We start from the raw sequence: 50,067 nt of genomic DNA, 5'->3' as shown, positions 1-50,067 counted from the left end.
CCGTTTTTCTGATGAGCCCATGATGGCGGGACAACACGCCGCCTGGAATAACGGTTAACTCACTTATTATGATTCTAAGTAGGTTATTGTCATGAAGCAATCGGATAAAATCCGTGTCGCTGTCCTTTATGGAGGGCGATCGGCAGAACATGAAGTTTCATTACGGTCTGCTGCAAATGTCATCCAGTATCTGGATACGTCACGCTTTGAAGTCATTCCCATCGGCATAGACAAGCAGGGGAATTGGTTTTTGGGTAAAGAGGTTTTCGCGAACAGCCTGGAACATAACAGGGTTTCCAGACTGCATGACAATAGTCAAACCTGGTTTGCGCCAGAATGGATAGGCAATCCGGCCGAGGGACATCAGTCGCGCGAGTTGATTGCCAAGGGGGGACTATCCGGTCCGCATTTTGACGTGGTATTTCCAGTTGTGCACGGGACCTTGTGTGAGGACGGCACCCTGCAGGGCCTGCTGGAAATAGCAGGTCTGCCTTATGTGGGCTGCGGTGTGCTTTCATCGTCCGTCGGCATGGATAAGGATGTCTCCAAGCGGCTTGCCATGCATGCCGGCATTAATGTCGCGCCTTATATCATGATCAAACAGGATCAGTGGCAGTTTAACCAAGACCATTATGTGCGCGAGGTTTCGGATAAATTATCCTATCCGGTATTTGTAAAACCGGCCAACACGGGCTCCAGCATAGGCATCACCAAAGTTAAATCACAAGACCAGTTAAGCGCCGCCGTTGAAGAAGCATTCCGTTTTGATACCAAGGTTCTGGTGGAAAAAGCCTTGAATGTGATGGAACTGGAAGTCGCCGTGCTGGAATCACTGGATAGGAGCGCAGACCCTATTGTGAGTGTGGTTGGCGAAGTCAGGCCTACACATGAATTTTATTCCTATGACGCAAAATATATGGATGAAAACGGTGCCGAACTGTTAATCCCCGCGCCGGTCTCCGGTGCAGTCAGGGAGCAGGCACAAACTGTGGCGAGAAAACTTTTTCAGGCCCTGGAATGCGAAGGCATGGCCCGCGTGGACTTGTTTCTGGACAAGCACAGCCAGCAAATTTATTTCAATGAAATTAACACCATTCCTGGTTTTACCCAGATCAGCATGTACCCAAAACTGATGGAAGCCACGGGCATATCTTACCAGGACCTGCTGACACACTTGATCCAGCTAGCGATTAAGAGACATCAAAATAAAAGCCGGCTTAAAAGAAGCTATGCCGGCTAGACCATAATGACATGAGAAAGACAGTATTCCTTTATTCCTCGATGGTGTTCGTCTGGTTATGGAGCATCGCTAACGCAATCGCAGCCTATCCGGAACAGGATTCGAAGAACAAGGGAATGCCGCAATTATCGCTGGATGACGCTATTTTACTGGCGGTTCGCAGCAATCCGAATGTGCAGTCTTCCCGTCTGAGCTATGTGGCGCAAAAATTCAGTCTCTGGGTTCAGGAATGGCAATTCTATCCGCATTATTCCTTTCAGGCTTCCGCGGCATTTTCCAATAACCGGATATCAGGCCAGTCATCCTCGGGTTCGCATAATTATGATGTGCAGCCGGCGGTCTCTCTGGTCACACCCATAGGGACGACATTGACTCTTTCTGCCAGTAACCCTGATATCAATCATTATAATCCGGGAATATCGCTGCAAATCATGCAACCTCTGATTCGAGGATTTGGCAAAGCGGTAGTGGAAGCTTCTTTGAATGATGCGCGGGATTCCACAGTCATCTCACGCCTGAACATAGAAGGCGTGCTGAGATCCACGGTGACGGATGTCATTAACGCCTATCTGGGTGTCGTGTCTGCGGAGCAGACGGTTGTGATTGATGAGGATGCCGTGAAACGCGCGGAAAAATCGGTGGAACAAACCCGATTATTCATCAAGGCGGGACATAAGGCTGGCAATGAGCTGGTGACGGTGGAAGCCAACGTCGCCAGCGCAAAGACCCAGCTGGAAAATGATAAAAACAGCCTGGCGCAAGCGCGCTATGCCTTGCTGACGGCCATTGGTCTGGACCCCAATGCCGATATCCGGTTCAGCAGCCTGGATGTGCAGAGTCTGATACGGAAATATCATCTGCCCGCACTGGCTGAAGCGAAAAAACTCACGCTGGAAAATGATATACAGTATCAAACGGAAGAGATCACTCTTCATGGACAGAAATCCCGGAATTTAATGGTCGCGGAAGATAATACTCGCTGGAAGCTTGATTTTACCGCAAACGTTGCGACAGGCAGCGGTTCGGGCGGAGGATTGAACGCGGGAATTAACAGTGTTTTTAACGGTGCCAATCAGGCGCAAAGCGTGGGATTGACTCTGCAAATCCCGATTGACGATCAACAATCCAAGCAGGCGGTGGTTAATGCCAAAATTGCCTTGAAGCAGGCGGAACTGGCGCTGTTGCAGGATAAATGGAACAAGGAGACCGGCGCGATCAATAGCTGGAACACGGTGGTGAGCGCGGAAAGAGCGCTGCGTTTCGCTGTAGACGCGCAAACATTGCAGGAAAAAACTTACCAGGTCAGTTATCAAAAATATCTGCATGGGCTGATTGATTCCCTGGAATTGCAATCAGCCCAGCTAAGCCTGATTCAGGCCCAGCAGGCATCACTCAATGCCCGCATCAATTACCTGCGTGCGCTGGTGAATCTGGACCTGATCATTGGAAATACGCTCAGGACCTGGAAGATAAACGTGAGGTTATAAATGAAAAGATATGCGCTAGGTATCATCGCTGTTTTGTTTTTTCTGGTCTTGTACGGCTGCTCCCGCGAGTCTAAATCCTCCGAAGGGCGCGTCGTGACCATTGGAACCGATGCTGTTTCCAGTTCATTGTATTACACGGGCACGATACAGCCATTAAAAACGGTGGTGGTGCCAAGCCCTGTTGACGGAGTCGTCGTTGACATGCCGTTTCAATATGGCGAAGCAGTGAAAGAAGGGCAATTGCTGTTCAAGATATCTTCCGCGAAATTTCTCGCGGATTACAAGACCTCGCTGATGCAGTATATCAAGACGAAAAGTGATTTCAACACCGCCCAGTCACAGTTAAAGGAAGGAGAATTCCTGCATAAAAACCAGTTGATTTCGGATGATGATTTCAAGATGAAACAATCGAATTATTATGCGGCGCAACTGGCATTGGTGCAGGCGAAAGACACGCTGGAAAGTTTGCTGCGCCAGCTGGACATTAAAAATATCAATCTGTATTCGCTCACGATCGCTGATATCGATAAAATCACACAGGCCATGCATTTGCAAATGAACTCGGAAAATCTGCGCATCCTGTCTCCCGCAAACGGAATCATTTTGTCACCCTCAAAAAATGATGAAGACAGCAAAAAGACCATGAAGGGAGACGCGGTGAAACAGGGAGATGTACTGGCTCTTGTCGGCGATATGAGCGGCGTGAATGTGCGAATCAAAGTCAATGAGTTGACTGTCAATCAGCTTAAGACAGGACAAAAAGTCAAAATTACAGGCATTGCGTTTCCTGACTATATCCTGGAGGGAGAAATCAAACGGGTTGACCGGCAGGGTGAAAATACCGGCGGCGGGCTGCCCGTATTTTCTGTGGAAGTGAGCGTGCTCACACTCACAGCCGACCAGCAAAAATACATTCATGTCGGCATGAGCGCGAAAGTCCAGATTGATATACGGGAAGATCCCCAGATCATGATCCCCATCAAGGCGCTGACGGAAATAAATGGCGATCCCTATGTCCGTTCTTATAATGAGAAGACGGGAAAGACACAGGAAGTCGCCGTGAAAACGGGAAAAACGACTCTTGATGCGGTTGCGATTCTATCCGGGTTGAAAACAGGAGATAAAATTGTCGTACCTGATTAAGCTGGATAATGTCACGAAGGTCTATCATCTGGGCGCCAATACATTTTCCGCGCTGAAAGGCGTCGATTTTGAATTACAGCGCGGGGAAATGACCGCCATTGTCGGTGTTTCCGGATCAGGAAAATCCACGCTCATGAATATCATCGGCTTTCTTGACCATTGCACGACAGGACGATATTTCTTCTCCGGTCAGGATGTTTCTCATTTATCGGAAGAAGAACTTGCTGTGATACGCAATACAAAAATCGGGTTTGTGTTTCAGTCCTTTTTTTTGCTGGCGCGTTCCAATGCCCTGCAAAACGTCATGCTCCCGCTTTTTTACCGCGGCACGCCGCGCGAGCAGGCCAGGGAAATGGCCATGCACATGCTGGAAAAGATCGGTGTCGCTCATCTCGCTCACCACAGACCCAATCAGTTGTCAGGCGGACAGCAGCAGCGTGTCGCGATCGCCAGAGCCCTGGTCGGCAACCCGGAAGTCATACTTGCAGATGAACCCACAGGCGCCCTGGATTCGCAGACCGGAAATGAAGTCATGCAGTTATTCACGGATTTGAACGATCGGGAAGGCCGCACAATCGTGATCATTACTCACGACAGTGATATCAGCCGCCGCTGCCAGCGTACGGTCATGATAAAAGACGGGAGAATGATCTAGCGGGAGTGCATGCCGCATTTGGCGCGGTTCGATAGGCATCCTTCATTCTTCTGGCGCTGTTGGCAATTCCAAATATTAACGCAGCAAAGCCAGCACTTTTGCTTCCAGCGCTGCCGCCGCCTGCGGATTGGGCGCGGCCAGCAGCAATTCCATTGTCCGACCGTGTTTGCTATCCGCGAACAAGATCGCCGCGCCTTGATTTTTTCCCTTTCTGTACAACAAGTCCTGATGCTGCAATTGCCGATGAATCTCATCAAACGATGAAATCTTCACATCCCTGCGCGTCATGATTGTATGTCGACGGGCATAATCGTGTCCCAGATGACGAACAGCAAAATAATGCGCGCTGCTTTCCGCGCCGGGTCTCACATTGATTTCTGTGAATAAGATCGTCCCGTTGCGCAGGCGGATGGCGTCGCAGCACAAATATCCCTGATATCCTTTTTTCTGCAGCAATTTAGCGAGTGTCATTGCATGTCGGCACAAAATGCCTTTCTCATCCGCACTCAAGGCCGCGGCGGGAATCTGCACGCCCAGCCAGGTTGAATCCATGCGGATTTCCGCCTCATACAAAATATCAGGCGTCTTGGCCGCTTCCGGCACGCAAATCTGAATGGTAAACGTGCCGGTGTTAGGATAATACACTTCCAGAATGATTTTTTGCCCGCGGGTCGCGGTTTGCTTCCATAATTTGTCAGCAACAAAAGGAATGGAGTGTTTGTCATGGATGACCAGGCTTTCACTGACTCCCTGAAATCGCGCCGTGAAATTTAATGATACGCCGATATTGCCACGTCCTCCGCCATTGTGTTCTTGTTTCAGGATTAACAGCCCTGTTTGATCAAACAGATTCCGCATGCCTGCGGCCAATTCAGCGGGGGTATGACAAACGGTTCCTTCCGCGATGGGGATTTGATGGAGTTTCGCCGCGCGCCTGAAAAATGCCTTGCTGTTCGCGCGCCTGAATCCGTCCTGATGCGCCCACGCGCGCATGTCAGGATGGACGGGAATATTCAGATGGTCAGCGAGATCAAGCATGGCGCGATTGAGGTAACAAGACTGGATATGCCAGTTTTTACCCGGGCTCATTTTGTCGCTCAGCCGGCGGCGAAATTCTCTGTCCGCATAGACAACGCTGGAAGCGGATGAAAACAGGTGTTCAAAAGTGACAATAGAAATGTTGTCACTGTTCATGCATTGAACGCCGGCGAAATACATCAGATAATCTCGATCCGGCATTTCCGGCACGACCAGAATATCGCGAGCTTCCATGCGCCATAAATACCGCAAATGATAGGATTGTCTTGCCTGTGCTTCCTGAATCGTCAACTTCCCGTTATCACGATAAATATCAAGCGCGTTTGCTATCAGTATTTTCCCCATGGCGGCCTCTCATGAAAAGTAATCTTCCAGTTTTCCCTTGCGGCGAACATCCAGTGTGATGCAATGAAAACCGCCCCCCAGCGTTCTTCCATGCCGTAATGCGAGCGGAATGACACGGATACCGTGTTTTTCCAGCATCCTGATCAGAGGGAGCTGATGACTGTCAACAACAGCGAGATCTGGCGCCAGCATTAACAGATTCATGCCCAGCCAGACTGACGAAAATGAACCTGCGTTGGAATAGTGGTATTCGATCATTTCAGGCGCAATCAGCAAATCCCATTTTTCAAGCAGCGGCGGCAGATTATTTTCCGTGACGCGGGCGGGATTGATTAATGCCAATCCCGGCCGTAACAGGCTGATGGTGCTGTCTATATGCATGGAAGAATAAAGACCGCGGCACGGATGTACGCGATAGTCATTGCCAAGAAACCCTTGAAGCCATTGCCATCCCAATTCATTTCCCGAGTCGGACACCAGATAAAAGAGATCTTTTCCGGCGCGCAAGACGTTCGCGGCATCGAAGACCGGCTCATGGTTTTTTAGCGCCGGTTGATTTTTATCTGTATCGTTATAGAGGGAATCCAGCAGCCGGGGTTTGGGTGCGGCAACCCAGCGCGCGCCGCTTGTCATATATTCCATCAGAATATTTTTATAGGCGACGGATTCAAAATAGCGCGAGCGAAAAACATTGGGTGTTTCAATGACGGTATTGCCTATGGCGAGTAAAATATCACGGGGACAATAGCTGAAGTAATGTTCCGCTTCAAAGTCCAGTGTTTTAAATGTGCCTTCAAACAGAACGGGATCGGGTCTTTTGACCTGGATGTTTAATTTCAGCAGGGTTTCTATGAATATCTGAATGTCTTCTTCTGTTTCTTCAATGATTTGTTGCGGAATCGCGCCCGATGTCAGGGAGTCAAACAAATCTGCGGATGCTTGCCGCAGCACCTGGAAGCCTCTGTCCAGGTGCGGCATGCGGGCATGTAAGGGCGTGCCGACCAGAATCTCTTCTACGGGGTCCCATTCGTTATAGACATTTATTAATGACATGATGTGTCTCTCCTCCTAAGGTGTTATTCAGACTGAGCGGATATTTAAGCGATTTTTCCATGATTAAAATAATGAATTAATTTATTCAGATGATGAAAATAAATGATCAAAACAAACCACTCTTTCCGGAGTAGGGCTATTTGCATTTTTCATCAAGCCGGAGATGGCAATACCCTGATAACTAGGGCAGAATCATGGGCGGCATCCCCTGCCTGGCGCAGGGGACAGAATAAAATTATCAAGCTGTCAAAGTCGAAAAATGATAAAAGGAGATACCATGGCTAAAGCGAAAGAATCGTCATACCGCTGGGACGACCCGCTTTTTTTGGATGATCAGCTCACCGAAGAAGAACGCATGATACGCGATTCCGTGCGCGCGTTCGCCCAGGAGAAATTACAGCCGCGGGTGATTGAAGCGTTTCGGGAGGAAAACACCGATCCCTCTATCATGCGGGAAATGGGTGAAGCCGGGTTGCTGGGCGCGACGATACAGGGCTATGGCTGCGCCGGCGTCAATTATGTTTCTTATGGCCTGATTATGCGTGAACTGGAAAGAGTGGATTCAGGTTACCGCTCGTGCGCGAGTGTTCAGTCCAGCTTAAGCATGCATGCTATTTATGCTTATGGCAGCGAAGAACAGAAACAGAAGTTTCTGCCAAAAATGGCGAAAGGTGAATGGACAGGCTGTTTTGGCCTGACAGAACCCAATCATGGTTCGGATCCTGGCGGCATGGATACTCGCGCAAAAACCGTGCCCGGCGGATTTGTGCTCAAAGGCAGCAAGATGTGGATCACGAATTCCCCTGTCGCGGATGTGTTTATCGTATGGGCACGTAATGACCAGGGCAGAATACGCGGATATATCCTGGAAAAAGACATGAAGGGATTGTCCGCGCCGGTCATGCATGGAAAACTAAGCCTGCGCGCATCCATTACCGGAGAAATTCTGATGGATGATGTTTTTGTGCCCGCTGAGAACGAACTTCCCAGGGCGGACGGTTTATCCGGGCCATTGGGCTGTCTGGACAATGCGCGCTATGGAATCGCATGGGGCGCGTTGGGTGCGGCGGAATTTTGCTGGCATGCCGCGCGGCAATATGTGCTGGACCGCAAGCAGTTTGGCCACCCTCTCGCAGCCAATCAGTTGATACAGCACAAGCTGGCTGTCATGCAAACCAATATTACGCTGGGATTGCAAGGCTGTTTGCGTTTGGGCCGCCTGAAAGACGAGGGTCGAGTGGAATCACCCATGATTTCCATGATGAAACGATTTTCCACCCTGACCGCACTGGATGTGGCGCGTGAATCACGAGACATGCATGGCGGTAACGGGATCACGGAAGACTTTCAGGTCATACGGCACATGTTAAATCTGGAAACGGTCAAGACTTACGAAGGAACAGCGGACATTCACGCGCTGATTTTGGGGCGCGCCCAAACCGGCATCCAGGCTTTCAAGCCGTTGGGAAATCCATAGACTGTGCCAGGAATAGAAACAGAAACCCTCTGTGAAGCTTGAGGGTTTCTGTTAGCTGGTTATTTACTCATTCTGATGGAGGCTTTTTCTGACTGCTCGGGCTGTGATGCGTCAGGCAAAGAGGCGGCGCGGACCGGGAGCGAAGATGACAGCCGCTGATTCAGATCATCCAGCGATGTTTGCAGGCTGGGCTGATACGCGTTGGGGTGATAATAACCTTGGGCAATCAAATCTTGTTCCTGATGATCAGATTTATGGATGGTTAACAAATCCTTGTCATCAGGTAAAAAGGCGTGAGGTTTCTTTTTATCGTGCGAGGCATCTTTTTTCAATTTCACTACAATTCTGGCTGTGCTCATTTTATGTCTCTTTATAAGTAATCAGTTTTTGAAAGGAATAGCGGATACTAACAAAAAAAACCATAGGGTCAAGAAAAGGATAAGCGAGCGTCGATTGTTCTGCCGGAACACACGATTTTTGTCCGGCTTCAAATTAATCATCCATGCTCACACGCACGGCCGCGGCGACCGCCCATGGCACCAAGGTAACGGTGAATACGGAGAGTCCGGCCAAAAACGCCAGAGGCCCGGCAAGAGAAAGTCCTGATTGAGACTGCTGGACAATATTCACGCCGAAAATAAGCACGGGTGTAACCAGGGGTAAAATCAATAATCCCAACAATACGCCTTGTTGCCGCAAACCAAGGGATAATGCCACTCCCAGGCTGCCGATGAGTGTGAGAATGGGTGTTCCAAACAACAGGCTCAAACATAACGCGAGTGTCGTGGCCAGTGAAAGATGGAACATGATACAAAGCAGAGGAGTCAGCAGTATCAGCGGGAATTCTGTGACCAGCCAGTGTGCGCCCAGTTTTGCTCCCATGATCAAGGATAACGGGGCCGGGCCCAATAATAGCTGTTCAAGATGCCCGTCTTCACTGTCTGTAAAGAAAAGATATTCTACTGACAATAGACTGGCCAATAGCGCGGCAATCCAGATGCAGCCCGGAACATACTTTTGCAAAAAAGCCGGATCAGGCGTGAACGCGAGTGGAAAGAGGCTGATGACGATCGCAAAAAAACCAAGCGGGTAAAGCCATTCCTGTGAACGCCGCCAGGATAGTATCAATTCTGTGTAAAATACATACCAAACAGTTTTTAGCATGAGGGAAGCCTCAGCGTCGCAGTCGTTCCGGACTGCAGCGGCAACAGGTGATGCGAACTGATGATTGCCATTCCTCTCTTTTGCAGGTGTGCTTCAAGATGTGAGAGAAAGAGAACCTGAGTGTCCGCATCCAGTGCGGTGACCGGTTCATCCAGTATCCATAGGGGTTTGGGCAGCATTAACAGACGGGCTAGCGCGAGGCGGCGCTTTTGGCCCGCCGATAAATTTTTTGCCGGCATGGCCTGACATGCTTGTAAGTTCCAAGAATGTAAAACGTCTTCGGGCGTTGCTGAAGCCGGCTCTAGCGACAGACTTTGCGCTAGCTGCAGATTTTCAATCACGGTCAGACCCAGTTTAATGCCGTTTGCATGACCGATGTAATGTATGTGCTTCCAGTATTCTTCACGCGCATGTTGAATGTCGCCGCCTTGCCAAAGAATTTCACCGGACGAAGGTGTGGCGAGTCCGGTCAGCAAACGCAGCAGACTGGATTTTCCTGATCCATTGGGCCCTTCGATCAACAGCGCTTCCCCGGCCTGGACTTGGAAGCAGAGATTGGCAAAAAGCGGCCGCTGCTGACGGATACAGCAAAGATTGCGGACTTGTAGTCTAGGTTCTGTATCCATTGCGCACCCATGAGATAGTCGGCCGATTCTAGCGAAAACCGTCCCGACCGGCAATCTTGAGGAAAAACGCCGAGTGCCGGCAGGTCTTAGTCAAACAGATATCGTATGCCCAGCCCTACATCATTAGAGCCTGTATTACCCGCGTGATATAAGCCGTAAGCACCGGACCGATGATGTATGCGTGCGACCAGTTGCAGCCGGGGGTTGCCGGGCGGAGCAAAAGTGGCCTCCAGCATCAGGTAATTTAGCAGTCTTTTGGTGTCGGAGCTGGATTTGCTTTCCAGAGAAGGAATGGATGTGCCGTACGAGATGCCTTCCCCTATGGCAAAAGAGGTATTGACGTAGGCATTCCAGGGCAGATTGGCCCACCGCCCTTCCACATAAGGATTAAACTCATAAATAGTATGCTGATTGCTGCCATTGCGAACAGTGATATTGGCGGAGACCTGAACGACCCCGACCAGCGGGTTGACCAGGCGTCGCAGGAAGTTGTTTTCACTGAGGGTGCGGGTTAACTCTAGCGACTGGACATGTTCCGGCCAGCGATGAAACTGCCCTTCAAACATTTGCCCCAGCGCGTCAGAACCTGTAATCCCATAATAATACATGACCGCCCAGGGATATTGATCATAAAGCTGCTGGCCTTGTGGATATGCTATTAATGAAGTGTTTTTCGGCAAGACCGTGTTGACGGGTTTGCTTTGCTCTATTCCGGCTGCGCTGGAAGCAGAATACATCATGCTTATGCTCATGATCAGGCAATTTTTTATTTTATTATATGACATGATAAGTCTTACTCTCTGTTTGTGGTGGCGTCTCTGGCCAGAACCGGCGGGCTATCTTACCTGATTTGACGGCCGATTCAAAAGGGTGCCATGCAGTCTGATGGCCGGGGGCTGGCACCGGCACCCGTACTACATTCTATACAAGGGGTCTTGTTACGGAAGGAGCTCCCGGATACAATAACGGGCTTTTATAGAATTCTATAAGTTCAAGTTTTTAGTGGAGAGTGTATTCATGGCGTTAACTACAGCTGCAAAAGCGCAGATTGTCAAAACTTACAAACGAAGCAAAAATGACACGGGTTCACCGGAAGTGCAGATTGCGCTGCTTACCGCACGCATTAATTCTTTGACCGAACATCTGAAAGTTCACAAGCACGATTTTCATACCCGCTTCGGATTAACCAAAATGGTGAGTCAGCGCCGCAAGCTCATGCGCTATCTGAAAAGCCAGGACTCACAGCGTTATCAGCACATTATCAAAGAGTTAGATGTACGCGGTTAATCAGCACGCATTCCCTTCCGCACCTGGCTTCCGCTGTTTCCATCGTACATTTAGCAGGCGGTCAACCACCAGGTGCGGCAGGATAAATCTTCAATCTTAACTATATAATTAGGTGGATATTTTGACTGTAATCACAAAAACATTCCGTTATGGCAACCATAACGTTACCCTGGAAACAGGGAGAATCGCCCGCCAGGCAACCGCAGCGGTGCTGGTCAGCATGGATGACACGGTCGTGTTGGTGACAGCCGTGGGCGCAGACAGCGCATCTGATGACAAAGACTTTTTCCCGCTTACTGTTAATTATCAGGAGCGTACTTATGCGGCAGGCCGGATTCCCGGCGGTTATTTCAAGCGTGAAGGCAAGCCCAGCGAGAAAGAAACGCTGACATCGCGCCTGATCGACAGACCGCTGCGCCCCCTGTTCCCCAAAGGGTTTAATTTTGAAGTGCAGGTGATCGCCACCGTGTTGTCCATGAATCCGGACATCGATGCCGATATTCCAGCCATGCTGGGCGCGTCTGCGGCGATTGCTCTTTCCGGCATGCCGGCTACCAGCCATCTTGCTGCGGCCCGGGTCGGTTATATGGACGGCAATTACATTCTTAATCCTACACTGTCCCAGTTAGAGTCTTCCCAACTGGATATGGTGGTAGCCGGCACGGAAAACGCTGTTCTCATGGTGGAATCCGAAGCCAAGGAATTGCCAGAATCTGTCATGCTGGGCGCAGTCATGTTTGCTCACCGCGAAATGCAGACCGCCATCAATGCCATTAAAGAATTGGCGAAAGAGGCAGGTACTGTAAATTGGGAATGGGCTCCGCCGGTACCCAATGCGGAAATCGAAAAGCGTGTTGTGGATTTGTGCAAGGCAGACATAGAAAAAGCCTATCAAATCAAAGACAAGATCGAACGCCAGGAAGCGGTTAGCGAAATACGCGACCGTATCCTGGAACAGATTATTACTGAAAACGCGGGCAAGGAAGACGAGCTGGCGCTGCTTGCGGATGCCAAGTATGTCTTCAATAGCCTGGAGCGCAATGTGGTTCGCGGCCGAATCCTGCAAAACCAGCCTCGTATCGATGGCCGGGATACAAAAACCGTCCGCCCCATTTCCATTCAGACCGGCTTACTGCCCCGCACACACGGGTCCGCGCTGTTTACCCGCGGGGAAACACAGGCGCTGGTTGTCGCGACACTGGGTACGGAACGCGATGCGCAAACCATTGATGCGCTGGAAGGCGAACGCAAGGAAAACTTCATGCTGCATTACAATTTTCCCCCTTATTCAGTGGGTGAAGTGGGAATGGTAGGCAGTCCGAAACGCCGTGAAATCGGCCACGGAAATCTTGCCAAACGTGGTATTTCAGCCGTTTTGCCGTCACAGAAAGATTTTAATTATGTTTTGAGGGTGGTTTCTGAAATCACGGAATCCAACGGTTCCAGCTCCATGGCAACCGTATGCGGTACCAGCCTCGCGTTAATGGATGCCGGTGTGCCCATCAAGACGCACGTGGCCGGCGTGGCCATGGGCTTGGTGAAAGAAGGTGACCAGTTTGCGGTGTTGACCGACATTCTGGGCGATGAAGACCATCTGGGTGACATGGATTTCAAAGTCGCAGGAACTACCGAAGGTGTCACAGCCTTGCAAATGGATATCAAAATTGATGGCATCACTGAAACCATCATGCAGCGCGCTCTGGAACAGGCACGCGATGGCCGTATGCATATCCTTGGCATTATGAATCAGGCGATTACCGGCCCGCGCCAGGAAATGTCAGCTTACGCGCCGCGCATCCTGACCTTGCGCATCCCGACGGACAAGATTCGCGATGTTATTGGCAAAGGTGGTGTGACCATTCGTGCTTTGACCGAAGAAACCGGCACAGTCGTGGATATCAGCGATGACGGCATGGTCAAAGTCGCCGCGGCGGATCTTGCTGCGTGTGAAGAAGCTATCAGCCGCATAGAACGTTTGACGGCGGATGTCGTTGTCGGAAATATCTATGAAGGCACGGTGACCAAGCTGATGGACTTCGGCGCACTGGTGAATATCCTGCCTGGTAAACAAGGCCTGGTGCATATTTCACAGATTGCCAGCGAACGCATAGCCAATGTCAGCGACAGATTGTCTGAAGGCCAGATAGTGCGAGTAAAAGTCCTGGAAATTGACCGTCAGGGCCGTATCCGCCTCAGCATGAAGGAAGTTGAAATCAGCCCTTCTTCTACAGCCAATCAATCCAACGGATAAGGAAAGCGTGAGAGCGGGGAAATGCCTTGCTTGACTTCCTCTCGTCCGGGATACAATACAAAAGGCACTCTTGTGAGTGCCTTTTTTGTTTCTTCAGCCCGAATTACTAAAGTGGGCGCTCAATGAACGCTCTCGATTAAAAATGCTTGGTGAATCCCTTGCGGGAATCAACCCCCTCCTTTTTCTGGGCAGATTTTTTTCTGTATAAATCAGCACTGCCATGCGCGCTATAATCTATGCTGGCAGAATTCTCTGAGGCTCGGCGAGGAGAAGGCGACGTAGTTCCAAAAATTTTCCTGGTGCTGGATGGGGAAAGCTGTTCTTCATCTGTATCTATAGTCAAATCAGAGGAGCTGCGCGGCGATGATTTTGTTACCGCGTCCATGACCAGGCTGCCTATTACCCCGAAAGTAAAGCCGACAACGGCTCCGGCAACGAAACCGGCTCCTCCCAAAATGGCTATGGCAAAAGGTGTGGCGAGAATACTCAAACCGCCGGTGGGAATGGCGCCAAAAACACCGGCGGCAAGCCCTACCCCGGCACCGCCCAGGCCTCCGGCTATGGCAAAGGAAACAGTCGTGGCAGTAATGGCTTTCCAGTGTCTCCCAAAAAAATCTGCCACACTATTCCAGGCTCTTCGGAAAATACCGGGTTTATTTTGTGAACGCCGGGGAACGCTTTCATCATTACGCCGCGGCGGCTCTCCGCCTGAAAGGAAAGGCGTTTGTTCGTCATCGTTTTCTTCGCCGGAGGAATCACTGCCGGATGCCCCCAGACTGGAAGCGCCATGGCGGCTTGAGGATGCCTGGCCGCGCGCGGGAGCAATCTGATAAGAGCGGCTCGCGGTGCTCATGTTTTCGCGAACCTCATCGATGGTATTAAAGGAACCCACGCCAACATTAAAATACTGCAATTTTCGGGTGATAAAATCACGCATCTGGGTTCTAACGATTTCTGTATCGCCGTCACCCAGGTCTCTTGTTTCGGTCATTAATCTGTTGGCAGCTTCTCGGTTTTCGGCTTTATCAAGCACACTGGATATGTTTTCCGTGATCACGGATGCCAGGTATGCCTGGAGCAGCGTGATTTTTAAGTTTTCATCATCTGCTTGTAATGGAAATCCCGTGTGCGGCAGCAGCTTGAACAAGCTTTCACGGATATGTCCCTTTGTATCGAATAATTCAGCCAGAGCGTACTGGACAGCCTGCTTAAACCAGACAGCCAGATTTTCTTCCAGGTGTTCGGGGCGTTGCATAATCAAACTCATTTCAGCCATGAGCGGGGACAGGTACGGCGGCAGCGGAATATCATTAAAGGTCCGGGAATAAGCGTGCTGAAGGCTGATAGGCGCGGGCGGGACATAGAAGCTCCAGATCCCGGCTCTTTGAAGATAGGCAATATATTCAATCAGCGACTGGGCGGCAGCGGCCTGGGGATGTATGCCCGGATTACTCAATAATGCCGCCTGCATGCTGGAAATGGGCAGTGTATGAAGTGTGTCGTGTGTTAATTGCGCAGCTTTTTCCTGTGCGGACTGGAGTTCAAGCGCGACTCTTTCTATTGCCCGCTGCAACTCCTTGTTGTCTTGATCCTTAGCCAGGGCTTCTGAAATCCGTCCCTGTTCATCCATCAGATGACGCTGGGATTCAATATAAAATTGAAATTGGACGGAAAAAAGTACGGCTTCCAGGATGATTCTTTCCCGCAGAGTCAGCCGGCCAAGATCCTGTGATATAAACAAGGATTGTAAAAATGCCTTGTTTCGCGAAAGTTCAAGGGTGATGCCCATGGCTTCCGCTTCGGGATTCAGGTCGCCGTTTTCCAGGAATACATTATATTCCTGGCACTGGCTAAAATTGATTGGCTTGCCATTCAAAAAGACGCAGCGTCTTTCTTCCAGGCATTGATTGACACCCTCTATGCTGGATAAGCGGAGCAAGACTTCGTCTTTGAAACGATTTTTCTGGATTTGATAGCGGTCTTGTTCTTCTTCCCGTCTTTTTGCGGCTGGATTACCAGATAATCGCTGCATTTGCCCTCCCCCTCATTTGGCTGTTCAAAAAATATTCTTGTTATCCGATGCGGAATGCCAAAACTCACATATTATAATATTAGTATAAAGAACTTATATTAAGACAAGATTTTTCATACAGATAATTTGACAATATTCCCCGCTCCCCCTAACATATGCCGCCTATGTAAAACGTATCGAGTACTGATCATGAAAAGAACATTTCAACCCAGTGTTTTAAAAAGAAAGCGTACCCACGGATTTCGTGCCCGTATGGCGACCAAAAGTGGCCGTGCTGTATTAAGCGCCCGTCGCGCCAAAGGCCGCGCCAGACTCTGTCCGTAATTTTTGACCATTAATGTTCGGGTTTTCGCGCACTTACAGACTGGCAGGAAAACACGACTTCCAGTCTGTGTTCGCCAATCCAAACAAAACCGCTCATAAATACTTTCTTGCCTTGTCTATCCCCAACCAGCTGCAACATGCGCGGCTAGGTATTGTCTTGTCCAAGCACAGGCTCAGGCTTTCCGTTCAGCGCAACCGGCTGCGCCGTCTCATTCGGGAAAGTTTCAGGCACAATAAAGATGTACTTAAGGGGGTCGATGTCATTATACTACTGCGTTCAGAATGTATCCCCTTGGAAAGCAGCAAGACCATACGAAAAGACATCGATACCTTATGGCAAAAGTTAAAAACTTCATAAGTAGCTGTTTAATAGCAGCAATTCGTGTTTATCGCTATGCGGTCAGCGGACTGTTGGGAAATTGCTGCCGCTTTGAACCCACGTGCTCGGCATATGCCATGGAAGCAATCAAGGCATACGGTGTGGTCAAGGGAAGCTGCCTCGCGGCACGGCGCGTTTCACGCTGTCATCCCTGGCATCCAGGTGGTATTGATCCTGTCCCATAATAAATTAAGCAGAAGTTAATGATATGTTTGAAAATATCCTAGATTACCTACGAATTGCCCTTTATGCATTATTAATCCTGTTGTGTTATCTGTTGTTCCAGGCTTGGGACAAAGATCACCCCAGGCTGCCAGCTGTCGGCACGCCCGCAGCCGCGGTCGAGCGTTCAGGCAGCAGTTATGTTCCTTCCGCCGTAAATGCCGGGGCCGAAGCAGCGGGAGCGCCTATTGCTCAGCCGGGTGCGCCAGTCGTTCCGGCACAAGAAAAGGGGCAGATAATTAATGTCCAGACCGATGTCCTGAATGTCAGCATTGATACACGCGGCGGTGATATCGTCCGGGTCAGCCTTCCGAAATATCCGGAATCCCTGGGTTCCAGACAGCCTATCATGCTGCTTAATGATGATCCCAAAACCGAATATGTCGCGGAAAGCGGCTTGTTAAGCAAACAAGGGCCGGATACATCGCAAGCGCAGGCGCTTTACAAGACAGCGCAAACGGAATACTCCCTGCAGCCCGGCCAGAATGAACTGACTGTTAAACTGGACTGGCAAGACAGCAATGGTCTCAAGGTCACCAAAAATTTCACGTTTACACGCAATAGTTATGAAATCAATGTCGGCTATGACATTAATAATCAGTCCAGCCAGCCCTGGGAAGGCAGCTTGTATACCCAGTTACTGCGCACCAATAATCCGCCGCCCAATCATGGCGGATTTATTAATCTCGCTACGTATTTTGGCGCAGCGGTTTCCAGTCCCAAGGCGCCGTTCACCAAAATCAGCTTCAAGGACATGGAAAAGACTAACCTCAACCAGACGGTGAAAGACGGTTGGGCGGCCATGATACAGCATTATTTCATCAGCTCCTGGATTCCGGCAAAAACCGCAGTGTCCAATTATTATACGCGGGTGACATCCAATTCACTTTATACCGTCGGAATGATAGGCGAACCGTTAAAAGCCGCGCCCGGTGCGAGCGTGACGACAGGTGCAAAATTATATGTAGGACCGGCTATCGCGGACCTGCTGGAAAAAGCCGCACCCAGCCTGAAACTGACTATAGATTATGGCTGGTTCTGGTTTATCTCCGGCATCATATTCTGGATGATGCAAAAAATATACGATGTGATCGGCAATTGGGGCTGGTCTATCGTACTGGTCACCGTCATTATCAAGCTTTTGTTTTATCAACTATCTGCCAAAAGCTTCCGTTCCATGGCGGCCATGAAAAAATTGCAGCCAAAAATTGAAATGCTGAAAGAACGCTATGCTGATGACAAGCAAAAAATGACACAGGCTACCTTGGAGTTGTACCGCCAGGAAAAAGTCAATCCCATGAGTGGATGCTTGCCGATTCTGATTCAGATCCCGGTATTTATCGCGTTATATTGGGTTTTGGTGGAAAGCGTTCAATTGCGCCAGGCGCCGTTTATTTTCTGGATTCATGATTTGTCCCAGCAAGATCCTTATTATGTTCTGCCGCTGTTAATGGGTGTTTCCATGTTTATCCAGCAGCGCCTGAATCCGCCGCCGCCAGATCCCTTGCAGGCGAAAATCATGATGCTGATGCCGGTCATATTCACCGTGATGTTTGCCAATTTCCCCGCCGGTCTGATGTTGTACTGGTTTGTGAACAATACCTTGTCATTCCTGCAGCAATGGTATGTCATGAGAAAGCTGGAAAACGAACCCAATGTGAAGAAGAAGTAAACTGATTGGCACTCTCCCGTATAATTTGCGGGAGAGTGCCAATGAACTCATTATCCCCATGCAGCAATTCAGCCAGACTCTCTCAGACAGTGAAACCATAACAGCCCAGGCAACCCCTTCCGGGCGTGGAGGGATTGCTATTGTCCGTTTATCGGGTTCTCGCGTGCGTGATATCATGCGCGTAGTGGTGGGCAGCGAACTTCCGCCGCGCGAGGCGGTTTTTGTTCCATTTCGTGATTCGCAGGGAGAGTTGCTCGATGAAGGTGTTGCCATTTTCTTTCCCGGTCCTCATTCATTTACTGGCGAAGATGTGCTTGAACTGCAAGGGCATGGCGGTCCGGTTGTGGTGGATTCCATTCTGCAATGTCTTTTGAGCCTGGGAGCCAGGCTCGCCCGTCCCGGCGAATTTTCAGAACGCGCATTTTTGAACGGAAAAATGGATTTGACACAGGCCGAATCGATAGCGGATTTAATTGACGCTTCATCCCGTCAGGCTGCACGCTCCGCCTTGCGTTCCTTGCAAGGGGAATTCTCGAAAGATATTCATGGCATTAACGAAAAGATTGTGCAGCTGCGCATGTTTGTGGAAGCCGCGATTGATTTTACCGATGAAGAGATTGATTTTCTCGCCGATGAATCTGTTTCAGAAACGTTGTCGGCCATTCTCGCAGACCTGGATACGATTCAACACAAGGCGAGGCAAGGCAGTTTTTTGCGCGAAGGCATAACGGTGGTGATCGCCGGCGAACCCAATGTGGGCAAGTCAAGTTTGCTGAATTGCTTGAGCGGCAGGGAAATGGCTATTGTAACCGATATTCCCGGCACCACCCGTGACGTGCTGCGTGAATCCATACTCATAGACGGCATGCCATTGCATATTATCGATACGGCGGGTTTGAGAGAAAGCGCGGATGTTATTGAACAGGAAGGCATTCGCCGCGCCTACCGGGAAATTGAAAACGCAGATCTTATCTTGTACGTGACGGATGCAAGCCGTGATATCACGCAACCTTGTCCAGCATGTCTTGACAAACCGGTTATCATTGTCCGAAATAAAATAGACCTGAAGAATGAAACGCCTTCCATTCAGTCATGGGAAGGAAAAAAAATGATATCACTTTCGGTGAAGACCGGAGAAGGAATTGAATTGTTCAGGTCTCTTATCAAGGAAGAGGCAGGATTTCAGCCGTTGGGCGAAGGACTTTATCTGGCGCGGCGCCGGCATCTGGATGCGCTTGCTAAATCCCGATCGCATGTTGAAAAAGGCTTGCTGCAATTGAGGGAATCCGGTTCCGCTGAACTGGCCGCTGAAGATTTGCGCCAGGCGCATCTGGCGCTTTGTGAAATCACAGGGGTATTTACTTCGGATGATTTGCTGGGACGGATTTTTTCCAGCTTCTGCATTGGAAAATAAAGAATGAATCCCGTTAAAATCTACAAGCAGTGCTGGATTGGGGAAGCTTCTCTCGCGCAGGCGTTTTGGCTCATCTATGTGCTTTTCACCGTGATATTCATTATCATCGCGGATTTTCTGGTGGATATTCTGGTCGCGGGTTCTTTTACTCCCTTCTACGTGCACAATCAATATTCTGACTTGATTATCACCATCACTTTTCCTTTTCTTTTCGTAAATGCGATGTGCGTATGGATCAGCGGAAAGAACTCATCCTGGAAGTGGAGCCTGATTTCAAAAGTTACTGTCATACTGCCATTAATTTTCGGCACTTTTCATATCACTCGCCTTTTCTAACCGTCAGATAATCATGAGAATCATCCAGCTAAACGCCGGAATCTTGTGTGTTTCGCAAGAATGCTGTCTTGCCCGAATTTCCCGGCAGGTTTGAAAAGACGTGATAAAACAACAGGATCACCGTTAGTTAATCCGTGGCGAAGCTGAAATGCTATGATAAGAATATGGATTTCACCTGAAAATGGGGAACGCTCCGTGAATGCTGGAGAAAAGAAGCTGGTTAATCTTGCGCTTCAGGGCGGGGGCACACATGGCGCGTTTTCCTGGGGCATTCTCGATAAATTTCTGGAACTGGATCTCTTGTCCATTCATGCAGTATCAGCGACCAGCGCAGGGAGCATGAATGCGGTGGTACTTGCGCAGGGAATGATGGAAGGAGGCAGCCAGGGTGCGCGGCAATTACTATATGAATTCTGGCATGCGGTTGGCATGAGCGGACAACAAATGGGCTTCACCGCGAAACTTCCTGCGGATTTCCTGCTGGCGCCATTTTTGTCCGCGCCGATTGAATTTTATGTTTTTAACGCCATGACCAATGTTTTTTCTCCCTATCAATTCAATCCGTTGAATTATCATCCTGTGCGCGAAATTCTGAAAAACCTGATCGATATCAAAAAATTAAAAAAGCACAGCTCAATCAAATTATTTTTGGGGGCCACCAATGTAAAAAGCGGCAAGATACGCATTTTCAATACGGATGAATTATCCATAGACGCGGTTCTCGCATCAGCGTGTCTGCCCAAGCTTTTTCAGGCTGTTGAAATTGATAATGAATACTATTGGGACGGGGGATATCTTGGAAACCCGGCTATTTTTCCACTAATTTATAATACTCACGTGAAAGATATTATTATTCTGCACACCGTCCCCATCGTGCGTGAATCTGTGCCTTGCACGGTTATGGAAATCGATATGCGTTTAAGAGAGATATCATTTAATTCGTCTCTGATGAGGGAGATGCGCGCGATCGCATTCGTCAGCAGATTAATTGATGATGGCTGGATAAAAGATAAGTTCCGGAACAAACTCAAGAAACTTTATATTCATTGTCTGCGCGCAGACCAGTCGTTGAAGGAATTTCCGCGCGAGAGCGTGTTTGTTCCGGACTGGAATTTCCTCGTCAGGCTGCGAGACCTCGGAAGAGCGGCGGCGCAAGCCTGGCTGAAGGAAAACTATTCATTTATCGGAATAAAATCCACAATCGACTTCAACGAATGGCTTTGACTTTGGCGAATCGGCTTCCTTTGCCTTGTGCGTGAAGATTTATGGGCTCATACTATAATTTAGAGAGGAACTCAGAGCGGCCGGATAAGATTATGGAAAAATATAGAAATCGTATTGAAGCGGGTGAAATCCTTGCGGCAGAGCTGATGGAATACGCTGACCGTGATGACGTTGTCGTTCTTGCCCTGCCGCGCGGCGGTGTGCCGGTTGCGTTTGAAATCGCAAAAGCCCTGCATGTGCCTCTTGATGTCTTTATTGTCCGTAAACTGGGCGTGCCCGGGCACAGTGAATTGGCCATGGGCGCCATCGCCATGGGCGATACTTGTGTATTCAATGAAGATATCATTTCGGAGCTGGGAATCCCGAAAGACGCCATCGATCAAATTATCGAAGAAGAAAAAAAGGAATTGAAACGCCGGGAAGTGTCATACCGCGGAGATCATGCTTTTCCATCCCTGAAAAACAAAACCATCATTCTGGTGGATGACGGTATTGCCACAGGCGCTACCATGCGCGCCGCCATCAAGGCTTTAAGAAAATCGCAGCCAGCAGCGATCATTGTCGCCGTGCCTGTTGCGGACAAATTCATGTGTGAGCACATGCTCCCATTAATGGACCGACTGGTTTGCCCCCGGCGTCCTTTGCATTTTTACGCGGTGGGAGCATGGTATGAAGATTTTTCACAAACTGAAGATGAAGAAGTACGCGATCTTTTAACTCGGTCGCGTTCGTTTACACATATACACTAGGCCGTCAAATAAAAGGATTACGTATGGTGGAATTTCTCGTCGACACCGAATATCCCGTCAGCATTCCCAGCGAAGACACACAGCTGGATGGTTTGCTGCACATCCCTGAAGGCGCAAAAGGCATAGTCTTGTTCGCGCATGGCAGCGGTAGCAGCCGCTTTAGTCCGCGCAACCAGTTTATTGCGCGTGAATTGCAAAAAGTCAAAATCGCCACGCTATTGTTTGATCTTCTGACACCCGATGAAGATGAAGTCGACACGCAGACTTCACAGTATCGTTTTGATATAGGATTTCTCGCTGAAAGACTGATTTCGGTCACCCGGTGGATAGTGAAGAATCCTGCTCTGAAAAAACTGCCTTTGGGATATTTTGGTGCCAGCACAGGCGGGGGCGCTGCGCTGGTGGCAGCAGCGCAAGCCGCTGATTTGGTACGCGCGGTGGTTTCCAGGGGCGGTCGGCCGGATCTTGCAGGCGAATCTTTGCGATATGTTGAAGCTCCGACTTTGCTTATAGTCGGCGGTCTGGATGAAACAGTCATTCAGCTTAACCAGCAGGCATTCAATGCCATGCATTGTGAAAAAAAACTGGAAATTGTGCCCGGCGCCACGCATCTTTTTGAAGAGGCAGGCAAACTTGAAGCGGTATCTCACCTGGCAAATGCGTGGTTTGGCAAGTATTTAAGATAACACGGCCAGGGATATACTTTTATTACCTGATGGATGTCCCCTTTTGATTGTTATTCCGGCGGTTTTTCCGGAATAACAATCAAACAAATCCTTTTAGCGGAAAATCCCTGGACCGCTGTAACCAGTTGTCTTTGGCGTATTCATGCTGGCCGGAAATCACATGCAGGGTATAGGCATGCCGCGATTTGGAAGAAATATTTTCCTTGCTCATGTGCGGTGACAGCCCATGCAATAAAATGACACTGCCGCGCGGCACTTCAAGCGGAACCATTTTTTCCAGCGGCCAGGGCGTGTTGTCAAAAACGGTGGTTGACACCTTATCATTCACGTCGCGGATGGACCTGGATTTGAGACCGCCATGATGCCCGCCGGGTATGGCCCACAGGCAGCCGTTTTCAAGCGTCGCGTCTTCCAGCGCGAACCAGAGACCCAGAACAGGCTGGTCTTTCACAAAAATATATGTGCTGTCCTGATGGCAGGTTACTTCGCCGCCAATATAAGGTTGTTTGCAAATATACATGGATTGCAGCAGTAACGGGTGGGAAACGCCGGCGTCCCGGACAAGACTGGCGATTTTATGCATGCGGCTGAAACAATTGAAAACAGGATCAACGTCATGCAAAGCGTGGCCGATTTTATTGATGGACAGAGATTTTTCCTTGATCAATTGGCCATGCATATCGATGGCGCCTTCCTCAAAAAAGAAATGAATTTTATCGCCGGATTCCAGAAAATACTGATTTTTTGCATGACGCTGATCTTTGGCGGAAAAAATGGTTTTAACCGCATCCGGTTCGAACTGATCAATCAGCATTTGAGCGCGCTTTATCAGAAGATCGCAGATGTCATCAGAAATGAAATTTTCCAGGATTAAAAAACCGTCTTGTGCAAAAGCATGCTGTTGTGCTGAAGTGAGGATGGCGTTTTCAGCTGATTCTTGAGATGGTACGGAAGCGGTTATGGTCTGCATGGATTCTCCGTGTGGTATGACTAAAACGCATTAATCTTCAGTGCAAGCATCGCACCCAGGCGCACGTTATTGATGATGAGATTGATATTGGCGTGCAGGCTTTTCCCCTGAGTGACGGCTGCGATTTCAGACAATAGAAACGGCGTGATTTCTTTTCCGTGCACATTTTTTTTCTCCGCCAGTTTCAGGGCGCTGGAAATGGCGGGTTCGATTATGTCTGCAGGAATTTCATCCGGGGAGGGAATGGGATTGGCAATGAGCACACCCGAGGACATGCCAAGCTGCCAGTGTATCTTGAGGAGGTTGGCGAGCGATGTCACATTATCCACATGCGCGAAAAGTTTATAATCTGTTTCAGCGGTATAAAATGCGGGAAACGTTTCCGTGCGGTAACCAATGACGGGCACGCCATGTGTTTCCAGGAATTCCAGTGTTTTGGGCACGTCCAGGATTGCTTTAGCGCCAGCGCAGACGACGGCCATGGGTGTCTTTGCCAATGTGATCAGATCCGCAGAGATGTCCTGATCCTGCCCGCGATGCACACCGCCGATTCCACCAGTGGCAAACACCTTGATACCGGCAAAATCAGCGCAGAACAATGTGGATGCGACGGTTGTGCCGGCATTCAGCTTTTGACTCAAAAGGTACGGGATATCGCGGGTACTGGCTTTCATCACGTGCTTGTCCTCTACCAGAGACTCCAGCTCCGCGTGGGTCAGGCCAATCCGGATTTTTCCATTCATGATAGCGATGGTGGCTGGCGTGACACTGTTTTCTCTGGCAATTTTTTCCACCGCCAGAGCTGTTTCCAGGTTTTTGGGAAACGGCAGGCCATGAGTGATTAGAGTGGATTCCAGCGCCAGCAACGGCCTTTTTTCCATCATGGCTTGTTTGACTTCTTCTGAATATTCAAAAAATTGCTGCATGAGAGTATTCCCGGTTCAAATAATGCCTGTCAATGGATGTCTGTAAACATGAGGCAGAAATATCGTGAGCGACAGTCTGATATGACTGGATTGTCAATGCGGCCGCCGCCGCGCCAATTTCACAAGCCTGCATTATAGAATAATTTTGTTGAAGTCCGTATATAATTCCCGCGCAAAATGCATCTCCTGCTCCGTTAACGTCTTTGATTTCAGCTATGCGCGGGGGAGACACGTGACGGCATTGGTTTTTATTCATGAATACATATCCGGATGCGCCCAGACTGATAACAATATTTTCAACGCCTCTATCCAGTAAACGATATCCCGCCTGGCGGCAATCGCGTAAACAGGCAATATCCATTCCGCTGAGACGGGCCATTTCCGCCTGATTAGGCTTGATTAAAAAGACATTTTCCAGGTGCGGCGGTAATTTTCCCGCCTTGTGCACCGAAACAGGATCGATGCAAATCAGGCATTGATGCGCCTGCCCTGCCTGGATAAGTGCTGATATCAGGTTAGACGGCAAATTGGTTTCGAGGAAAAGCAGGCTTTTTTCAGGCCAGGGTTCACAGTTTTTCATGAACAAATCGGTTGGAATCTGATCATAGATTCCCATGTCGGCATAGGCTACCTGCAAATTGCCATCCTGATCCATCACTGCGTAATAATGCGCTGTATTGGCATATTCGAGTATCAGGCTGCGCTCTACATGGATGCCGCATTCACGTGCGGCAGATAATAAAACCTGTCCGGCCGGATCACCGCCTACCGCCGTTTGCAAATGCACATCTTGAGTCCAGCGTGAAAGGTTTTCAGCGACATTGCGGGCAACACCGCCAAAGCTGGAATGTGATACAACGGGATTGGAAGTGCCCGGATGAATGGCATTCATGGCGGTGAATTTGCAGTCAATATTGGCTCCGCCCAGGCAGTAAATTTTTTTATTCTGACGGCTCATGCTGTTTTCTTTAATGTCCAAAAGATAATTTCAATTCTGCGACATCAATCACATGATTCTGCATCGCCTGTATTACTGCATAAGCATCGGCGCCATTTGCCAGTTTTAAAACAGTGTTCAAAGCATAGATGCTGAATACATATCGATGCGAGGTACCTGAAGGCGGGCACGGACCGTTATACTGATTTTTTCCGAAGCTGTTCTGACCGGTCAGCGCGCCCTTGGGCAGGCTGCTGGCACCTTCCGGTAAATTGGTCAGAGCGGGCGGCAGGTTATATAAAATCCAATGATAAAAAGTTCCGCCAGGGGCATCGGGATCGGCAAGCATAAGTACATAGGATTGAGTATTCGCTGGTGGATTTTTCCATTCCAGTTCGGGTGAAATGTCTTTTCCATCGCAGGTGTAATCCACAGGGATGGTCACTTGATAAGCCAGCGATGTCGAATCCAGCGTCAGGCTGCCTGCGGCATGAACACACAGGGGTAATGACAAAAGCACATAGAACAATGGCAGCAACACCCTGGCGGCAGCCAATGATTTGGCTGAAAATGCGGTTTGCACAACAGGCAGATATTTCATCTTCTGTTTTATCCTTTTTCTGTCAGAGTTAGCGCGGCTAGAAAACAATCTTCGCACCTTGTAACTGTAGTGGCTGCGGCAAGCCCGTGTCAATTTCAGCCGGTGGCGGGTGCTATACTTAAACTAGAAATGGGGAATGCGAAAAGCCGGAAAACCGTGTTGAGTTCTTGATTTATCAGAGAGTTTTTCATTCCTCGTCAGTTTCTGCATCCGGGCATATCCGCACACAGCGAAGATACTGACATGAAAGCGTTCAGGTTTTTAAGCGGCATCATAATCATCATCTTTTCCGCCTTTTTCAAAGAAGAGAGCGTGGCTTTTGCCTATTCTTATCAGCAATCAACGAATACCATTCAGTACTATGGTCAAGGCAGCGGCAGTTTCGAATATAAATCGAATCCTTTCATCCCCGTTGTTACCATTACCAGCTCTCCTCCGCTTCTTATATATAATTATTCCTCGATACCGGCGGAGCAGTTTTTCAATAACCCTCCCTATCTATTTAATTCAGGGTCGGATAATTCTTACTTGATAACCGGCAATGTTTTCAGTAACAAGATGGATCCCATTCCAGCATCATCCCTACCGTCGCCTGTTCTGCAGACGGACATGCCGTCTGTTGTACCTGCTCCGACAGGCAAACCTATCCCGGAGTCTCTTACCCTGCCCATCCCTGAACCTCAGGAATACCAGACTGTTATTATTTCTGACAAGGTGAGCGGATCCATTGCCCAGCCCGTCAATATTGAAAACTTCAAACCTTCAGGAAGTACGGTTTCAGGAGCCAAACCATGACATCATGGCTGGACGCGATGACAAAGTAAATCAGTCGACGATACGCAGTATGTCAAACCTATTTCCCGCAGCATTTTTTAAACTTTTTGCCGCTCCCGCAGGGACAGGGTTCATTTCTCCCGGCGGATATGGTTTTTTTTGCTGAGTCGACAGGAGGTGTTTGCCCGTCTATGTAATACCATTCTCCTTGATCCAGATGAAACTCGCTGATTTCATGCAATACATAGAGTTTGTTTGCGAGGGAATAATGTGCGCGAAATTCAACGAAGCCTTTTTGCCCGTCCATGGAAGCATGCAGGACTTCCAGCTTGATCCAGCGCGACCGCTTTGCCCATTTATGCGCGGACTCGGCGTCAAAGTGTTCGCTGGCCGCGCCCCTCATGGTGCGAGCAATATAATCCATATCAGCCTGGGTGTAAGCCGTGTAACGAGACCGCATGAGTGCTTCCGGCGTGGGAGCGCGTTCCTGTCCGCTGATGAATGGACCACAGCAGTCAGAATAGGACTTGCCAGAACCGCAAGCGCAACCAGACATGATGATTAGCGTAATCTTTCGCGCGCGATCATTTCCGCAATCTGATTGGTCGCTACATTTTCCCTTGAGGAGCGCTCGTAAATATCGTACACCGTGTCATAAATGTTATTGATCTGTTCAAGGGATTTTTTTATGTCGCCATGACCATACAGTACGGCGACATGAATCAGGCCGCCGGCGTTGATGAGAAAATCCGGAGCGTACAAGATTCCGCGTTCATGCATCAGAGAGCCATAATGTGAGTGAGACAGTTGATTGTTCGCTGAACCTGCCACGATGTGCGCTTTTAATGTCTTGATGGTATTCATATTCAAGACCGCTCCCAAGGCACAGGGAGCGAATACATCGGCGTCAATGCTGTAAATTTCATCGATGGCGCAGGTTTTTACGCCAAACTCATCAACGCAGCGTTGCAAAGCTATCTGATTGATATCACACATGGTCAGCTTCGCGCCCAGCGCGTGCAATTCCTGTGCCAGGTAATATCCCACGTGACCGGCGCCCTGGATGGCAACGTGCACGCCATCGAGTGTGTCCCGTCCCAGCTTGAATTTGACAGCAGCTTCAATGGCGCGGCGTACACCCAATGCGGTCAAGGGTGACGGGTCGCTGTCTGCACCTGACGCGGTAGTGCAAGTCACGAATGAAGTGCGTCGGGCAATAATGTCCATTTCAGCGGGACTGGTGCCGCTATCCACGGCGGTGATGTAACGGCCGCCCAATTCCTGGACGAACTCGCCGAATTTTTCAAACAAGGCTTCGCGATCCTTGATGACCTTGGGTTTGATAATGACAGCTTTTGCGCCGCCGTGAGGAAGATTATTGATGGCTGCTTTGTAACTCATCATATAGCCGAGACGGAGAACATCTTCCATGGCTTTATCGATGGTCTGGTAGGCCACCATGCGGCATCCCCCGATTGCGGGCCCGCGCTTCAGATTATGAATGGCGACAATGGCCTTGAGACCGGTTTTTTCATCAATCTTGGTGTGGATATCCCCGTAGCCAAGAAATTCAGCATAGCGCATCAGACTGTCAGCGACAGTGTAGCGAACATGCGGATGAGCATAGCGCTTGGAATTGCTTGGGCGGTCACTCATAGAATCGACCATGGCACCAACTCCTTTTGTAATCATTTTGTAGTCTCTCTGTGATGAATGTTATTTGATTTTGACCCGTTTCTTTAATTGCTGAATGGCGCGAATTTGCGCGACCGCTTCTGCCAGTTCAACGGTGGCCTTGGCTACATCAATGGCGGACATTTTTCCTGCCAGGGCTTTTTCAGCCTGTTCTTTCGCCGCGAGGGCCGAAGCTTCATCAATGTCGTCTGCGCGCATGCCTGTGTCAGCCAGCACGGAGACTATATATGGCTGCACTTCAAGCATGCCGCCAGAAATATAAAAGATTTCTTCTTCCTTGTTTGGAAGTATGGCGCGTACCTGACCGGGTCTTAATGTGGTGAGAAGCTGGGAATGGCCGGGCGCGATACCCAGTTCGCCCATTTCTCCGTTGACGAAGACAAGCTCCGCTTCGCCGGAGAAAATCTGCTTTTCAGCGCTGACAATATCTAATCGAAGAGTTGCTACGTTCATAGCGTCTTGGCCTTTTCCACTGCTTCATCAATTGAACCTACCATATAAAAGGCTTGTTCGGGCAAATGATCATATTCACCGCTCAGGATTCCCTTGAATCCGCGTATGGTTTCCTTGATGGGAACATAGCGGCCGGGTGTGCCGGTAAAGACTTCGGCGACAAAGAACGGTTGTGACAGAAAGCGCTGAATTCGGCGCGCGCGTGCGACTGTCTGTTTGTCTTCTTCAGATAATTCATCCATACCCAGGATGGCGATGATGTCTTTCAGCTCTTTGTAACGCTGCAGGGTTTTTTGCACACCGCGGGCAACATCATAATGTTCCTGGCCTACGACCAGCGGATCAAGCTGGCGGCTGGTGGAATCGAGAGGGTCAATGGCAGGATAAATCCCCAGCTCGGCGATTTGACGGGATAACACCACTGTTGCATCCAAGTGCGCAAATGTGGTCGCCGGCGACGGATCGGTTAGATCGTCAGCGGGCACGTAAACAGCTTGTACGGAAGTGATGGAGCCTGTCTTGGTCGAAGTGATGCGTTCCTGCAGCACGCCCATTTCCTCGGCCAGTGTAGGCTGATAACCCACAGCGGAAGGAATACGACCCAGCAGTGCGGAGACTTCCACCCCGGAAAGCGTGTATCGGAAAATGTTGTCAACAAACAACAGCACATCTTTGCCTTCGTCGCGGAAACTTTCAGCGATCGTCAAGCCGGTCAGACCCACGCGCAAACGATTGCCCGGTGGTTCATTCATTTGACCGTATACCAGCGCAACCTTGTCCAGAACCTGTGACTCTTTCATTTCCAGGTAGAAGTCGTTGCCTTCACGGGTACGTTCGCCGACGCCGGTAAATACCGAGTAACCACTGTGTTCAATAGCGATGTTACGAATCAATTCCAGCATGTTAACAGTCTTGCCCACGCCCGCGCCGCCGAAGAGACCGACTTTTCCGCCTTTTGCGAACGGGCAAACAAGGTCTATGACCTTGATGCCAGTTTCCAGCAGCTCCTGAGAGGGAGCCTGTTCGGAAAATGTAGGCGCAGGACGGTGAATCGGCAGAAACTGGTCTGTGTTAATCGGGCCTTGTTCATCAATGGGATCACCCAGGACATTCATGATGCGTCCCAGTGTCGGTTTGCCGACCGGAACCAGAATCGGCTTGCCTGTATTGGCGACATTCAAACCGCGGCGCAAGCCGTCTGTGGTGCCCATGGCGATGGTGCGGACAACACCGTCGCCAATCTGCTGTTGAACCTCAAGGACGAGATTTTGCTCGTCTACTTTTAAAGCGTCATAAATTCGGGGAACATCCTGGCGTGGGAATTCAACGTCGACCACGGCGCCGATAATTTCAACTATTTTACCTTGATTCATGTGTGTCATTTTCAATTACCTCAATAGAAAACATTTTCGCCTACTTCCCCGCTCTTATGGCATGGTTGCCGTAAAAGCTTTTTGTACCATCTTCTTGTCTTTTCGCCGCTGCGAAAAGAGACTCAAACCGCCAAACTAAATGACTGATGCGCCCGCCACGATTTCTGACAACTCGCGTGTAATCGACGCCTGTCTGGCCTTGTTATAGACCAGCTGCAAATTGGATATCAATTCGGCGGCATTGTCGGTGGCATTTCGCATGGCCAGCATGCGGGCAGCCTGCTCACATGCAATATTTTCAATGACCGCGCGGTAAACCTGGGATTCAATGTAACGCGTGAGCAGCCTGTCCAGCAGCTCGGGTGCGTTATCAGGTTCATAAATATAATCCCAGTGATGCTGCAACTCGGTGTCTTCGGATGCGGTCAACGGCAGCACCTGCTGAATGACAGGGTCCTGACGCATGGTGGTTACAAATTCATTGGTGCAGATATACAAGGCATCGATTTTTTTCTCTAGATAGGCATCCAGCATGACGCGTACCACGCCTATCAAGTCTGTCACGCTTGGCGCGTCACCCAGGTCACGCTTATGGGCGAGAACGTTACCGCCTATGCGTTTGAAGAACTGCATGGCCTTGCTGCCAATCAGGCAGAGATCCACTTCTACCTGGTTATCCATTTCCTGCTTGACGGCTTTGATGGTTGATTTCAGAAGATTGCTGTTCAATCCGCCGCACAGTCCCCTGTCCGTGGTGATGACAATATAGCCCGCGCGCTTGATTTCACGCTTTTCCATATAAGGGTGGCGGTATTCTGAGTTCGCCCTGGCGACATGGTTGATGACTTTTAAAATCTCTTTGGCATAAGGTATGGCTTTGGCCATGCGGTCTTGAGTCTTGCGCATTTTGCTGGCCGCCACCATTTCCATCGCTTTGGTGATCTTTTGCGTGTTCTTGATGCTATGGATTTTCAGGCGGATCTCTTTAGCAATAGCCATTTTAGCTTCCCCTTAGTCCCAAGACTGGTTGGCTTTGAATGATTCGAGAATCGTACGCAAGGTATTCACGATTTCATCGTTGTAATCGCCGGATTTGTTGATGCGTTCAACGAATTCGCCGTATTTTGCATGCAAATAGCTAATCAGTTCCTGTTCAAAAATAGCGATACGGTTGACTGGCACGTCATCAAGATAACCCTGGTCTGCGGCAAACAAGACCGTTGCCATTTCAGCGACAGACAAAGGCATGTATTGCTTCTGTTTCATGACTTCAGTAATGCGTTGACCGCGTTCAAGCTGTTTGCGCGTCGCTTCATCCAGATCCGACATGAATTGAGAAAATGCCGCCAATTCACGATACTGCGCCTGGCCGATGCGAATTCCGCCGGCGAGTTTTTTCATGATCTTGGTTTGCGCGGCACCGCCCACACGGGACACGGACAGACCCGCGTTAATGGCAGGACGTATGCCGGAATTAAACAAGTCGGTTTCCAGGAAGATTTGACCATCAGTGATGGAGATGACGTTTGTCGGCACGAACGCAGACACGTCGCCAGCCTGTGTTTCAATAACAGGCAGCGCTGTCAGCGATCCGGTCTTGCCTTTGATCTTGCCGTCAGTCATTTTTTCCACATATTCTGCGTTGACACGGGATGCGCGTTCCAGCAAGCGTGAATGCAGATAAAAAATATCGCCAGGATAAGCTTCACGGCCAGGCGGACGGCGCAGCAGCAGGGAGATTTGACGATAAGCCCATGCCTGCTTGGTAAGATCATCATAAATGATCAGCGCATCTTCACCGCGGTCCCGGAAATATTCACCCATCGCACAGCCGGCATAGGGGGCGATGTATTGCATGGCGGCGGGATCGGAAGCGGTCGCGACGACGATAATGGTATGTTTCAAGGCATTGTGTTCTTCGAGTTTGCGTACCACGGCCGCGATAGAAGAAGCCTTTTGACCGATGGCGACATAAATACATTTTACGCCGGTATCACGCTGATTAATGATGGCGTCTATCGCAATGGCGGTTTTACCGGTCTGGCGGTCGCCTATGATTAATTCACGCTGGCCCCGTCCGATTGGCACCATGGAGTCAATGGCTTTCACGCCTGTCTGCATGGGTTGGGATACAGGCTGGCGGGCGATAACACCCGGAGCTACTTTTTCAATTGGCGAAGACAGCTTGGTCTGGACCGCGCCTTTGCCGTCAATGGGATTGCCTAACGCGTCCACGACGCGTCCCAGCAGCGCTTCACCAACAGGAACTTCAAGAATGCGGCCGGTACATTTTGCTGTCTGGCCTTCAGACAAGTGGTCGGTGCGGCCAAGCACAACAGCACCAACGGAATCACGTTCCAGGTTGAGAGCAAGACCATATGTATGCTCCGCAAACTCGATCATTTCGCCCTGCATGACATCTGCAAGACCGTAAAGACGGACGACCCCGTCTTTCACGCTGACGATGCTGCCTTCAGTGCGAACCTCGGGCTTCAGGTCAAAATGTTCGATACGTTGTTTAATTAATTCGCTGATTTCTGTTGGACTTAATTGCTTGACTTGCATAGTGATCACCTTTATTAGCCTGTTAGACTCTCAAGCAGGCGAGTTAGTTTCCCGCGTATGGAGCCGTCTATAACCCTGTCACCAATGTGAATGATTGCTCCGCCTATCAGTGCCGGATCAACCTCGCATTGCAGCGAGACTTCACGCTGAATTCGTTTTGTCAAAGCCTGGGAAAGCTTGTTCATGAAACTATCCGGTGTTTCAACCGCCGTGATAACACGCACCTTGCTGATTTTTTCCAGCGCAGCGTAGTACAGGTTAAATCCCTCGGCGATTTCCGGAAGCACATTCAACCGCTTGTTCTGGGAAAGCAGCAGCAAAAAGTTCTTTCTTTCCGCATTGATATCCGCAGCCAGGATTTCGTGAAAAAAATCGAATATTCTTGCCGTGGACAATTCAGGATTCCCTAGCAGTCTGACAACGGCGGGCTGCTTCGCAAGACAGGAAGCGGCTTCCAGAAAAGCTTTCCACGCAGGCAATTCCCGGCTTTCCCGCGCGCATTCAAACGCGGCGAGAGCATAAGGCCTTGCAATGCTCGATAAATTTGCCATAGTTAGACCCTACTCTTAAATCTCGGCAGCCAGTTCATTCAACAAATCATTGTGAATGGATGGATCGAGTTTGCGTTGAATGATTTTTTCAGCGCCGGTGACAGCAAGCATCGCCAACTGGGCTTTTAATGCTTCTTTTGCTTGAGCCACTTCACGATCAATTTCGCCTTGCGCCAGTTCCACAATGCGCTGGCTTTCGGATTTGGCATGACTCTTTGCTTCTTCGACAAGTTGCGCCGAGTGCAGGTTTGCCTGCTCGATAATCTGCGAAGCCTGTTGCTTGGCTTCACGAATAATGGAAAAAGCCTTGTGTTCCGCCATTTCCAGTTCGCGCTTGCTTCGTTCCGCAGCTTCAAGACCGGCGGCAATTTTTTTCTCGCGGTCATGCAAGGTCTTGGTAATGGGCGGCCATACATACTTCATGGTAAACCATACCAGGATTGCGAACGTGATAAATTGGCCGATTATGGTGGCGTTAATATCCATCTTTGATCCCCGTGTTTAAGCACCGACGCTCGTTTTTGCCGCTGAAAGAGCATTACGTAAAAATGAGTTTTCAGCAAAGAACAGCAATAGACCCATCACAATAGAAATCGCGGCAAACGCGTCTACCAGACCTGCGACGATAAACATGCGCACCATTAACATGGGACCCAATTCTGGCTGACGGGCAACACCTTCAAGAAACTTGCCGCCTAGCAGACCGAACCCGATGGCGGTACCGAGAGCCGCAAAGCTGATCAGAAGACCTGCTGCGATGACACTATACCCTTGTACCTGGCCGATAATAGATGTGATTTCCATGGAGCCTCCTAACTTGATAAATTAAAAAATAATAATTTTATTAAAAACCGTCTCTGTGCCAATCTTTTAAATACGCTTTTTCCACCGCGGTCGCTTTTATGAACAAAAGGACGGCACTAACTAGTGTGATTCTTGCGCCATGCTGAGATAAATAATTGTCAACATCATGAACAAGAATGCTTGCAGCGTAATAATCAATATATGAAATATCGCCCAGATCGCACCCGGCCCCCACTGAATCCACCAGGGCAGGATGGCGATAAGAATAAAAATCAGTTCGCCGGCGAACATGTTGCCAAAAAGTCGCAATGCCAGCGAAATGGGTTTCACGCATTCTTCAATGACGCGAAATACGAAGTTGATGGGAAAAAGATACGGCCCAAAGGGAAAAGTCAGCATTTCCTTCAAAAAATGCTGTTTCTTTGTGCGCACATTAAAATAAATAATCAACAGAAATACGGTGATGGACATCGCGAACGTGGCATTGGGATCTGCGGTTGGAACGCTTTTGAAATAGGGAACGCCGAATATGCCAAGCACTCTGGGCAGGAAATCCACCGGCAACAAATCCATGGCATTCATGGCAAAGACCCAGATAAAGATGGTCAGCGCCAGTGAAGGAATAAAAGTGGTTTTGTGATGAAAGATTTCATGGACAGTCTTGTCCACATATTCAATCAGCATTTCAGCAAAATTCTGTAATTTGCCTGGCACTTCAGTCATGCGGGTGGCGGCGATGCGTAAAGTGGCCAGCAGCAAAACGCCTATGATCACGGAAACAAGCATGGTGTCGAGGTTTAATGTCCAGAAGCCGCCGCCCTCACCCAGTGTAAAGGTCTTAAGGTTGAGCGATAAATGCTCAAGATGATGTGCAATATATTGTCCAGGGTTCATACCGGCTTCAGTCATCTACCAACTCCTTACCGCCTTAAACTGCTTTTGCATCAATATTTCTAGAAAATAACCAAAAACAAACAATCCAGAACGAAACGATCGCCCCGATATATCCAATGAGCACGGATAATAAACTAACCGGCAAGTATTTCACAATAACTAAAAACAATACGGCACTTAAGGCCAGTTTCACCATTTCACCCACAAAAAAAGCCGCCATGAACAAGGTCATCTGTGACGCGCCGACATAGCGAAAGACCCGCCATACAAAAAAAAGATTAGGCAGACCGTAGGCAAAACCACCCATTAATACTGAAAACCCGCTTACTCTGCCGCTGAGCACCCATGCGGCGAATGCCAGCACCATTACGCCCGCCAGTTGTAAAAAAACGATTCTGTAAGCTTTATCCTGAACTAATTTTTTTAGCTTTCTGGTTGCCATGCGTATTTGTAGAGTCCGGCAAGTTTGCGCGAGTATAATGAACTCTAGCCCCGATGGCAACGGGCTTCGCAGATGTGACCGCGACGCTGCCTGATCAGGTTCTGTTATCAACAGGGTTACCGTGTGATCATCAGCGGGCAGCGTCTGTCAGAATTATCGATGTACTATTCATTTTCCGCTGGAATCTTTTCTGGGAGGCCTTGGCGGCGGCGTAGAGGGTCTTTGCTGGTTTTTTGCCGAGATATCAGCCTGTTTCTTTCGTAGTTCGTCGATCAGGGTCATTGGACCTTTGGCGGCCTGAGAAGCATTGGCAGGGGTTTCCTGAGGGCTGGGTTCATGGGTTTTAGGCTCATGATGCCGGGGCAGAACAGGCGGTGCAAAAGCCGGATATTTTCTTGCTGTCCGCCGTGGTATCTGGGGCGATGTGGCAGTGGCTTCTTCCGAACGGGATGGTTTAGAAGCAGATGCCGTTGGAGCCTGATCCTGAGTGCTTCGGACTATAGGACTGCCCTGACTGGCAAGGGTTTCCGAGAGATTCACTGCGTGTCTTCTTGTCTGATCCCGTTTCAGCTTTCTTGTTTCAACGGCTGCTTCACTCAGAAGACTGTCAGCGGATTGGGTGTCTGCGCTGGTTATCATACTGGATGGTTCAGACTCTTGCTCCAGATTTAACCATGCCGGAAAAGCAAGCGGCTCATTCAGCCGCATGGTGAGAGGCCGGCGCACGTGAGCATGATCTATAGGAACGGCTGGGCGCGCACTGGTCAATTCACTCAGGGGGTCACTCAGACTGGCGAAGACCTCGTGTAGTTTTTCTATATATTGAATGTTTTCGCGTAATATATCCCAGGGTTCGCCGCCCGGAAATTTCTGGCTGACGCGCTTCGCGTTTGATTCCAGTGCGCTTAACATGGAATTCAGACGCAGATATTCGGTCTGGAGCTTTTCCAGAATCTGATCAATCAGCTTTTCATCCTTATGCATTTTATGGCCGCCGGCCAGATGGCGTTCTATATTTCGCTTGGCATCCAGGACAAAAAGTCTGACTTGCTCAATCTCATCATTTAACCGGGACAGATCTTGCTGGATTTCACCCGGCGTCATGGCGCTGCATATCCCGGCTATCTTGATATTATTGCCGCGCATGCTGTTGGTTGTCGTGCTCGATTCTTTCATGATATTCACACAGTCTATGATCAGTGAGGCTTCATTGATACGCTGGGAAATTCCCGGATTGATCAGGGATTCAAAATCAGTGAACAGCGTGCTGGATGTTATCTGCTGATTTCGGGGTTCCGCTTCGAGGGACAGAGCATCATCGATTTTATCGAGGGGCAGCTGGATTTCCATTTTTTTTATTTTGGCGGATTTGTCGGATTCCGGTTCAACCAATGCTCTTTCGACCACGACTACGTCTTTCAAAGAGGCTTTTAATACTTCTTCGTGACGCTTGTAAATCTCCAGTATGGCGTCGCGTTTTTGCACCAAGCCTAGGCGGCTTTTTTGAGCCGCTTCGATTTTTTTCTTCGCAGCGTCAAATTTCTGTTTTTCTTCTTCCCAGGCATGGGTTGCTTTATCATCCTTTTTACTTTTTTCATATTCGGTTTTTGCTTTGAGATACGATTGATACGGTCCTTTTTCGCTGGCAAATTCTTCTTCCAGTTGCCGGATATCTGCTTCAGCGCGGCGGATTTCCTCCTCGGCCATGCTTTTTTCTTCCGCTATTTCTTTCATGATTTGTACCATGGTTTTTCTCAGCAGCATGGCTTGCAAAGGGCTCATATCCTTTGCCTGCCGGATGGTGTCAATACTATTTTGATAAACCTTGATACGCTCCAGACTGGTGATCAGCTGATCACGCGCGGATTGTTCCGCCTGCAATGCAGGCATGTCTTTTTTACGCTGTGCACTGTCAATTTTATCCAGGATGAATGTCAGCGCGGTTCGATATGTTCCATAATATGGAATAATATCGGTACCGGTTCGTGACATCAGCGTGGTGGTAGCATCCGCATTCGCAAGCAGCGGCCGGAAGATTTCAAGAAACCGGACGGCATTCCCTGACAGTCCGTCATTGGTGGCTTTCAACCTGAATACAGGTGTGGAACCCAGCCCCGCCATTATCGCAAAACAGGTATTGAAATCTTTTTCATTAAAACACCGCTGTGCGATATTGATCCAACGCTCCATGATCATGGTGCGTCTGTCTATGTTTTCTTCCGAAACAATACTGCGCGCGACATGCTGTGCCAACATGTTAAAACTGGTCGTCACCATGCGGTGACTGAGAGGTATTCTATAACCATATTTCTGCTTTTTAACTTCAACATTATCCAGATTATCAATCTGGGCATAGATATGCCGGTTCAATACACTAAGTTCTTTCGCGAGCGCGTCCGCGCAGGATGAATAGGCAGACTGATACGCGGCTAGACGACGGGGATCGTGTTTTAACACATCCCTGACTCCCGGTTCACAAACCGCTGCTTCCAGGCGCGCCAGCCTCAGTTCAGGAGGGCCGTCTTGATGCGCGGCAGCAATGGCTTGATCGAGTTTGTCACCAGGTTTGCGAGTATCCATGGTTGCCTCGTCATTTATGCGTATTAACTATATGTATAGTTCAGATTTATTAAATTTGCCTTATGGACGGAATGGCAGAAGCTGTGCGGTGTTTTATCCAAGTAAATGATTATATGAAGCTATTTTTATAATTTGCTGGAGATGACTATCATATTCATCAGTACATCGACTGCCTATCCTGTATTCCCGCTCTTATTTTTAAATGCTTCAGCTTCCATGTTGGCGGACCATTCCTGGATTTATGAACTCCGTGGTATTCTGCCGGGTATCATGGCGGCGGTGCTGGCGGTTGGGATATACTTTGCTGCGGTAAGACGTGATTCAGGTTAATGGTTTTTGTTGTCAGGAGACTTAAATAAAATATGAAGAGCGATGTACTGGTCGTCAATATTCTTGCTTCTATCGTTATTCTACTGGGGATGACAGCTTATTTCATGTTCAAAAACACAGGAGAATCCCGGCGCGCCGATGATTCTGTCACCATTATGGTAAATGAACGGGGTTATCAGCCCTCTCTGATCCAGGTGGCTGCCGGCAAGCCATTGAAGTTGCGCGTTATCCGGGAAAATGCGGAAGCTTGCAAGACATCGATTGAATTCCCGCAATTCAACGCAGCTTACCCATTCATGCTGGATATTCCCATTAATATTTCTTTCCCGCCGCTGGCCAGAGGCACGGTGGATTTTGACTGTCAGGGCAGCGGCAAGCACGGCAGAATCATCATTATTTGAGCGCCTGATCCAGATCCTGTTTTAAATCCTGCAGGTTTTCAATTCCAACCGAGAGACGGATGAAGTTGTCTTTTATCCCCAGCGCAGCCCGCTGCTCGGCAGGCAAGCTGGCATGTGTCATGATCGCGGGATGTTCGATCAGACTTTCCACACCGCCCAGACTTTCTGCCAGAGAAAAAATCTGGCAGCGCTCAAGCATGCGAATGGTATCCGCCAGCCCGCCCTTGATTTCCGCGGAAATCATGCCGCCAAAATACTTCATTTGTTCTTTCGCGAGCTTGTGCTGCGGATGAGAAGGCAAGCCTGGATAAATAACGGTTTCTATCCTGGGGTGAGCCGCAAGCCATTGGGCAAGCTCCATGGCGTTTTCACAATGACGTTCCATGCGCACAACCAGGGTTTTTAATCCCCGCAGCGCGAGAAAACTGTCGAAAGGACTGGCAATTGCGCCGGCAGAATTTTGCAGGAAATGGATTTGTTCAGCCAGCTGTGCATTCTCACCCGTCACAACAATACCGCCAATGATATCCGAGTGGCCGTTCAGATACTTGGTTGCCGAGTGAATGACCAGATCGAACCCGTGTTCCAACGGCCTCTGAATAATCGGGGTGGCAAAAGTATTATCCACTACGGAAACAAGCCGGTGTTTTTTTGCCAGCGCCGCTATCTTGCCCAGGTCCATCAGCTTTAGCATGGGATTGGTCGGTGTTTCCACCCAGATCAGACGTGTCTCGGGCAAAATATGCTTTTCAATGTTTTGAATATCTGTCATGTCCACAAAAGAGACTTTCAATCCCGCCGACCGCTTTCTGACTTTTTCAAAAAGCCTGTAGGTCCCGCCGTAGACATCATCGCAAACGATCACATGATCGCCGGGAGCCAGAATCTCAAGCGTGGTCGCGATGGCGGCCATGCCTGATGCGAACGCAAACCCGTGTTGTCCCGATTCCAGGTCAGCAACGCATTGTTCATAGGCAAAGCGTGTCGGATTTTTGGTACGGGAATATTCGTATCCCTTATGTTTGCCCGGACTTTCTTGCACATAGGTGGAAGTCGCGTAGATGGGTGTCATGATGGCGCCTGTCGCGGGATCAGGCTGTTGTCCCGCGTGAATGGCACGCGTGGCGATATCTTGTGTATGCTTGCTCATGGGTGCGCGTCCGCCTCTTATACTTCAGTTTTTTCTTCAAGAAATCCATGCGCCCGCATCCACTTGTCATCGACAAACTTGGACATGTAATTGCGGATACCGTCAGGCAGAATGACCAGACACTTTTGTCCTTTTTTGAGTGTCTTCGCGGCATGCAGTGCGGCAAAGACCGCGGTGCCTGATGAGCCGCCTACGAGCAGCCCTTCTTCCCGTATCAATCGGCGCGCTGTCAGGAAAGAATCCTTGTCATTGACCTTGATGTATTCATCGACCAGCCTGTTATCGAGTACATCAGGTATGAAGTCATATCCGATGCCCTCGACCAGATACGGATAAACTTCAGTTCCGCCGCCCAGGATAGAGCCGAAGGGATCCACCCCGATTATGCGGATATGCGGCAGTTCTTCTTTCAAACGTTTCGCCACGCCGGTAATCGTGCCGCCGGTTCCTACGCTCATGACCACCATTGCGAGATCGCCGCCCATGTCATCGAGGATTTCCTGGGCGGTGTGTTTATAATGTGCGTCCGGGTTGGACGGGTTGGTGTATTGATTGAGAATGTGAGCGTTGGGCAATTCTTTTTCCAGCCGTTTTGCCAGGGAAATATGACTGTCAGGGTCATTCCATTTGGCTTCCGTAGGCGTGCGGTAAATTTTGGCGCCCAGCGCTTCCAGGATCACTTCTTTTTCGCGGCTCATTTTTTCAGGCATGGTGATGATAATGTTATAGCCTTTTACTGCGCCCGCCAGTGCAAATCCTATCCCGGCGTTTCCCGAAGTTGCTTCAATCAAGGTGTCACCCGGTTTGATCCGGCCCTCTTTTTCAGCCTGACAGACCATTTCCACCGCGATCCTGTCCTTGACGGATCCGCCCGGATTCAGAAACTCGCATTTTGCGTATAATTCGCAGGGCAGATCAGCCGCCAGCCGATTAATTCGGACAACAGGCGTTTTTCCCACGGCTTCTAGGATATTGTGCAGCAGCATAAACTCTCCTTGGATCTAGTACTGATTAACTGGTTGAATCGGGGTTATAGATATAAAAGTTTTCATCGGGATAGGATGAGACATGACAGGTATAAGTGTTTGAATAGGGCGATAAATCGCCGTCTATTGTAATGTACATCGATCTGCCCCTGATAATTCTTCCGTTGCTCTCCAGGTTACAAAAATCATTAATACGGTAATTTTTAAACTTGTTATACCGGGAGCGGTAGGTTTCGATCTGCAGTCTTGAAACGGTGATCAGATAATTTCTGCCAAATGTAAATGCGACCCAGTGATTTCCCCCTTTCCGGATATCGAATAAATACGGGATATTTTGATTGTGGTCAATATCACGAATAATCAATGTCCAGATGGGCTTGCCAATAAATGAATGAAAGCGGGTATAGATCTGGATTGTTTGGCCTAATACTTCTTCATCGGCTTGGGCAAAACTGAAAGGCGCGCAGAGGCACAGCCCCAAAAACATGCTTATGCGAACAAGTAATTTTTTAGCCGGCATCATAGAGTCATATCTTGGTTGATGTATTTATATTATCTCAAAATCTCAGGCAATGTTAGAACTCATTTCAAAAGCTTACAGCCTGTATTCAGAATAATTTATCCGGTATATGGTCGGGAATAAGTGCGATGAAAGACCGTATTTTAATCGTTATAACGAGTATTGTATTTAAATTCTCACTTTGTGCTTAATCAAACGATGGAGGAGTGCTCTGGTTCCGCTTCTTTGCTGCGGGGAGGACAACCCGCCTGTGCGGCGGCGGGTTAATTACTTATGTTTAAACCACTTGAATTCTTCCAGGAACAGGCAAACGGACATGATCAGAAAACCCACAAACCAGATCAATGCCCATTCCGCCATGTTCAGATGCAAAAATTCCCAACCCCGTTGGGTGCATTCCGCGCTTCCGGCGAATATTTTTTGCATGACTTCATTCATGGGCAAGACTTGCATCATGTATTGAATGCTGACACCGCACTCGGTGTTTTCAGCCGAAGGGAAATTTTGCAGCCATACCTGTCTGCCCGCGAGAACAATACCCAGAATGGATGTCAGCGTGCATAAGGAGTTAATGGTCAGCCGCACGCCGCGCCGGGAATGAATCAGTCCTCCCACCAGAAACAGGATGCCAAGTATGGCAAAGGAAATGCGCTGCAGCGTGCAAAGCGGGCATGGCATGATGCCTTCAAAGAATTGAAAATACAGGCTGGTGAGTAATAAAACACTGACGACCGCGAGGCCAAAAAAATAAGATGAACGAATAGTCATAGTCATATTCCAGTATTTCTAGTCAGCCGCCATGAGCCGCGGGCAGTCTCTAATGATCGAGCTTTGCCGCAAACCAGTTTTGGAGGATTAATTGTGCAGCGACTTTGTCAACTTGTCCATCCTGAAGTGCCTTGAATCCGCCCTGGGTAAACAGCCGCTCCCGCGCATCCCGGGTAGTCAGACGCTCATCCATTTCATGTACGGGCAGTTTGCAGCGCTCGCGCAGTAATTCAGCGAACTGACGCGCCTGAGCGCTGATTTTCTGTTCGGTTCCATCCATATTGAGCGGAATGCCCACGACCAGGGCATCGGGCCGCCATCTTTTGATGAGCTTTTCGAGTTCATTCCATTGGGGAAGGCCGTCTTTGGCCTGGAGGGTGGCAACAGGTCTCGCAGTTCTGGTGATGGTTTGACCTACGGCAACACCTATCCGTTTCATGCCAAAATCAAACCCCAAAAGTATTTTGGGTGTGGAAATGTTTTCTGAATTCATTGAGGCACTAAATGTTTTCTAAGTTCCAGGTCTTTCAGTTGGACGAGCAAGGTGGCGGCAAACCACGGTATATACAGCGCAAAGACAATCAGATGGATAAGCGTGGTCCAGATTGTATTGGTGCTGGGTTCGACGAAATATATATGGATATTAATGCGCAGTACATATTTGATGATAATTAATAATGCGAGATAACACAGCCACGGGGTGATCTGAACTGAAAAGACGCGCCACCAGTGATTCCACACCAGCCTGGCGCTGCGCTCCAGAGAGCCTAGCACTCCCCTGTTTTCTATCGCGATCAAGGGAACCAGAAAGATGAACAGCATGGAAATATAGGTAATCAGCAAAAGCTGAATGCTGAAGATGGCCAGTGTGATCATTCCTCCCAGCAAGTGGTTGTAAAAGAGCACTTGATATTTAACCAGTACAAGTTGAATGCCGACCATGGTCAGCATCACGGAAAAAACGATGGCGCTCTCTATCAGAGTCGCGAATACCACATAAAGCAGTTTTTTCAGGCCGACGGATATATCTTCAATCAGGGGTTCGTGCTTGTCACGGATCACGCAATGCATGCGCCAGATAATGCCGACAAAAAACGTCAGGACGACCAGATCCACGGCCAGTATCCAGAGCCGGTGCGGACTCAGCGGCGGCAGGTTAAACAGCCAGTCTTCGCCAATGAAAATGGTCAGAATTCGCGGAATAAACATGGTGAGAGACAACAGAAGGCTTAACAAGATGATTCGAGTGAAACTCGCGCGATATAGTTTGATGCTGGTTTTGATGATCTTGCGGTAAGAACCGGGTTTTGAAGGCAGAAGTGTATCCATACAGATCGTCCTTGGGCTACTGTTAACCTATCATAGCAAGAAAGTTTCGCCAATGCGAAATCCGGCTTTTGTGCCGGTGCTGAATAGGCTGCTGTTCTTAATAAGTTTCATTGGACTGCGACAGTCTTTGATTCTGTCTGCTTCGCTCCAGACGCCACATCCCTGTGGCTAAGGATTTCATCCTGAAATCCAGTCGCTCACTGACAGAATCAAAGACTGTCGCAGTCCAATGAAACTTATGCCACTCTAGCTATATTCCCGGCCTCACATAATGCGGAAAATCTGGCCGCATCAGTGCGCGGAAGCGTCATCCCAGTTGGCACCGCTTCCGAGTGATACCAGCAACGGCACCCGCAGACTGACAGCTTCCGTCATATGACGCCGGATCTGGTCAGCAATCGCCGACAAATCCTTTTCATCCGCTTCGAATACGAGTTCATCATGGACTTGCATGATCATTTTTGCACGAACACCGCTTTCGTTCAGCCAGTGATGGATGCGTATCATGGCCAGCTTGATGATGTCCGCCGCGCTGCCTTGCAGCGGAGCATTAATGGCTGTGCGTTCCGCGGCCTTTTGCCGGGGAATCTGGCTTGCGTGTATATCAGGCAGGTATAAACGGCGCCCCCACAAGGTTTCAACATAACCTTTTTCCCTGGCCATGCTGCGGGTGTTTTCCATATAGGCTTTGACGCGCGGATAACGCGCGAAATACCGGTCTATATAATCCTGGGCGTTCTTACGGTCTATGCCCAGCTGGCGTGTCAGGCCAAATGCCGACATGCCGTAAATCAGCCCAAAGTTAATGGCTTTGGCGTCACGGCGCATTTCGGGGGTCACTGCGTCAAGCGCGACGCCCCAGACTTCGGCGGCGGTGGCCTTATGAATATCCAGGTTATTGGCGAAGGCGTTTAACAGGCTGGGATCTTCGGAAATATGCGCCATCAGTCTTAATTCAATTTGTGAATAATCCGCGCTGATGAGCTGGCAACCGCGCGGCGCGATGAACGCCTGGCGGATGCGCCGTCCTTCAGGTGTGCGTATGGGAATGTTTTGCAGATTGGGCTCGGAAGAAGACAGCCGCCCTGTCGCCGTGCCTGTCTGATTATACGAAGTATGAATGCGTCCGGTGTCAGGATTGATTTGCTCGACGAGGCGGTTTGTGTAAGTGGACATGAGTTTGCTCAGGCTGCGATATTCGATAATCAGCTGCGGCATGGCGTAGTCCAGGGCCAGTTCCTGCAGCACATTATCGGCGGTGGATGCTTGTCCAGTCGGCGTTTTTTGCAGCACGGGCAGTTTCAGTTTCTGAAACAGGACTTCCTGTAATTGCTTGGGCGAATTCAGATTGAATGACATGCCTGCGGCGGTAAACGCTTCCTGTTCCAGTTCCAGCAGGCGTTTCTGTAATTCTCTTCCCTGGGTTTCCAGTTTGACCGGATCAATTAACACGCCGTTGCGTTCGATTTGCGCCAGCACCGGCACCAGCGGCATTTCAATGTGTTCAAAGATATGTTTCAAGCCTGGTTCCGCACTAATGCCCGGCCACAGCGCTTGATGCAGCTGCAAGGTCACATCCGCATCTTCCGCGGCATAGATGCCCGCTTTTTCCACATCGACCTGATTGAAAGTGAGCTGTTTCGCGCCTTTTCCGGCGACATCTTCGAAAGTAATCGTGCGCCAGCCCAGATATTTGAGCGCAAGCGCATCCATACTGTGGTTACTGCCCGTGCTGTCCTTCACGTAAGATTCCAGCATGGTGTCAAACGCGGCTCCGCGCAAGGTCACGCCGGCTTTCGCCAGCACTTCCATGTCATATTTGATGTTCTGACCGATTTTTTTTATCCGTTCGTTTTCCAGCACGGGCTTTAAAGCGGACAGCACCTTGTTCCGCGCAAGCTGTCCGGGCGCGCCGGGATAATCATGACCAAAAGGAACATACGCCGCTTTACCCGGCGCGAGGGCAAACGAGACGCCGACCAAATCCGCGCGCATGTAATCCAGGCTGGTGGTTTCAGTATCAAACGCGAATATTTCAGACCGGCTTAATTGGTTCACCCACTCCAGAAAGACAGTCTCATCCCGTATGATTTCATAACGGGCATATTTGTCACTGTGCGTGTTTTTGGTTTCATCCAGCAATTCCGCTAGCCAGGATTTGAATTCCATTTCCCTGAATAATTCAGTCAGCCGGGCCTTGTCCGCACTGTCAATTTTCAACTGGTCAAATTGAATGGGCAAATCCACATCCAGTTTGATCGTGACCAGGGAGCGGGTCAGCGGTAATTGTTCCAGTGAGGCGCGCAGATTATCGCCAGCCTTGCCGGTAATCTTTTCAGCATGGGCGACGATATTATCCAGCGAGCCGTATTCATTCAGCCATTTCGCCGCGGTTTTGGGGCCTACCTGAGGCACGCCGGGAACGTTATCCGATGTATCGCCCACCAGGGTCAGATAATCGATGATGCGTTCGGGCGGCACGCCGAACTTTTCTTTCACACCCGCGGGATCCAGCGTGGTGTTATTCATGGTGTTAATGAGCGTGATGTGTTTATTCACCAGCTGCGCAAGGTCTTTGTCGCCGGTGGAAATGACACAATCTATTTTGTTGTGCGTCGCGCGGGCCGCGAGTGTGCCAATGACATCATCTGCTTCCACGCCTTCAACCGCGATCAGCGGCAGTCCCATGGCGCGGATAATTTCGTGTATGGGTTCAATCTGCTGCGCCAGTTCGCCCGGCATTTCTGTCCGGGTCGCCTTGTAAGCCGGATACAAGTCATCCCTGAATGTCTTGCCCTTGGTGTCAAACACCACCGCCATGTATTCCGGCTGATAATCCGCTATCAGCCGTTTCAGCATGTTGACCATGCCATATACGGCCCCCGTGGGAAATCCTTTGGAATTCATGAGCGCCGGCAAGGCGTGAAACGCCCGGTATAAATACGAAGAGCCGTCAACGAGAACAAGCGGTTTGTTTTGTGCGGACATAGCGGTTCCTGAGGGTGAAATCAGCCTGAGGATAATGAAAATGGCCGGGAGAGGCAAGAAATGTCTGTACTCATCCTGTCTGGGCAAACCAGGCGGAGACAGTCTTGGAAAATTTCAGTTCCGGCCGGTGAGCATCAGGTAATAAGGCAAGTAAATCAAATAATTACCACGCAAAAGAAAATTTTCAAATCTTATCTATACTTAAAACATATACATAGAAAACCTATAAACGAGGTGGGGTATGGCGCAGACAAGACCAGTACCGGTTCATGTTTCGGATGATGCGGTAGGATCCAAAAAAATGATGCAAGTGTTAGGAGAGTTGATTTATACGGAATACCAATATGTTCAAGATATGAAAGACATGATTGGTTATCTTGAAGAACTCCGCAAAGCGGAGCATCTCGATCAAACCGAGAGAGACTTGATACAAAAATACATTGAGATGGGTCAGGTTCTGGCACAGGGAAGCGTCTTACTCGATAACATACCCGATGCTAAAAGAATTTATGACTTGATTGAAAGGAAATTTGATGAACTGGGAATACCGCCTGATCAGCGCAGGGAAAGAATACAGGACGCACTGAAAGAATTGGCTGAGGACAAAGAGTTAACCAAAACACTCTATGGTGAAGTTGTACAGGCATTTAATAGTGAGGAAGTTAAAGCGTATATCAGATCTTTTGAACCAATTATCGCGACATACAAGGCGTTTGGTGAATTTGTGGAAGAGCTCAGCAAAAAATATCCATTGGAACCCGCTCTGGTGTGGAAATTAAGCGGCAATGAGTCTTATCCTATCAAGCCTACTCAGCGCCTTACCAAGTATCAATTACACGTGGATCAAATTGCGGGCGAGATCCCGATGACACCCGAAGCGAAAAAGGAATTTGAAGCTTTCAGAAATGATCCTATTACGCCTTCTGATAGGGAAGTCTCTGCTAAAAAATCTGAACTGAGAGCGTATACGATAGAAGGCGGTGCGACGGATCAATTATACCATGATACGCGTCAGATCATAGCTGAAGTCAATAATGAAAAAAAATCGGCGACAGCGCAGGATATCAGAGTATATTTCTTCATGAAAGAAATGGTAAGCCGGTTTCAGGCATGGGAAGCCGAGTACCCTGAATATAAGGATTATTTCCAGGGAAAATACGAAGCCATCGCAGCGCTTAAAAAAGAATATCAGGCTTTACAAGTACCCACACTAGACCAAATCAAACAGAGAGCCTTGCTGTCTCCGGAACATCTACTGTCACCAAACGAACAACTGCTTAAGGAAGCTTTGCGCAAGCAAGGCGAAATTTCAGAAAAACTGAAAGATGATCCGGAAAATAAAAAATATTTGAAAGTGCAAAGCGAAGTGAGTGCAGTGATAGGCGCTCTCGCGAAACTTGTCAGCAATGAAGCCACTTCTGCCCAGCTTGCGTCACTGGAAGAAATATTCAATAAACTGGTTACGCTGCAGGATGCTGATCGACCACTCTTTTCGCCGGAAGAAGTGCAAGCTATTCAGGTTCCATTCGATCAAACCAGAAGATCATTGACCAATGATCACGAGTCCGCACAATTGATGTATGTGACGGCGGCCAGAGATATGGAAAGAACCGGCGAGAAAATGTTGGGAAGAAAGGAGAGAAAGTCGTTTCTTGACACCACCATTACTTCCATCATAAAAGCAGGCACTTTTGAGGAATTTGATGTTGTTGCACATATGCGGGAAATGGTCTCCAGGGAAAACAAGCAGATTTTTGATATAGGATCCCGGGTTAGTACTGTGTTGCATACGCCAGAAAAGGATAATTCCATAGTGGCACAGCTTCAGATTTTGAAAGACGGCAAAAGCCAGCAGATTGAAGGACTGGTTTATAACAAATGGATGCAATTTAAAACTATCGTGCCCCGGACCGGAACCTGGAGTCAGTCATATCATAATGCTTTGCGGTCACATCCGCCATTCATGGAAAAAGTTGATAAAATGACCAAGGCGGTGGAAGATTGCATCATTTTACAGTCTCAACTCAAGCGATTGGAAGAATTGCGCAATGCCTTGTCTGTCACGACCGGGAACAAAAACTCTTTGCTTGAGAATTACCGCAAAAGTTCAAAAGTCAAATCACAATTACAAGAGTATATCGACCAAAAGTCACAAGACGATGCGATGAATATTGTCAAGCGAGCTAATCCTGATTTATCGGAAGACAGTAAGAAATTCAAAAAATTACTTAAAAAGGAAACCAAGGCTCAACGAGAAAAAATAAAAAAATCGGTTGACAAAACACTGGCGGATCTTGGAGATGATAGACAGGAATCGGCTTTATTCGTTTTGATTGCTCAGCAGGAAAAAGAATTGAGTGCGCGCCTTGAAAATACCAAACGAGCAATCCGGGATATGGATCAAGAGTTGAATCAAATCGCGCGCGCGCGTGTCAGTGATCCTGGCATTTCAAGCGAGGGCAAGGTTCTGGATCCCAAAGAAAAAACGGATCTCTTGTTTGAAAATGTCAAATCAGAACTCAATCAGATTAAAAAAGAACTGGAGACTGATCTCAATAATTATAAGCTGGCTAAGGATAAGAAAGATGTTAAGCAGCGCGATAGTATAATTGCCCAAATTGATAAGATTGATGCCTTGCTAAAGGGCATGGATAAGATACAAGCCAATGATGATTTAGGCGCACGCGAAAAAATGAAACAGCTCAAGAATGAAATTATCGCGGCCAAACTGAATGATTCACCCAAGCTGAAGGATGTCGATAAGGGATTTCAGGCTTGTTACAATGGAATGAAACAGGATTTCAAGCAACAGTGTTATGCCGTAGACAAGGAATTATCCCGCATATCCAGACAGCCCAAATTTGATACCAAGAAAATGGATCCGGTAGACGCGCTGTGGGCTCAAATCAACAGCAAGAAAGGTTTATATCATCAAAACGTGGAACAGCTGGATTTAAGACAAGAACTGGTAAAGGAAAAGGCGCATGCAACAAACAAGGACTTACGTACGGCATACGCCACTGCAGAGAAGCAGTTAGGCGCTTTGTTACACTCTGTTAAACTCATCAAGGAAGATGAACACAAATACAAAAATGAGTCTGAACGCTTGAATGATTGTTTATCTAAAATCAACGGGCTGTTGAAACTTCAAAAGGAAGGCAAGGTTACCCTGCCGCGGGATGCGGTTGATTTTCTGAAAGACATAGCGAAGACGACTGAACGGGCC

49 protein-coding genes (1 of these 49 running past the window's edge) are annotated in these 50,067 nt (G+C 49.0%); 19 read left to right on the top strand and 30 right to left on the bottom strand.

Translation table 11 applies throughout. From position 1 onward, the window contains the following. Window positions 1–91 precede the first annotated feature (91 nt). From AQULUS_RS11180 to AQULUS_RS11165, 4 genes are read left to right on the top strand one after another with little or no spacing between them, the layout of a single operon-like run. Window positions 92–1,240, top strand: a complete 1,149-nt coding sequence (locus AQULUS_RS11180; RefSeq protein ID WP_148340223.1) for a D-alanine--D-alanine ligase family protein — start codon at window positions 92–94, stop codon at window positions 1,238–1,240. An 11-nt stretch (window positions 1,241–1,251) separates the two neighbouring features. Then, the gene (locus AQULUS_RS11175; protein ID WP_148340222.1) at window positions 1,252–2,727 is read left to right on the top strand and encodes a TolC family protein; all 1,476 of its coding nucleotides are present in this window, start codon (window positions 1,252–1,254) and stop codon (window positions 2,725–2,727) included. Beyond that, the gene (locus AQULUS_RS11170; RefSeq protein WP_148340221.1) at window positions 2,728–3,870 is read left to right on the top strand and encodes an efflux RND transporter periplasmic adaptor subunit; all 1,143 of its coding nucleotides are present in this window, start codon (window positions 2,728–2,730) and stop codon (window positions 3,868–3,870) included. After that, window positions 3,863–4,525, top strand: a complete 663-nt coding sequence (locus tag AQULUS_RS11165; RefSeq protein WP_148340355.1) for an ABC transporter ATP-binding protein — start codon at window positions 3,863–3,865, stop codon at window positions 4,523–4,525. Before AQULUS_RS11170 ends, AQULUS_RS11165 begins: the two co-directional genes overlap by 8 nt. Window positions 4,526–4,600: 75 nt before the next feature. On the opposite strand, the gene AQULUS_RS11160 is transcribed toward AQULUS_RS11165, so the two are convergent. Then, window positions 4,601–5,908 carry a preATP grasp domain-containing protein gene (locus tag AQULUS_RS11160; RefSeq protein WP_148340220.1) on the bottom strand — a complete coding sequence of 436 codons (1,308 nt, stop codon included), beginning with the start codon at window positions 5,906–5,908 and terminating at the stop codon, window positions 4,601–4,603. A 9-nt stretch (window positions 5,909–5,917) separates the two neighbouring features. Next, the gene (locus AQULUS_RS11155) at window positions 5,918–6,961 is read right to left on the bottom strand and encodes an inosamine-phosphate amidinotransferase 1 (RefSeq protein WP_148340219.1); all 1,044 of its coding nucleotides are present in this window, start codon (window positions 6,959–6,961) and stop codon (window positions 5,918–5,920) included. A gap of 277 nt (window positions 6,962–7,238) precedes the next feature. On the opposite strand from AQULUS_RS11155, the gene AQULUS_RS11150 reads away from it, so the two are divergent. After that, on the top strand, window positions 7,239–8,438 hold the full coding sequence (locus AQULUS_RS11150) for an acyl-CoA dehydrogenase (protein ID WP_148340218.1): 1,200 nt from the start codon (window positions 7,239–7,241) through the stop codon (window positions 8,436–8,438). 59 nt (window positions 8,439–8,497) lie between these two features. Here the strand turns inward: AQULUS_RS11150 and AQULUS_RS11145 are convergent, their stop codons facing one another. The 4 genes from AQULUS_RS11145 to AQULUS_RS11130 all read right to left on the bottom strand — a co-directional run bounded on the left by AQULUS_RS11145 (window position 8,498) and on the right by AQULUS_RS11130 (window position 10,968). Next, window positions 8,498–8,797, bottom strand: coding sequence for a hypothetical protein (locus AQULUS_RS11145; RefSeq protein ID WP_148340217.1), 300 nt, complete (start codon window positions 8,795–8,797; stop codon window positions 8,498–8,500). Window positions 8,798–8,930: 133 nt separating this feature from the next. After that, a complete protein-coding gene (gene ccmB / locus AQULUS_RS11140; protein ID WP_148340216.1) occupies window positions 8,931–9,602 on the bottom strand; it encodes a heme exporter protein CcmB in 672 nt (223 codons plus the stop codon). Then, window positions 9,596–10,228 (bottom strand): cytochrome c biogenesis heme-transporting ATPase CcmA, encoded by a 633-nt coding sequence (ccmA, locus tag AQULUS_RS11135; RefSeq protein ID WP_148340215.1) that lies wholly within the window; start codon window positions 10,226–10,228, stop codon window positions 9,596–9,598. The genes ccmB and ccmA overlap by 7 nt, the downstream gene beginning before the upstream one ends. Window positions 10,229–10,314: 86 nt before the next feature. Next, window positions 10,315–10,968 (bottom strand): hypothetical protein, encoded by a 654-nt coding sequence (locus AQULUS_RS11130; protein ID WP_148340214.1) that lies wholly within the window; start codon window positions 10,966–10,968, stop codon window positions 10,315–10,317. Between the two features lie 277 nt (window positions 10,969–11,245). On the opposite strand from AQULUS_RS11130, the gene rpsO reads away from it, so the two are divergent. Next, a complete protein-coding gene (gene rpsO, locus AQULUS_RS11125) occupies window positions 11,246–11,515 on the top strand; it encodes a 30S ribosomal protein S15 (protein WP_148340213.1) in 270 nt (89 codons plus the stop codon). A gap of 121 nt (window positions 11,516–11,636) precedes the next feature. Beyond that, a complete protein-coding gene (gene pnp / locus AQULUS_RS11120) occupies window positions 11,637–13,766 on the top strand; it encodes a polyribonucleotide nucleotidyltransferase (RefSeq protein ID WP_148340212.1) in 2,130 nt (709 codons plus the stop codon). A 136-nt stretch (window positions 13,767–13,902) separates the two neighbouring features. Here the strand turns inward: pnp and AQULUS_RS11115 are convergent, their stop codons facing one another. Beyond that, window positions 13,903–15,798, bottom strand: a complete 1,896-nt coding sequence (locus AQULUS_RS11115; protein ID WP_148340211.1) for a hypothetical protein — start codon at window positions 15,796–15,798, stop codon at window positions 13,903–13,905. A 189-nt stretch (window positions 15,799–15,987) separates the two neighbouring features. On the opposite strand from AQULUS_RS11115, the gene rpmH reads away from it, so the two are divergent. From rpmH to AQULUS_RS11070, 9 genes are all read left to right on the top strand, one after another. Then, window positions 15,988–16,122 (top strand): 50S ribosomal protein L34, encoded by a 135-nt coding sequence (rpmH, locus tag AQULUS_RS11110; RefSeq protein ID WP_148340210.1) that lies wholly within the window; start codon window positions 15,988–15,990, stop codon window positions 16,120–16,122. Window positions 16,123–16,135: 13 nt separating this feature from the next. Then, window positions 16,136–16,480, top strand: coding sequence for a ribonuclease P protein component (gene rnpA / locus AQULUS_RS11105; protein ID WP_148340209.1), 345 nt, complete (start codon window positions 16,136–16,138; stop codon window positions 16,478–16,480). Then, window positions 16,405–16,686, top strand: a complete 282-nt coding sequence (yidD, locus tag AQULUS_RS11100) for a membrane protein insertion efficiency factor YidD (protein WP_148340208.1) — start codon at window positions 16,405–16,407, stop codon at window positions 16,684–16,686. The genes rnpA and yidD overlap by 76 nt, the downstream gene beginning before the upstream one ends. 23 nt (window positions 16,687–16,709) lie before the next feature. Further along, the gene (gene yidC, locus AQULUS_RS11095) at window positions 16,710–18,395 is read left to right on the top strand and encodes a membrane protein insertase YidC (RefSeq protein ID WP_148340207.1); all 1,686 of its coding nucleotides are present in this window, start codon (window positions 16,710–16,712) and stop codon (window positions 18,393–18,395) included. A 58-nt stretch (window positions 18,396–18,453) separates the two neighbouring features. Next, the gene (gene mnmE / locus AQULUS_RS11090; protein WP_148340206.1) at window positions 18,454–19,809 is read left to right on the top strand and encodes a tRNA uridine-5-carboxymethylaminomethyl(34) synthesis GTPase MnmE; all 1,356 of its coding nucleotides are present in this window, start codon (window positions 18,454–18,456) and stop codon (window positions 19,807–19,809) included. Window positions 19,810–19,812: 3 nt separating this feature from the next. Next, window positions 19,813–20,145, top strand: a complete 333-nt coding sequence (locus AQULUS_RS11085; protein ID WP_148340205.1) for a hypothetical protein — start codon at window positions 19,813–19,815, stop codon at window positions 20,143–20,145. A 195-nt stretch (window positions 20,146–20,340) separates the two neighbouring features. Continuing rightward, entirely contained in the window at window positions 20,341–21,369 is a 1,029-nt protein-coding gene (locus AQULUS_RS11080) for a patatin-like phospholipase family protein (protein ID WP_232051889.1), read from the top strand. A 92-nt stretch (window positions 21,370–21,461) separates the two neighbouring features. Continuing rightward, window positions 21,462–22,118 carry a phosphoribosyltransferase gene (locus AQULUS_RS11075; protein WP_148340203.1) on the top strand — a complete coding sequence of 219 codons (657 nt, stop codon included), beginning with the start codon at window positions 21,462–21,464 and terminating at the stop codon, window positions 22,116–22,118. Between the two features lie 23 nt (window positions 22,119–22,141). After that, window positions 22,142–22,804 carry a dienelactone hydrolase family protein gene (locus AQULUS_RS11070; protein WP_148340202.1) on the top strand — a complete coding sequence of 221 codons (663 nt, stop codon included), beginning with the start codon at window positions 22,142–22,144 and terminating at the stop codon, window positions 22,802–22,804. Between the two features lie 79 nt (window positions 22,805–22,883). Here the strand turns inward: AQULUS_RS11070 and AQULUS_RS11065 are convergent, their stop codons facing one another. Genes AQULUS_RS11065 through AQULUS_RS11050 form a run of 4 tightly spaced genes read right to left on the bottom strand, consistent with a single transcriptional unit; the run spans window position 22,884 to window position 26,238 of the window. Further along, the gene (locus AQULUS_RS11065) at window positions 22,884–23,774 is read right to left on the bottom strand and encodes a phytanoyl-CoA dioxygenase family protein (RefSeq protein WP_148340201.1); all 891 of its coding nucleotides are present in this window, start codon (window positions 23,772–23,774) and stop codon (window positions 22,884–22,886) included. A gap of 20 nt (window positions 23,775–23,794) precedes the next feature. Continuing rightward, complete coding sequence (locus AQULUS_RS11060; RefSeq protein ID WP_148340200.1) at window positions 23,795–24,700, bottom strand: pseudouridine-5'-phosphate glycosidase; 906 nt, start codon at window positions 24,698–24,700, stop codon at window positions 23,795–23,797. Then, window positions 24,684–25,658: a carbohydrate kinase family protein gene (locus AQULUS_RS11055; protein WP_148340199.1), complete on the bottom strand. Its 975-nt coding sequence runs from the start codon at window positions 25,656–25,658 to the stop codon at window positions 24,684–24,686. Before AQULUS_RS11055 ends, AQULUS_RS11060 begins: the two co-directional genes overlap by 17 nt. Window positions 25,659–25,668: 10 nt before the next feature. After that, window positions 25,669–26,238: a YbhB/YbcL family Raf kinase inhibitor-like protein gene (locus tag AQULUS_RS11050; protein ID WP_148340198.1), complete on the bottom strand. Its 570-nt coding sequence runs from the start codon at window positions 26,236–26,238 to the stop codon at window positions 25,669–25,671. 243 nt (window positions 26,239–26,481) lie between these two features. Between AQULUS_RS11050 and AQULUS_RS11045 the strand changes: the two genes are divergently transcribed. Continuing rightward, window positions 26,482–27,033, top strand: a complete 552-nt coding sequence (locus AQULUS_RS11045; RefSeq protein WP_148340197.1) for a hypothetical protein — start codon at window positions 26,482–26,484, stop codon at window positions 27,031–27,033. 58 nt (window positions 27,034–27,091) lie between these two features. On the opposite strand, the gene AQULUS_RS11040 is transcribed toward AQULUS_RS11045, so the two are convergent. The 12 genes from AQULUS_RS11040 to AQULUS_RS10985 all read right to left on the bottom strand — a co-directional run bounded on the left by AQULUS_RS11040 (window position 27,092) and on the right by AQULUS_RS10985 (window position 38,369). Beyond that, window positions 27,092–27,568, bottom strand: a complete 477-nt coding sequence (locus tag AQULUS_RS11040; protein ID WP_148340196.1) for a YchJ family protein — start codon at window positions 27,566–27,568, stop codon at window positions 27,092–27,094. Window positions 27,569–27,573: 5 nt separating this feature from the next. Then, window positions 27,574–28,596, bottom strand: coding sequence for a Leu/Phe/Val dehydrogenase (locus AQULUS_RS11035; RefSeq protein ID WP_408608954.1), 1,023 nt, complete (start codon window positions 28,594–28,596; stop codon window positions 27,574–27,576). 132 nt (window positions 28,597–28,728) lie between these two features. Then, a complete protein-coding gene (locus tag AQULUS_RS11030) occupies window positions 28,729–29,160 on the bottom strand; it encodes a F0F1 ATP synthase subunit epsilon (protein WP_148340195.1) in 432 nt (143 codons plus the stop codon). Continuing rightward, window positions 29,157–30,533: a F0F1 ATP synthase subunit beta gene (gene atpD / locus AQULUS_RS11025; protein WP_148340353.1), complete on the bottom strand. Its 1,377-nt coding sequence runs from the start codon at window positions 30,531–30,533 to the stop codon at window positions 29,157–29,159. Before atpD ends, AQULUS_RS11030 begins: the two co-directional genes overlap by 4 nt. A 135-nt stretch (window positions 30,534–30,668) precedes the next feature. Then, on the bottom strand, window positions 30,669–31,532 hold the full coding sequence (atpG, locus tag AQULUS_RS11020; protein WP_148340194.1) for a F0F1 ATP synthase subunit gamma: 864 nt from the start codon (window positions 31,530–31,532) through the stop codon (window positions 30,669–30,671). A 12-nt stretch (window positions 31,533–31,544) separates the two neighbouring features. After that, the gene (gene atpA, locus AQULUS_RS11015; RefSeq protein WP_148340193.1) at window positions 31,545–33,098 is read right to left on the bottom strand and encodes a F0F1 ATP synthase subunit alpha; all 1,554 of its coding nucleotides are present in this window, start codon (window positions 33,096–33,098) and stop codon (window positions 31,545–31,547) included. 14 nt (window positions 33,099–33,112) lie between these two features. Further along, window positions 33,113–33,649: a F0F1 ATP synthase subunit delta gene (locus AQULUS_RS11010; protein ID WP_148340192.1), complete on the bottom strand. Its 537-nt coding sequence runs from the start codon at window positions 33,647–33,649 to the stop codon at window positions 33,113–33,115. A 15-nt stretch (window positions 33,650–33,664) separates the two neighbouring features. Continuing rightward, complete coding sequence (locus AQULUS_RS11005; RefSeq protein WP_148340191.1) at window positions 33,665–34,135, bottom strand: F0F1 ATP synthase subunit B; 471 nt, start codon at window positions 34,133–34,135, stop codon at window positions 33,665–33,667. Between the two features lie 15 nt (window positions 34,136–34,150). Further along, window positions 34,151–34,453, bottom strand: coding sequence for a F0F1 ATP synthase subunit C (gene atpE, locus AQULUS_RS11000; protein WP_148340190.1), 303 nt, complete (start codon window positions 34,451–34,453; stop codon window positions 34,151–34,153). A gap of 120 nt (window positions 34,454–34,573) precedes the next feature. Next, entirely contained in the window at window positions 34,574–35,362 is a 789-nt protein-coding gene (gene atpB / locus AQULUS_RS10995) for a F0F1 ATP synthase subunit A (protein ID WP_148340189.1), read from the bottom strand. A 19-nt stretch (window positions 35,363–35,381) separates the two neighbouring features. After that, entirely contained in the window at window positions 35,382–35,789 is a 408-nt protein-coding gene (locus AQULUS_RS10990; protein ID WP_148340188.1) for an ATP synthase subunit I, read from the bottom strand. Between the two features lie 168 nt (window positions 35,790–35,957). Further along, a complete protein-coding gene (locus AQULUS_RS10985; RefSeq protein WP_148340187.1) occupies window positions 35,958–38,369 on the bottom strand; it encodes a RasGEF domain-containing protein in 2,412 nt (803 codons plus the stop codon). Window positions 38,370–38,731: 362 nt separating this feature from the next. On the opposite strand from AQULUS_RS10985, the gene AQULUS_RS10980 reads away from it, so the two are divergent. After that, a complete protein-coding gene (locus tag AQULUS_RS10980; protein ID WP_148340186.1) occupies window positions 38,732–39,100 on the top strand; it encodes a cupredoxin domain-containing protein in 369 nt (122 codons plus the stop codon). On the opposite strand, the gene AQULUS_RS10975 is transcribed toward AQULUS_RS10980, so the two are convergent. The 7 genes from AQULUS_RS10975 to polA form a co-directional block, all read right to left on the bottom strand. Further along, window positions 39,093–40,250: a cystathionine gamma-synthase gene (locus tag AQULUS_RS10975; RefSeq protein WP_148340185.1), complete on the bottom strand. Its 1,158-nt coding sequence runs from the start codon at window positions 40,248–40,250 to the stop codon at window positions 39,093–39,095. The two genes, AQULUS_RS10980 and AQULUS_RS10975, sit on opposite strands and share 8 nt — an antisense overlap. 17 nt (window positions 40,251–40,267) lie before the next feature. Beyond that, complete coding sequence (locus AQULUS_RS10970; RefSeq protein ID WP_148340184.1) at window positions 40,268–41,236, bottom strand: pyridoxal-phosphate dependent enzyme; 969 nt, start codon at window positions 41,234–41,236, stop codon at window positions 40,268–40,270. Window positions 41,237–41,261: 25 nt separating this feature from the next. Next, a complete protein-coding gene (locus AQULUS_RS10965; protein ID WP_148340183.1) occupies window positions 41,262–41,759 on the bottom strand; it encodes a hypothetical protein in 498 nt (165 codons plus the stop codon). Window positions 41,760–42,023: 264 nt separating this feature from the next. Next, on the bottom strand, window positions 42,024–42,524 hold the full coding sequence (locus tag AQULUS_RS10960) for a disulfide bond formation protein B (RefSeq protein ID WP_172622842.1): 501 nt from the start codon (window positions 42,522–42,524) through the stop codon (window positions 42,024–42,026). Window positions 42,525–42,573: 49 nt separating this feature from the next. Further along, window positions 42,574–43,017 carry a Holliday junction resolvase RuvX gene (gene ruvX, locus AQULUS_RS10955; RefSeq protein WP_148340181.1) on the bottom strand — a complete coding sequence of 148 codons (444 nt, stop codon included), beginning with the start codon at window positions 43,015–43,017 and terminating at the stop codon, window positions 42,574–42,576. After that, on the bottom strand, window positions 43,014–43,853 hold the full coding sequence (locus AQULUS_RS10950) for a hypothetical protein (protein ID WP_148340180.1): 840 nt from the start codon (window positions 43,851–43,853) through the stop codon (window positions 43,014–43,016). The genes ruvX and AQULUS_RS10950 overlap by 4 nt, the downstream gene beginning before the upstream one ends. 291 nt (window positions 43,854–44,144) lie before the next feature. Continuing rightward, window positions 44,145–46,841, bottom strand: coding sequence for a DNA polymerase I (gene polA / locus AQULUS_RS10945; RefSeq protein ID WP_148340179.1), 2,697 nt, complete (start codon window positions 46,839–46,841; stop codon window positions 44,145–44,147). A gap of 241 nt (window positions 46,842–47,082) precedes the next feature. Between polA and AQULUS_RS10940 the strand changes: the two genes are divergently transcribed. Beyond that, window positions 47,083–50,067, top strand: partial view of a RhoGEF domain-containing protein gene (locus AQULUS_RS10940; RefSeq protein ID WP_148340178.1) — the 5' portion only. The gene runs 243 nt beyond the window's last position; only the first 2,985 of its 3,228 coding nucleotides appear in the window; the start codon lies at window positions 47,083–47,085; its stop codon lies off the right edge, out of view.

Origin of the sequence: Aquicella siphonis, assembly GCF_902459485.1 — a bacterium.
In the GTDB taxonomy this organism is placed as follows: Bacteria; Pseudomonadota; Gammaproteobacteria; order DSM-16500; family DSM-16500; genus Aquicella; species Aquicella siphonis.
This window is presented reverse-complemented; position numbering and strand designations above follow the sequence as displayed.

What these genes read in the sequence shown, in the direction of transcription:
- AQULUS_RS11180 (WP_148340223.1), top strand. Translation starts at nt 92, where the DNA reads ATGAAGCAATCGGATAAAATCCGTGTCGCTGTCCTTTATGGAGGGCGA.
- AQULUS_RS11175 (WP_148340222.1), top strand. Translation starts at nt 1,252, where the DNA reads ATGAGAAAGACAGTATTCCTTTATTCCTCGATGGTGTTCGTCTGGTTA.
- AQULUS_RS11170 (WP_148340221.1), top strand. Translation starts at nt 2,728, where the DNA reads ATGAAAAGATATGCGCTAGGTATCATCGCTGTTTTGTTTTTTCTGGTC.
- AQULUS_RS11160 (WP_148340220.1), bottom strand. Translation starts at nt 5,908, where the DNA reads ATGGGGAAAATACTGATAGCAAACGCGCTTGATATTTATCGTGATAAC.
- AQULUS_RS11155 (WP_148340219.1), bottom strand. Translation starts at nt 6,961, where the DNA reads ATGTCATTAATAAATGTCTATAACGAATGGGACCCCGTAGAAGAGATT.
- AQULUS_RS11150 (WP_148340218.1), top strand. Translation starts at nt 7,239, where the DNA reads ATGGCTAAAGCGAAAGAATCGTCATACCGCTGGGACGACCCGCTTTTT.
- AQULUS_RS11145 (WP_148340217.1), bottom strand. Translation starts at nt 8,797, where the DNA reads ATGAGCACAGCCAGAATTGTAGTGAAATTGAAAAAAGATGCCTCGCAC.
- ccmB (WP_148340216.1), bottom strand. Translation starts at nt 9,602, where the DNA reads ATGCTAAAAACTGTTTGGTATGTATTTTACACAGAATTGATACTATCC.
- ccmA (WP_148340215.1), bottom strand. Translation starts at nt 10,228, where the DNA reads ATGGATACAGAACCTAGACTACAAGTCCGCAATCTTTGCTGTATCCGT.
- AQULUS_RS11130 (WP_148340214.1), bottom strand. Translation starts at nt 10,968, where the DNA reads ATGATGTATTCTGCTTCCAGCGCAGCCGGAATAGAGCAAAGCAAACCC.
- rpsO (WP_148340213.1), top strand. Translation starts at nt 11,246, where the DNA reads ATGGCGTTAACTACAGCTGCAAAAGCGCAGATTGTCAAAACTTACAAA.
- AQULUS_RS11115 (WP_148340211.1), bottom strand. Translation starts at nt 15,798, where the DNA reads ATGCAGCGATTATCTGGTAATCCAGCCGCAAAAAGACGGGAAGAAGAA.
- rpmH (WP_148340210.1), top strand. Translation starts at nt 15,988, where the DNA reads ATGAAAAGAACATTTCAACCCAGTGTTTTAAAAAGAAAGCGTACCCAC.
- rnpA (WP_148340209.1), top strand. Translation starts at nt 16,136, where the DNA reads ATGTTCGGGTTTTCGCGCACTTACAGACTGGCAGGAAAACACGACTTC.
- yidD (WP_148340208.1), top strand. Translation starts at nt 16,405, where the DNA reads ATGTATCCCCTTGGAAAGCAGCAAGACCATACGAAAAGACATCGATAC.
- yidC (WP_148340207.1), top strand. Translation starts at nt 16,710, where the DNA reads ATGTTTGAAAATATCCTAGATTACCTACGAATTGCCCTTTATGCATTA.
- mnmE (WP_148340206.1), top strand. Translation starts at nt 18,454, where the DNA reads ATGCAGCAATTCAGCCAGACTCTCTCAGACAGTGAAACCATAACAGCC.
- AQULUS_RS11085 (WP_148340205.1), top strand. Translation starts at nt 19,813, where the DNA reads ATGAATCCCGTTAAAATCTACAAGCAGTGCTGGATTGGGGAAGCTTCT.
- AQULUS_RS11075 (WP_148340203.1), top strand. Translation starts at nt 21,462, where the DNA reads ATGGAAAAATATAGAAATCGTATTGAAGCGGGTGAAATCCTTGCGGCA.
- AQULUS_RS11070 (WP_148340202.1), top strand. Translation starts at nt 22,142, where the DNA reads ATGGTGGAATTTCTCGTCGACACCGAATATCCCGTCAGCATTCCCAGC.
- AQULUS_RS11065 (WP_148340201.1), bottom strand. Translation starts at nt 23,774, where the DNA reads ATGCAGACCATAACCGCTTCCGTACCATCTCAAGAATCAGCTGAAAAC.
- AQULUS_RS11060 (WP_148340200.1), bottom strand. Translation starts at nt 24,700, where the DNA reads ATGCAGCAATTTTTTGAATATTCAGAAGAAGTCAAACAAGCCATGATG.
- AQULUS_RS11055 (WP_148340199.1), bottom strand. Translation starts at nt 25,658, where the DNA reads ATGAGCCGTCAGAATAAAAAAATTTACTGCCTGGGCGGAGCCAATATT.
- AQULUS_RS11050 (WP_148340198.1), bottom strand. Translation starts at nt 26,238, where the DNA reads ATGAAATATCTGCCTGTTGTGCAAACCGCATTTTCAGCCAAATCATTG.
- AQULUS_RS11045 (WP_148340197.1), top strand. Translation starts at nt 26,482, where the DNA reads ATGAAAGCGTTCAGGTTTTTAAGCGGCATCATAATCATCATCTTTTCC.
- AQULUS_RS11040 (WP_148340196.1), bottom strand. Translation starts at nt 27,568, where the DNA reads ATGTCTGGTTGCGCTTGCGGTTCTGGCAAGTCCTATTCTGACTGCTGT.
- AQULUS_RS11035 (WP_408608954.1), bottom strand. Translation starts at nt 28,596, where the DNA reads ATGCGCTATGCTGAATTTCTTGGCTACGGGGATATCCACACCAAGATT.
- AQULUS_RS11030 (WP_148340195.1), bottom strand. Translation starts at nt 29,160, where the DNA reads ATGAACGTAGCAACTCTTCGATTAGATATTGTCAGCGCTGAAAAGCAG.
- atpD (WP_148340353.1), bottom strand. Translation starts at nt 30,533, where the DNA reads ATGAATCAAGGTAAAATAGTTGAAATTATCGGCGCCGTGGTCGACGTT.
- atpG (WP_148340194.1), bottom strand. Translation starts at nt 31,532, where the DNA reads ATGGCTATTGCTAAAGAGATCCGCCTGAAAATCCATAGCATCAAGAAC.
- atpA (WP_148340193.1), bottom strand. Translation starts at nt 33,098, where the DNA reads ATGCAAGTCAAGCAATTAAGTCCAACAGAAATCAGCGAATTAATTAAA.
- AQULUS_RS11010 (WP_148340192.1), bottom strand. Translation starts at nt 33,649, where the DNA reads ATGGCAAATTTATCGAGCATTGCAAGGCCTTATGCTCTCGCCGCGTTT.
- AQULUS_RS11005 (WP_148340191.1), bottom strand. Translation starts at nt 34,135, where the DNA reads ATGGATATTAACGCCACCATAATCGGCCAATTTATCACGTTCGCAATC.
- atpE (WP_148340190.1), bottom strand. Translation starts at nt 34,453, where the DNA reads ATGGAAATCACATCTATTATCGGCCAGGTACAAGGGTATAGTGTCATC.
- atpB (WP_148340189.1), bottom strand. Translation starts at nt 35,362, where the DNA reads ATGACTGAAGCCGGTATGAACCCTGGACAATATATTGCACATCATCTT.
- AQULUS_RS10990 (WP_148340188.1), bottom strand. Translation starts at nt 35,789, where the DNA reads ATGGCAACCAGAAAGCTAAAAAAATTAGTTCAGGATAAAGCTTACAGA.
- AQULUS_RS10985 (WP_148340187.1), bottom strand. Translation starts at nt 38,369, where the DNA reads ATGGATACTCGCAAACCTGGTGACAAACTCGATCAAGCCATTGCTGCC.
- AQULUS_RS10980 (WP_148340186.1), top strand. Translation starts at nt 38,732, where the DNA reads ATGAAGAGCGATGTACTGGTCGTCAATATTCTTGCTTCTATCGTTATT.
- AQULUS_RS10975 (WP_148340185.1), bottom strand. Translation starts at nt 40,250, where the DNA reads ATGAGCAAGCATACACAAGATATCGCCACGCGTGCCATTCACGCGGGA.
- AQULUS_RS10970 (WP_148340184.1), bottom strand. Translation starts at nt 41,236, where the DNA reads ATGCTGCTGCACAATATCCTAGAAGCCGTGGGAAAAACGCCTGTTGTC.
- AQULUS_RS10965 (WP_148340183.1), bottom strand. Translation starts at nt 41,759, where the DNA reads ATGATGCCGGCTAAAAAATTACTTGTTCGCATAAGCATGTTTTTGGGG.
- AQULUS_RS10960 (WP_172622842.1), bottom strand. Translation starts at nt 42,524, where the DNA reads ATGACTATTCGTTCATCTTATTTTTTTGGCCTCGCGGTCGTCAGTGTT.
- ruvX (WP_148340181.1), bottom strand. Translation starts at nt 43,017, where the DNA reads ATGAATTCAGAAAACATTTCCACACCCAAAATACTTTTGGGGTTTGAT.
- AQULUS_RS10950 (WP_148340180.1), bottom strand. Translation starts at nt 43,853, where the DNA reads ATGGATACACTTCTGCCTTCAAAACCCGGTTCTTACCGCAAGATCATC.
- polA (WP_148340179.1), bottom strand. Translation starts at nt 46,841, where the DNA reads ATGTCCGCACAAAACAAACCGCTTGTTCTCGTTGACGGCTCTTCGTAT.